The following is a 56908-nucleotide window of genomic DNA, read 5'->3' on the forward strand; positions in this document are numbered from 1 at the left end:
CACCCGCAGCTCCGGCGCGCCGGCGATGATGGCCTTGACCAACCGGCCGCCGTCGCGGGTGTCGCGGTAGTGGCGTTTGCCGATGCCGTCCAGATAGACGAGGTACGCCGCCGGCGGCGCGTCGGGCTCCGCGCCTCTCGCGTGGGGGACGCGGGTGCGGAGCGCGCCGGTGGGGGCGCGCCAGCCGGCGGCGTAGGCCAGTACCTCGTGCCGGGCGAGCAGGGCCTCGGCCAGCAGGACCGGCCCGAGCACGCAGAGCAGCAGCAGGAGCGTCAGGCCGGCCATCGCAGCGCCTCCCGGGCCGGTGCCGTGTTGAGCCAGGCCGCGATTCGGCGGACCACTTCGACGGTGACGCCGAGCCCGACTCCCGCGACGGCCACGCAGCCCGCGGCGGTCCACCACCCCAGGCCGGTCAGTGGCGCGAGTGCGGTGGTCAGGCCGGCGCCCACGCCGATGAACAGCGCCAGGTGCAGGAACGGCCCGAGCAACGGGAACGCGAGCACCGCGGCGAGCAGCAGCGGGGCGACGAGGCCGGGTTCCCAGGCCAACGGTTCCTGGCCTGCGGTTGGCTGGATCAGCATGGCCACGGCCCAGGCCGACAGCGGCCACAGCGCGAACACCGCCGCTTCGACGACCGCGCCGGCGCTGATCAGCCCGACCGCCCGGGTGCGGGACACGCCGGAGCGCGCCGCGACCACGGGCAGGACGCGCCCGACGGCCTCGGACAGCCCGGCGAGCAGGAGGAGGACGACGACGAGGGGTGACATGGCTCAGCCCCACACCGACTCGAGCTCGTCGGCCGCGCGCTCAAAGCCGCCCGCCGCGCGCTGAGCCGCCCGCAGCTGGTCGGCGGCCGCCCGGAACCGGGGCTCGTAGAGCAGGCGCTGCGCGAGCTCGCGTACGACCAGCACCTCGACGTCCTCGGTCCGGATCGTCAGGCCGCCGCCGAGCTCGACGACGCGGGCCGCCACCAGCGGCTGGTCGGCGCCCTGCGGGACGACCAGCATCGGGACCCCGGCGTGCATGGCCTCGTTGACGCTGTTCATGCCGCCGTGGGTGACGAACAGCGACGCGCGTTCCAGCACCTCCAACTGCGGCACGGAGCGGCGGGCCAGCACGTTGGCCGGCAGCGGGCCGAGCGCGGCGGGATCGGTCTGCCCGGTGGCGACGACCACGGTGCCGGCCAGGGGCGACAGGGCGCTGGCGAGAGCGCGCAGCAGGCGCGGCTCGGCGTTGAACACCGTGCCGAGCGACGCGTACACCACCGGCTCCTTGAGCTCGTCGATCGGGAACGAGGGATCGGCCGGGCGCGCGCCGATGCTCGGGCCGACGAACCGGAACGACGCGTCGAAGTTGTCGGCGCCGAGCTGGAACTCCCGCGACGTGTAGACCAGGTTGAGCGGCTCGGCGATGTTGCCCAGGTCGAGCAGCGGCAGGCCGCGCGCCGCGAAGCGCCGGTGCAGGTCCACTTGGGACCTGACGAAGGAGCGCAGCGTACGGGGACGGGCAACCGCGGCGGCCAGCAGCTCCCACGAGCCGCGGGTGGGGCTCGGCACCTGCCGGTTGAACGCGAACGTGGTGAACGAGGCCACCGCGGGCACGCCGAGCTCGCGGGCGGCGACCGCGCCCCACAGGCACGCCGCGTCGTGGACGATCAGGTCGGGCCGGGTGCGGCGCAGGTCGGCCAGCACCGTGGGCAGCACCGCGACGGCGGTCTGCGCCAAACCCGCCAGCAACGTGGCCGGCGTCGGTGGGTCGGGAAGCGGCTGGTCGCCGCCGGGGTAGAGGCACAGGGTCGCGCCGGCGGCCGTGACCTCCGCGCCGAAGGCGGGCGAGGTGTGGTACGTGACGGAGTGTCCACGTCGGACCAGCTCGGCCACGACGGGCAGCGTCGGGTTGACCCGACCGTGCATGGGGATGTTGACGAACGCGATGGTGCTCACCGAACCACCTCTTTCGCTGGACTGTCCGTGCGGTACAGGCCGGGACCGCTGACCCGCAGCCGGTCCAGGAACCGTCCGGCCGTGGCGGCCGCGGTGTCGATCAGCCGCTGCGACTGGTCGAAGTCCCACGGCGCGGGCCAGGCGTCGACCCCGGTCGGCAGCACGACGGTCGGGATCTGTGCGGCCACCTCGAGCAGGTCGCGCTCGATCTGGTGGCGGATCATCAGCAGGCCGGCGCGGGCGGCGATCGCGTCCGCCCGGCGGCGCGGGGCGATGTGCGGCAGCGGGCCGCTCTCCGGACCGGTCGACAGCACCACCACGCTGGCCGCGCCGGCCTGGCGGGCGGCGCGCACCGGGACGTACGCCGTCACGCCGCCGTCGACCAGGATCCGGCCCTCGCGGGTGACCGGCGGCAGCACGCCCGGGATGGCGGTGCTGGCCAGCAGCGCGGACTCGAGGTCACCTCGGTCGAGCAGCGCCTGCTCGCCGGTGACCAGGTCCATCGCGACCGCCGTGAAGCGGACCCGCAGCCGCTCGATCCGCGCAGGCAGGGCCGCCCGGGCGATCAGCCGGCGCAGGCCGCGGTCGGCGAAGACGCTGGCCCGCGAGGGCGGGTAGCCGAACGGGAAGACCTCCCGGCGCCGCAGCCGGGTCCACACCTGCTCCAGCCATGGCGCGGCGCTGTCGGGGTGGGCGGCGGCGATCGCTCCGGTGAGCGCACCCACCGAGGTCCCGACGATCAGGTCCGGGACGAAACCGCGCTGCTCCAACGCGTGCCCGACGCCGACGTGCGCGGCGCCGAGCACGCCACCGCCGCCGAGGGCGACGGCCACGGGGCGGGGCAGGTCGTGCAGGCCCGCCGGCTCCGGTCCCATGCTCCGCCTCTCAGGTCATGTCGAGCTGGCTCAGGGCGCCCGCGGCGACGTTGGCCGCCAGGTGCTCGGCGTTGCCGGTGCCGGGGATGAGCAGCACGTTCGGGGAGTGCTGGAGCAGCCAGGCGAGGCCGACCTGGGCGGGGGTGGCACCCAGGTCGGCCGCCGTCTTCAGGACGCGCGGTTCCTCGGTCACCTTCGGCAGGCCGGGAGAGGCGCCGCCGAGGGGGTAGAAGGGCACCCACGCGATGCCCTCGGCCAGGCAGAGGTGCAGCAGGTCCTCGTGGTCGCGCTGCAGCAGGCTGTAGGAGTTCTGGACGGCCGCGATGCCGGCCGGGATCGCGCGCTTGAGCCCGTCGAGGTCGACGGCACTGAGCCCGATCGCCCCGATCGTGCCCTCGTCGCGCATCGCCACCAGCGCGGCGAGTTGGTCGTCGAGGTCGACCACCTGGCTGTCGTCGAGCGGCATCCGGGCGCCGACGTCGAACCGGCGCAGGTACACCACCGGCAGGTGGTCGACGCCAAGGCTGTGCAGGTTGTCCTGCACGCTGGCGCGCAGGTCGGCGGGCCGCTGGGCGGGACGCATCGGGAAACGACCGCCCGGGTCGGGGTCCATGCCGACCTTGGTCGCGACGACGACGCTGTCGGCGGGCCGCAGCGCGTCGCGGACGAGCCCGTTGACGAAGCCGGCGGCGTAGACGTGGGCGGTGTCGACGTGGTCGACGCCGAGCTCGAAGGCACGGCGCAACAACGCGACGGCGGCGGGGCGATCGTCGCGCAGGCGGGCGAGCTGCATGGCTCCGTACCCGATGCGGGAGACGTCGTGGGCGGCGAGGCGGCCGATGCCGCCGGGGCGGTTCTTCATTGTGTGCTCCTGGTCAACTGATGGCGTCGATGGCCGCGTCGTCGATGGCGGCCGGCGCGCCGAGCGCGGCGCGGACGAGGTGGGCCTGGTAGGCGGCGACGAGCTGGTCGGCGAGCCGTTCGGCCCGCGGGCCGGCGTCGGACGGTGCGAGGTCCTTCGTCGTGACGAGCCACTGCGCGCAGCTGTCCCGGAACAGACCCCGAATCCGGTCGATCATCGCCACCACGACGTCGTGTATGGCGGGATCGGTGGTGGCCTCACCCCAGGCCTGGAGGGCGACGCGCGCGTCGTCGCGCTCGGTCGCGGCGGCGAGGTGGGCGATCACCTGCGCGGGGCTCGGCGGCCGGGTGCCGGTGGCGTACGCGGCCAGGATCGCGGCCCGGCGATCCATCACGTCCTGGACGACAGCGAGGACGATCTCGGCCTTGCTGCTGTAGTGCGCGTAGATCGAGCCGGCGGACAGCCCGGACTCCGCGGTGATGTCGGCGACGGAGGTGCGCTCCATGCCGTTGCGCACGAAACACCGCCGAGCGGCCTCGACGATCTGGTCGCGCCGCAACCGACTACGCGCCTCGGTCAACTTGGGCACGGCGACCTCCTCAACCAAACAGAACGACCCCTCCGTTAGCGAGCATACAAACAGAAGGGCCATCTTGTTTAGTGGTGGTGGTCACACCTGGGGTCGAGTCCCGTCCAAGCGTGGCAAGGTAGAGCGTCGAATATGCTGTTGGTGCTATATTGGTTAGGTGCTGATCGACTGGTCGAGTGAGTTCAACACGTGGCTTACCCAGCTTGAGGGCCGAGCGAGCGATGGGGACGCGCGGGCGCTAGCTCAACTCGATCTTGTCAACGCGCAACTGGAATACCTGCAGGATCTCAAAGAGCCGCCAACTGATGACACGCCGACATTGCGACGGGTCCGACAATCCGGCAAGTACCTCGTCTGGCGGATCTCGCACCCGTTCCGAGAAGGCATCGCGATACGCCTGATCGTCTGGTTCCCGCCCGACGCACCACCGATGATCGTCCTGTTTGCCAACGACAAGGCACAGATGGGCGACGTGTTCTACAGCAGCGTCGGCAGCCGCGCCGACCAGGTGATCGCGGCCTACCTCAGATTGACCGATGGAGGCGTCCGATGACTAGCCAGCCCACTGACCCTGAGGCCACCACGTTTGTTGGCACCGAAGCCACACAGGAACGAATCGCTCGCTTGCGATCACGACGTGGTGCAGCCGAGCGCGTCGACAGCATTCGCGTCGAGATGGCTGAAGCGGATAGGACCTATGCTGAGAACCTCGCTGCAGTGCGTAAGGCAGCGGATCTCACGCAGGTTGAGCTAGCAAGAGCCATGGGCGTTGCGCAGTCGGAGATCAGCCGCATCGAAAGCCGCCCGGACATGCTGCTATCCACGCTTGCCGGCTATCTGGCCGCGGCCGGCGACAATCCGAGGGTCGTCGTCACCATCGCCGGACACGACATCGAAATAAACCTCACGCCGTTAATTAGGCACTGACGATTGGCTACGCCTCCACGTCCGGAAGCACGCGGCCCGAGCGGGCCGGGACCGTGACGGGGTCGCCGGCGAGGGTGGCTTTCTGGTCCTCGGCGGTCCAGTTGACGGCGACCACGACCCGCGTGCCCGACGGCAGGGTGAGGACGCGGTGGATCAGACCCGGTGTCGGGTCGGACCAGGTGAGAATCCGCTGGTGTGTCGGTGCGAGCAGCGCGGTCAGAGTCGACCTCGTGCTCGCGTCGCGGGTCTGGGCATACGCGAGCGACGGGTACGTCGCGACCAGCACCGCGCCTCCCCGGCGCACGATTCCCGGCGTGCCGTCGTCGAAGGTGGCCAGCACGTCGCCGCCAGCTACCGTCAGGGTTTCCCGTTGCCAGGCACCCCTCAGCCCACCCACCTCGACCTCGGTGGCGATGTCGGCGTCGACCTGCCGGGCGCCGAACAGCTCGGCCAGGCCCGCGCCCGGCACCGAGGGGCGGCGCCAGCCGAGGTCGTCGTGTTCGCCGGGCGCCGCCTCGGACAGCAGCGTCCCACCACGGTGGACGAACGCCTTGAGCTTTGCCGCCAGCGGCGAGCCGGCCACCGACGGCATAGGCCAGTAGAGGGACTCGATGTGGTCGGGAACACCGGCGTCGGCGATGCGGTCCGCGTGCAGCACCTCGACCGGCAGGTCGGCGTCGAGCAGCAGGCGGTAGGCGCCCAGGACCGCGTCGCGGTACAGGTTCATTGTGCGGTCCGTCGCGAACGCGTGCAGGGCCGAGGCCCGTGACACCAGTAGGCCGATCGAGCCGGGGGCCGCGACCGCACCCTCCAGCGACCGCGTGGCCGCGGCGAACGCCGACGCCGCCGCGACCCGCGGGGTCAGTGAGCCGTCGGGTGTGCACAGGCCGTAGCCCGGCGACTCCGGGCCCAGCAGCTCCGGACGCCACTGCCAGAAGACTACGCCCGATGCTCCGGAGGCCAGGGCGTTCCACATCCACAGGGCGACCGTCGACGGGTCCGGGTGTGGTGTGCTGCGTGGGCCGTCCCGCCGGCCGCGGCCGCCCTGGAGCTCTGCCTGCCAGAACGGCTTGCCCACTGCCGCGCCGCGGGCCGTGTCGAGGTTGAAGAAGTGCTCGACGTGGTCGTCGCCCATCAGCCAGGTCGGGAAGCTCGACGTGCCGAAGATATCCACAGTGGAGGCCAGTGCGTACTCGTCCAGGGTGTGCGTCGCGAGTTGGCCCGTGAAGCCGCTCAGCGCCACGTGCGTCATCACCGGGTGCTCCGGATCGGCGGCTCGGACGACCGCGCACCGTCGGTCCAGCCACGAGGTCAAAGTGCGGAACCAGTGCCCACGCCAGTCCAGCATGTCGGGCACGGCCTCGAAGACGCGGGGCGGCTCCGCCTGGTCCCACGACGAGAACCGCCGCGCCCACGCCGCGTTCAGTGCGTCCAGTGAGCCGTAGCGCTCCCGCAGCCCGGCCACGAACGCCGCCACCGAGGCGTCGCAGTAGCAGTAGAGCCGGTCCGGGAAATACGACGCGGGTTCGAGGTGCGGCTCGTTCCACACGTCCCAGACCCGCAGCGCCGGATGGTCGCGATAGCGCTCGACCACGGCCGTGAGGAACGCCGACGCGGCGTCAGCGACCCCGGGGTTGTCGAAGCACAACCCCGGCCAGCCCCCGCCGGGCGTGTTCATCGCGGCCGTCAGTCGTACCACCCGCTGATCTTGATCTTGGTAATGCGCCGACGGGTGTGCTGCGGCGAGCCAGTAGGGCGCGTTCTCCAGGATCGTGTTGACGACCACCCCGAGGCCCGCCCGGTGAGCGAGGTCGAAGAGCGTGTCGAGGTCGTCGAAGTCAATCGCTCCCGGGGTCGGCTGCATCCACGACCAGCACGCCCACAGCTTGACGGTGTCGAATCCCGCCTCCCGCATCCGCCGCAGGTCCCGCTCCCAGTCGTCGCGGGGCGGGTTCGGTGGACGGTAGTACTGCGCTCCGACGATCATCCCTTCACCGCCCCGAAAGTGAGGCCCCGCACCAGGAAGCGCTGCGCGGCCAAGCCAAGAACAAAGACCGGGATCAGCGCGAGTACGGCCGCCGCCGAGCTGCCGCCCCAGTCCACCGACACCGTGCCGATGAAGCTCGCGACGCCGATCGGCACCGTCTGGGTGTCGCGGCCCGAGAGCACCAGCGCGAACAGGAACTCGTTCCAGGAGAACAGCAGGCACAGCACCGCGGTCGCGGCCAGGCCCGGCGCGGTCAGCGGCAGGGCCACGCGCCAGAACGCGCCGAACCGGCCCGAGCCGTCGACGAGCGCGGCCTCCTCCAGGTCCGGTGGCAGCTCCTCGAAGAACGACCGCATCATCCAGATGACGATCGGCAGGTTGAACGTGGTGTGCGCGGCGATCAGCGCGAAGTAGGTGCCCAGCAGGGAAGCGCGCTGGAAGATGACGTACATCGGCACGACGAGCGCGACCGCCGGCACCATGCGGGTGAACAGGATCCCGCCCGCCCACAGCTCGCGTCCGCGGATCGGCAGGCGGGCCAACGCGTACGCGGCCGGCACCCCGACCGCCAGCGACAGCGCGGTGCTGCCGAGCGCGACCAGCGTGCTGTTGACGAGGAACGACGAGAACTCCAGGTCGCCGAGCACCTTGGCGTAGTTGTCGAGCGTCGGCGTGAAGACGAGCTTCAAGGACGGGGTGAAGATGTCCGACGGCACCTTCAGGGAGTTGACGACCACGGCCGCGATCGGCACGAGGACGACGAGCAGGAACACGACGACGATGGCGTACGACGCGACCCTCCAGCGGTTCACAACGCCTCCCGCCTACGCAACAGTCTGATGTAGATGCCAGAGATGACCAGGACCGTGACGAGGATGAAGACGCTCAGCGCCATCGCGTACCCCATGTCGAAGTAGGAGAATCCCGTCCGGTAGGTGTAGAGCCCGATCGTCTCCGTCGACAGGCCCGGGCCGCCCTTGGTCAGGACGAAGACCGTGTCGAAGATGCGGTACGTGTCCATCGTGCGGAACAGCAGGATCAGCAGGATCTGCGGGACGATCGCGGGGATCACGATGCTGCGCAGGATGCGCAGGTGGCCGGCGCCGTCGACGCGGGCCGCCTCGAACTGTTCCTCGTTGATGGCGAGCATTCCGGCGTGCATGATCAAGACGACGAACGGGGTCCACTGCCAGACGTCGACCACGATCAGGGCCGGCAGTGCGAGACCCGACGAGCCGAACCAGCCGATCCCGCTGGGCAGCCCGACCGCGCCGCTGAACTGGGACACCAGGCCGAACTGCGGGTCGAGCAGGTAGCGCCAGAGCAGGGCGGTGACGACCGGTGCGATGATCATCGGGAGCAGGATCAGCGCGTTGGCCAGCTTTCGGCCGCGGGTCATCTCGAACAGCGCCGCCGCGACGACGAAGCCGAGGACGAGCTCGACGCCGATCGCACCGACCACGTAGATCACGGTGTTGACCAGGGCCCGGCCGACGACCGGGTCGTGCAGGAGGCGCGTGTAGTTGTCGAGGCCGACGAACGGCTTCGGCAGGTTGATCTCGGTGAGCTTCCAGGAGAAGAGCGAGAGGACCAGCGAGTACGCGAGCGGCAGGATGATCAGAATCGCCAGCACGACCAGCGACGGCGTGAGCATCCCGTACCCGAGTCCGCGTCCGGCCCGCCGGGGCCGGGCCCGAACCGGAGTCTCCACCGGTCCGGGCCGCGTCAGGGTTTCCACCCGAAGATCATCCTCCAAGAGCCGCGGAAACCGCCTCGTACATCACGTCGGCGGCCTGCTCGGGCGACTTCTTGCCCTGGATCGCCTCCTGCACAGCGAGCTCGATCTGGTCCTGCGCCTTGGGCCAGGAAGCCAGGCTGGGCTGGGGGTTCGAGGTCGTCAGGGCCTTGTTCATCGCGTCGAGGAACGGCAGCTTCGCCGCGACGTCGGGGTTGGTATAGAAGTCCTTGGTCGCGCCCGCGGTCGCCGCCGCCACGGCCACCTTCGCCTGCTGGGCGCCGCTGGTGTACCACTGCAGGAACGAGTACGCCGCGTCCTGGTTCTGCGACTTCGCGGCGATGCACCAGTTCCAGTAGATGAGCTCGCCGGCCGGCTTGTCGGCGGTGAACGCGAGCGGGACGTAGCCCCACTTGCCCGCGGTCGACGACTTGGCCGGGTCTTCCAGGGCCTGCAACGACGGCGTCGTACTGATGATCATTGCGGACTTGCCCTGCGCCGCCGCGGTCGACGCCTCGTCGACGTGGAAGTTGAGCACGCCGCTGGGCGCGCTCTTGGCGGCCTTGACGTAGAAGTCGACGGCCTTCGCGGCGGCCGCCTTGTCGAGGGTGTTCCGGCCGTCGGTGCCGTACCACCAGTTGCCCTGCGCGGTCAGCAACGAGCCCATCACGTCGGCGACCGCTCCACCGCGCTTGCCGGGCAGGGCGATGCCGGCCATTCCGTCCTTGCCGTTGAGCGCGGCCGCGTCGGTCGCCACCTCGTCGAGCGTCGTCGGCGGCTTGAGGTTGGCCTTCTCGAAGACATCCTTGCGGTACGCGAGGACGATCGTCGAGACGAAGTCCGGCAGGCAGTACTGCTTGCCGTCGTACTTGCCCTGTTCCAGGACGTTCGGCAGGAACGAGGCGGCGGAGAAGTCGGCCGGGTTGCGCTTGGCGTCGGCGAGCTTGTCGTCGATCGGGGCGAGATAGCCGGCCTTGGCGAACTCGCCGAACCAGCTCGGGTGCACGTAGAGGATGTCGTACCCGCCGGCGCCCTGCAGCGTCAGCGCCTGCTTGTCGTGCAGGTTCTCGTAGGGCAGCGCATCGATCTCGAGCTTGCCACCGGTCGCGGTCGACCATTGCGCGGCGGCGTCCTTCTGCCCGCTGGTCCACGGGTCTCCGGCCCAGCGCGACAGGACGAGCTTCGCGTCGGGGAACGTGCCCATGGGGCCGCCGGCGGTGGCCGGTGCGGCGTTCGGGTCACCCGAACCGCCGGAGCCGCCGTCGCCGCCTGAGTTGCACCCGGCCAGCGCGGTCGTGACGACCAGCGCTACCGCCCATCCGGACCATCGCTTTCGCCTTGCCATTATCCGAATCTCCTTCCGGGGCTGTGCGTTGTCAACAAGATCACCGGGTGGGTACGGCGCCGCCCCCGTTCGCGGCTGACGCGTAGCCCGCTTCGATGACCCGCAGGCATTCCAGACCGTCGTCGAGCGTCGGACCGAACGGCCGCAGGCCCTCGCGTACCCGGTGGATGTAGGAAGCGACTTCACGCTTGTAGTGATGGGTGTGCGGCGGCCACGAGCCGTAGTCGTGGGGTTCCGCCGCGTCGGGTTCGATGTGCGGTGTGGTCCAGCCCCGGTAGAGCGGGTCGTCGCCCGACCGGTAGACCTCGACGCGGGGGAACGGGTCGGTCGCCCGCATCACCAGCGTCCCTTCGGTGCCGTAGAGCTCCAGGTTGTTGCGCATCCCGATGTCGGCGGCCAGGCTCCAGACCGTGCCGATCTCACCGAGAGCACCGTTCTCGTAGCGGAGCAGTGCTACCGCGATGTCCTCGCCGTCGAGATCGGGCTTGTGCCGGTTGGCGGTGAACGCCGAGACCTCGGTGATGTCGTCGACCAGCCAGCGCAGCAGGTCGACGCCGTGCGAGCCCTCGTCGATCCAGGCGCCGCCACCACCGAGCGCCGGGTCGGACATCCACGCGGTCATGTCGGGCGGGCAGCCGATCTCGGCGATGCCCGCGAGGCCGATGAAGCTGCGGGTCAGCAGGATCCGGCCGAGCACACCCGAGTCGACGATCTTCTTCGCCCGGTCGGCCTCCTTGGAGAACCGGCTGACGAACGCGGCGGTCCCGTCGACGCCCGCCTGCCTGACGGCCGCGGCCATCCGCGTCGCGTCGGCGACGGAGGTGGCGATCGGCTTCTCGCAGAAGACGTGCTTGCCGGCCTCGGCCGCGGCGACCACCTGGTCGGCGTGTCTCGCGTTCTCGGAGTGCACCATCACGATGTCGACGTCGTCGCGGGTCATCAGGTCGCGCCAGTCGTCGACGAACGTGTCGACGCCGTGCCGCTGCGCGGCGGCCTTGCCGCGGTCTTTGTCGTCGTCGGAGATCGCGGTGATCTGGACGCCAGGGAGCTCACTGAGCGCCTTGGCCCGGAACTCCGCGTGTACGTGGGCCCAACTGACCATTCCGATCCGGATCATCGGACTGTCTCCTTCTGTCCACTGGTGACGGACCGATAGGCGGCGTCGACGACGGCGAGGACGTCGCGCCCGACCTGGCCGTCGCTGAGCGAGGGTGCTCCGGTCCTCAGGCAGTCGAGGAAGTGGCCGAGCATCGCGAGATGCCCGTCGGCGACGAGACCTTCGATGGGCATGGGGTACGACCAGCCTTTCGTGCCGGTGACCACCTGGAGCGGTTGGCGGTGGAGGTTGTCGACGAGGATCCGGCCGCGGGTGCCGTAGACCTCGAACCGCGAGTCCATCGCGCCGACCAGGCTCCAGCTGTCCTCACACTGGCCGATGACACCGTTGGCGAAGCGCAGGGTGAGCACCGCGGTGTCCTCGACGCCGGTGCGTCCGTTGTGGACGAAGGTGCCGGCTTCGGCGTACACACCGGTGATCGGCGCTCCGGCGAAGAAGCGGCAGAACTCGAGGCTGTGTACGGCCATGTCGAGGATGGCCCCGCCGCCCGACCGGGCGGGGTCGTAGAACCAGTCGGAGTGCGGCTCACCGATGCCCTCGCAGGCCTTGACCCGAAAGACGTCACCGATGCCGCCGGCGTCGACCACCTTCTTGGCCTCGTGCAGGGCAGGAATGAACGGCACGTTCTCGGCATAGAACAGCCGGGTGCCGGCCTGTCTTACGGCGGCAAGCATCCGGTCGGCCTCGTCGAGGTCGCGAGCGAGGGGCTTGATACAGATCGCGTGCTTCCCATGGGAAGCAGCGCTCTCGACCGCGAGCAGGTGCACGTCTGGGGGAGCGACGATGTCGAGCACGTCGGTGCCGGGATCAGCGGCGGCCTGCGCGATGTCGGTCAGCGCCCGGGCTCCGTAGGGTTCGGCGGCCCGCCGCGCGGACTCCTCGGTGGTAGCCACCACGCTGGTGATCTTCACGCCGGGAAGCCGAGCAAGCGCGGGCAGATGCATCTCCCGAGCCCAGAACCCCGCGCCGACGACGCTTACGCCGATAGTCACGGCTTGACCACCCGGCCCTCGTCCAGGGAGCGTTGGGCGCCGAGGACCAGGGCGAGGGCGTCGCGGGCCTGTTGCGGGGTGGCGGCTTGGGCACCGTCGACGGTGCCGTTGACGCGGTCGACGAAGTACTGCTGCTCTCCGCGGTAGCCGTAGTCCCACACCAGGTCCGGGAAACCCCAGCCCGTGCCTCCCTTGGCGAACGTGCGCATCGCCTGCGCCTGGACCAGGTCGACGGTGGCGCTGCCGCCGCTGCCGTACGCCTCCAGGGTGAAGTTGCCGTGTCCGGCCGTCCAGGTGACGTACATGCTGGTGACGACGCCGGTCTCGTGGGTGACCGTGACCGTCGCGTTGTCGGGGCTGTGGTGCCGCTTGGCCCCGTCGAGCACGTACGCGCCGCCGGCTGTGTAGATGCTCTCCGCCGGGCCGAACAGCCACTGCACCAGGTCGCCGAAGTGCACCAGGGTGTCGAGGATGACGCCGCCGCCCTGGGACGGGTCGTAGAACCAGTCGTTGGTGGGCTCCCAGCCGAAGACGGCGGCGCGCGACGCGATCGGGTCACCCAGGTCGCCGTCGACGATGCGTTGCTTGAGTTGGGGGAGTGGGGGCGTGAAGCGGAGCATGAAGCCGTGTTGGAGGATGCGGTCCGTGTTCCCCGCCGCTGCCACCACTCGGTCGGCGTCCTCGAGGGTGAGGCTGATCGGCTTCTGGCAGAAGACGTGCTTGCCGGCGGCCAGCGCGGCGATGGTCTGGTCGGCGTGTACCGCGTTGGGAGAGGCGAGCAGCACCGCGTCGACATCGTCGTCGGCCAGGACGGCCTCGAAGTCTTCGCGAGTGTCGAGGCCGTAGTCCTCGGCGTAGCTCTTGGCGGCCGCCTCGACCGGATCGGTGCAGGTGGTGAGCCGACCGCCCGCGACGTGGCGGTAGGCCTCGGCGTGCACACGGGCGATGCGGCCCGTGCCGACGACGGCGATCCGGACGGTCATGCCGCTGCCTCCGCCACGTTCTCGTCGAGCGGCAGCGTCACCCGGGCGCCGGTCTCGGCCGAGCGATACGCGCCCAGGATCATTTCAAGGGCTTTCAGGCCGTCGTACGCGGTCGGCAGCCCGTCGGGTTCCTCGCCGTTGACCCAGTCGCGGAAGGCGAGGAGCAGGTCGCGGTAGCAGGCCTCGTACCGCTCCTCGCCGACCAGGTCGAGGTAGCGCCGGCCGGTCCACGGCGGGTCGATTCCCTGGATCTCGGTCTGCGGGCTCTTCTGGTAGTGGAGCTCGATCTCGCCGCGGGTGCCGCTCAGCGAGGCGTGGTCGGGGGAGGAGAGCGGCCCGAAGTAGTCGGCGGCGTGCCACGTGCTCTCGACCGTCACGATGGCGCCACTGTCCAGTGTGTACGTGGCGATGCCGTAGTCCTCGACGCCGAGGTCCTTATAGGTCAGTGCGCCGACCTGGCCGGTCACGTTGACCGCGTCGGCGCCGAAGAACCAGCGGAAGAAGTCCGTGAAGTGCACGCCGTGGTCGAGGAAGCCGCCGCCACCGCCGCGCACGGGGTCCGCGTACCAACCCTGGGTCGTGGTCTTCGGTGAGTCGGTGATCGCGCCGACCGGGAAGCGGATGCTGTAGAAGCCCGAGACGAGGTCGCCGACCGCGCCGTCGCGCACCGCGTCGAGCACCTGGCGGTAGGCGGGGAGATAGCGCAGCAGGTACGCCATCATGACCTTGACCTGCTCGGACGCGTCGACGATGCGGCGGGCGTCGGCCATCGTCGTGGCGATGGGCTTGTCGAGCAGCACGGGCTTGCCGGCTTCGGCGGCCAGTTCGACGTGGTCGGCGTGGGCGGAGGTGTACGAGGTGACGATCACCGCGTCGACGTCGTCGCGGCGGATGAGGTCGGCGTAGTCGGCGGTCCAGACGCCGTCGGTGTAGTCGGCGGCGAACTCCTTCGCCAGGTCGGCGCGCTCGTCGGCGACGCCCACCAGCCGCATGCCCGGCAGGCCCTTGCGCAGGTAGTCGGCGAACGGATAGGCGTGGTAGTGGTTGTGCAGGCCGACGATGCCGATGCCCAGGTCAGACACAGATGTTCTCCCTTGCCACTGGCAGGTACGCAACCGGTTTACGCAACCGGTTGCGTTATCTTGGGCCTGCGCGTTGGATGGGCACAAGAGGTTACGAGAAGATTTCTGCTACCGACCTGCTACCGTTGCGCCGCAACAACGCAACCGGTTGCGTTGACCTTGGGGGTCGAACGGCGTGACAGCCGCGAAGAACGACAAGCTGACGATCCGCGACATCGCGGCCCTGGCCGGCGTCTCGGCCGGCACGGTCTCGAGAGCGATGAACGGCCAGCCCGGCGTCGGTGCCTCGACCCGCGCCCGGATCGCCGAGATCATCGCGGAACACGGCTTCCGCGTCGACCCGACGGCCCGCCAACTCTCCACCGGCCGCAGCCGCACGCTCGGCGTCCTCTTCCCGCTGCACGCGTCGGAGGTCGTCCTCCATCCCGTGTACCCGGCTTTACTCGGCGCTCTCGGTGACGCCGCCGAACGGGCCGGCTATGACCTGCTCCTGCTGACGATGTCGGGCCAGAAGTCGGCGCACGTGCTGGACACGGTCACCCGCCGGCGGGTCGACGGGGTGGTGCTGCCGGCGGCCGGCGCCCGGGACCCGATCATCAAGCAGTTGGTCGCTCTGGGTGCGCCGACGGTGCTGATCGGCCATCGCAGCACCCTGCCGGGGGTGGGTTGGGTCGACTGCACCCACGACGTGGCCGCGGCAGAGTTGACGCAGCTCATGCTCGACGCCGGGCGCCGGTCACTGGTGCTGCTCAACGGCCCGACCCACGTCTCGGCCTGCAAGCTACGGTCGGCGGGCTTCTGGTCGGCGATCAAGGCCGCAGGTGACATCAGCGCCCGGGAGACGTCGGTCCCGTTCGACACAGCGGCCGCGGCCGCCGCCGCCCTCGACCTGCTGCGCGGCGACAACCCGCCGGACGCGATCGTGTGCGCGTCGGACACCATCGCCGCCGGGGTGCTCGACGCCGCCCGGACGCTCGGGTTGTCGGTGCCGGACGACCTCGCGGTCAGCGGCTTCGACGACCGATCGTTCGCGGTGCACACGCACCCGGCCCTGACCACGGTACGGATGCCGCTGCACGACACAGGCCACGCGGCGGCCCACATGCTGTTCGCGATGCTCGGCGACGAGCCCCTGACCTCCCGCCGCATCATCCTGCCGACAGAGGTCGTCATCCGAGACTCGACGCCGCAGCCCTGACCGTACCCCGGTGTCTTGCTGGGCTTGGAGGTTGTGCTCCGCCGTTTCGGACCATGTGCGGCCAAAGTAGAACGACGCCTGTCGCTTCCTGGTGGCATCATGTGCCTGTGGTTGGGCGGTGATGTGACGGAGATCGGCGCGGTCGTGCGCCAGCATCGGCGCAGGCTCGGGCTGAGCCAGCAGGAGCTGGCGGACCAGAGCGGCCTCACCGTCCGCGGCCTGCGCAAGATCGAATCAGGTCGCAGCGGCGTGCCCAGGCCCATCACGGTGCGGCTGCTCGCCGACGCCTTCGGTCTCACCGGGGCCGACCGCGAAGAGTTCCTGGCGGCCGTACACGCGCCACCGCCGAAACCGAAACCAAAAGCGCCCGCCCAGCTGCCCGCCGACCTCGCCTTCACCGGGCGGGCGGCCGCACTGCGCCAACTCGACACCTTCCTCGACGACACCGGCCGCGGTGGCGCGGTGGGCGTCGCGGTGGTGTCCGGCACCGCAGGCGTGGGCAAGACCAGCCTCGCCGTGCACTGGGCGCACCGCGTCGCGGGCCGGTTCCCCGACGGCCAGCTCTACGTCAACCTGCGCGGCTTCGACGTCTCCGGCTCCGTGACGAACCCGGCCGACGCGCTCCGTGGTTTCCTCGACGCCCTGCGCGTGCAACCAGACCGGGTTCCCGAGGGCTTGAGCGAGCAATCGGCCCTGTTCCGCAGCGTCCTGGCCGGCAAGCGGGTCCTGATCGTGTTGGACAATGCCCGCGACGCCGAGCAGGTGCGGCCGTTGCTGCCCGGCACCGCCGGCTGCGTCGTCGTCGTGACCAGCCGCCGCCAGCTCACCAGCCTGGTCGCGGTGGAGGGCGCCCGGCCGCTCGAGCTCGACACGCTGCCCGCCGACGAGGCCAGACTGCTGCTGGCCAGCCGGCTTGGCGCCGACCGGATCAGCGCCGAGCCCGGGCCGGTCGACGACCTCGTCCAGCGCTGCGCCGGCCTGCCGCTCGCGCTGGTGGTGGTCGCCGCCCGGGCCGCCGTCGGCCCGCGGCCCTCGCTCGCCGCGCTGGCCGATGCCCTGCGCGATAGCCGGGACGCCCTCGACACGCTCGACGGCGGCGACGACGCGACCAACATCCGCGCCCTGTTCTCCTGCTCGTACGACGCCTTGAGCGAGCCCGCAGCCCGGTTGTTCCGGTCGCTCGGCCTGCACCCCGGCCCCGACGTCGGCGCCGAGGCGGCGGCGAGCATGGCCGGTCGGCCGCTCGCGGAGGTGCGGGGCCTGCTGGTCGAGCTGTCCCGCGCCCATCTCATCACCGAGCACGTCGCCGGCCGCTACAGCTTCCACGACCTGCTCCGCGGGTACGCCACCGAGCGGGCACACGCCGAAGACGACGACGCGCGCCGGCGGGAGGGCGCGCATCGGGTCCTCGACCACTACGTGCACACGGCGCGGGCCGCGGCCATGCTGATCAACCCGGGTCGCGACCCGATCACCATCCCGGCGCCGCTCCCCGGTGTGGTCGCCGAGCCGCTCGGGAAGCGGCAGGACGCGCTCACCTGGTTCGACAGCGAGAGCAGGGTGCTGGTCACGGCAACGACCCACGCCGCAGACACCGGTTTCGAGCGCCACGCTTGGCAGCTCGCCTGGGCCACGGCCGACTACTTCGAGAACCGCGGGCAGTGGCGTGACTGGGAGGTCACGCTGGAGACGGCGCTCGACTGCGCCACCACACTCGGCGACGCGTCCGCGCAGGCGTTCGCGCACCGCTTCCTGGCCCGCCTGGCGGCACAGCGACGCAGGTACGACGACGCCGTCGAGCACTGCCACCGCGCGCTGGACGGCTACCGGTCCGTCGACGACATCGCCGGCCTGGCCCACGCCAACTTCCTGCTCGGGTGGATCTCCGACCTGCGGGGCCAGGACGACGACGCCCAGCGGTACGTGGAAACCGCGCTCGCCCTCGCCCGTGAGTGCGGACACCGCATCCTGCAGGCCGTCGCCCTCAACGCCATCGGCTGGCTCCACGCCCAGCGGGGCGACCTGGCGACCGCGCTGGAGAGCTGCCAGGGCGCGCTCGCGGTCCAGGAGGAGATCGGCGACCAGGCGGGCGCCGCTGCGACCCTCGACAGCATCGGCTACATCTGTCACAGTCTGTCGCGCTACCCGGAGGCCATCGAGCATTTCCACCGATCCCTCGACGTGTACGAGGGCCTCGGCGACCGCTACGTGGAAACGATCGTGTTGACGCACCTGGGCGACACCCACCAGGCGGCCGGCAACACCGACGCGGCCCACGGCGCGTGGCGACGGGCGCTCGCGACACTCGAGGAGATCGACCACCCGGACGCGGCCGACGTCCGGGCGCGGCTAGACGGCCCGGCGGGCTGACCCGAAGTTCCGGTCTAGTTCCTGTTCCGGCCCTCGCGGCGGCAGCTCGCATTTGTGACCCTGATTGCACGGTCGCCGAGCGAGCGACGAACGGGGGAGGGCTCGACGAGAGCTCGGTCGCTGCTCGCCGCGGCTGCGGTGTCGGTCGTCATGGCCAGCGCTCCGGTGGCCATGACACCGGCGCCGGTTAGCGCCGGGCCAGGCCCGGTCCAAGGTGGACGGTAAACCGGGCCCACGCGCGGCCGGGCGATCTGACAACATCCCTCGGATGAAGAGGCTGCTGTCGCTGTTGGTCGTTGGCACGGTGATCGGAACGAGCGGATGCGGCGACGCCGCGACGGCGGTGTCGGCCCAGCCCGAGCAGTTCACCCAGGGCGGCGTCAGCATGGAGCCGACGGTCAAGTCCGGACAGGTCATCACCGCACGCCCGGTCGACGACGGCTACCGCCCAGCGCACGGCGACATCGTGCTGTTCCGCCCGAGCGGCGGCAAATGGGGTGACCGCGACACGACGTTCCTCAAGCGGGTCGTGGCGGTCGGCGGCGAGACCGTTGCCTGCTGCGACCCGGCCGGCAAGGTGACGGTCGACGGTGCGCCGCTGGACGAGCCGTACGTGACCGACGACGCGCCCCTCGACTCGCCGCCGAACCCGGACGTCTGCGACTCGCGCCGCTTCGGCCCGGTGGAGGTTCCGAAGGACGAGGTCTTCGTGCTGGGCGACAACCGCGCGGCCTCGAACGACTCGCGCTGTGCGGGGCCGGTGCCGGCGACCGCGGTGACGGCCGTCATGATCGACCAATGATCTCCATGGCCGGCGACCGCGCCCGGCGAGTGCGGCCGCTCGCCGCCGCCGTTGCCCTGGCGCTGCTCGTGCCCACGTCGGCGGCCGGATGTTCCCGGCTGTTCGGCTGCGCGCCCGCGGCACCCGACGACATCACGGTGTCGGACCTGGCGGGCGCCTACACCAGCTCCCAGGGCGGGCGGATCGAGCTGCGCGCGGACGGCACCTACCGCGCCAGCGACCTGCCAACGCTCGCGGACGGCTCCGCCGACGGCGAATGGACCCTTGACCTGGACTCGGAGACAACCGAGGACATGCGCCTCGACGACCTCCAAATGTGGATCTCCGGCGACCGCGAGAAGCCCTGGCTCTACCAGTTCGACGGCGATCCCGACAACTGCCGGCTGATCGAGTTCCACGGGGTCGACTGACCTACCCGCTACACCCATCGATGGCAGTGATCAAAAAGACATTCATGGGCGTGACCGAACCGGATGTCCGCGTACTAGCGTGCGTAGTGAACATCATCGATCGGGGAGGTCAGATGAACGTACGCGGGCGGACAACAGCCGCCGCAATCGGAGCGCTGATCACGACAGCCGTACTCGCGGTCAGTGGCACGGCGACCGCCGCCGCCGCACCGTCGTCGGCACCGGCGGGTATCACCCACGAGGAGAACCCCCGCGTCCCGGAGGGCGCAGTGTGGACGGAGGCCTACTTCCGATCCGCCGACCACAGCGGCGTCGAGCTCCACGCCGACGTCCTGCGACCGGCACATCTGTCGGCCCGCGCGAGGACGCCGGTGATCCTCGCCGTCGGTCCCTACTTCGGCCATGCCGGCCAGACGGGGCCGGAGGGGTGGTCCCAGACGGGCCCGTCCAGCCGGTTCGAGGACTTCACCAGCGGTACGAACCTCTTCGCCCGTGGCTACACGTACGTCATGGTCGATCTGCGCGGTTTCGGTGGTAGCACCGGGTGCCTCGACTGGGTCGGCCCCGGCGAGCAGGCGGACGTGAAGGCCGCGATCCAGTGGTCGGCCAGCCAGCCGTGGTCGACGGGCAAGGTCGGCATGTACGGGAAGTCGTACGACGCGGTCACCGGGTTGGTGGGCAACAACCTGCGGCTCGACGCGCTGAAGGCCGTCGTGGCGCAGGAACCGGTGTGGAACATGTACAACTACCTGTTCAGCAACGGTGTCCCGCGGCCCAACGTGACCGGCACGCCCAACGCCTACAACGGCATCGCGACGATGGCGGCGCTGTCCGACGACACGGACCGCTACAAGGCCAATGCCGCGTACGAGGTGGCGCACCCCGAGTGCCTGAGCGACAACCTGACGAACAATAACAACCCCGACCTGGACTCGCGCTACTGGCGCGACCGCAACCTCGCGGCGGACGCCCGCGGCACGGACACGCCGCTCTTCGTCACGCAGGGCTTCATCGAGAACAACACGAAGCCCGAGGACATGGAGGACTACCTCGACAACCACCACGGCGTCGAGCGCGGTTGGCTGGGGCAGTGGGAGCACGTGCGCGGCAACGAGACCAACGGCGACGGGCAGTTGCTGCAGGGCCGGGCCGGGTTCTTCGACGAGGTCATGCGGTTCTACGACCGCTACCTCAAGGGCGTCAAGCCTGCGGTCAAGGATCCCGCGTACGCCATCGAGGACAACACCGGCGCCTGGCGCACCGAGTCGACGTGGCCGCCGCGCTCGTCGTCGGTCGAGGCCCGGCTGGAGGACGGCCAGTACGTGGACGACGGCATCGCCTCGACGCTGGCCCTGGCGTCCGACGACCAGCGGTGGGACATGGAGCACTATGTGGACCCGGCGCCGCTGGCCGCCCGTGGTGTCGCACCGTCGGTCGCGGCCGGTGACACGCACAGCTACTTCAGCTGGTCGACGCCGGTCACGTCCCGGGTCCGGATCACCGCGACGCCACGGCTCACGCTGAACGCCAGCGCGACGGGCAACGTCATGGTGCGGCTGTGGGACGTCGCCCCGGACGGCACCTCGGTGATGTTCGACGAGAACGTGGCGCTGATCGAGCGGGCGGGCAAGGTCGCGTTCGACCTGAAGTCGACCGACTGGACGTTCGAGGTGGGTCACCAGCTCGGGGTCCAGCTGGGAACGATCGGCAGCGGAAGCTGGCGGGACACCCCGAGCGGCAACACGATCGACGTGACCCGGGCCCGGCTGAGCCTGGACCTGCAGAACCCCCGCTTCGACGCCCCGACCCAGGGCGACCGATCGCCGTTCCTCGACACGTACCTGCGGCAGTTCACCCGCACCCTCACGGGCGTGGGCGCGGGCACGTTCTCGCTCGCGGCACGGCACTAGGCCGCTGGATGGCCGCCCCGCCGCCCGGGGCGGCCATCCGCCGTGAGGTTCGGACCCGGCGGGGTAAGAGTCAGGTGTGGCGGACCTGACGGTGCCCGAGTGACTCCTGTGGCTGTGACCTGGCTAACTATCGCTCATAATCGTGGAGCCTGTCTCGTCTCCAGTTGGTGAGCCCGACCAAAAGGAGGCGTCATGAAGATCTTCATCGCCGGAGCGTCCGGCGCCATCGGCAGTGAGCTCGTTCCGCAACTCGTCGCACGCGGTCACGAGGTCGTCGGCACCACCCGCTCGGTCGCCAAGACCGACGCCCTGCGGGCACTCGGGGCGGAGCCGGTCGTCGTCGACGCGCTGGACCCGGACGCCGTGGCCGACGCGGTGGCCCGGGCCGAGCCAGAGGTGATCGTCCACCAGCTCACGGCGCTGAGCGGGCCGGCGGACTTCAGGCACGCGAAGCGGACCTTCGAAGCCACGAACCGGCTGCGTACGGAAGGCACCGACCACCTGCTGGCCGCCGGCCGCGCTGTCGGCGTGCGTACCTTCGTCGCACAGAGCAACTCACTGTGGATGGAGCGGGCGGGCGCGCCGGTCGTCGACGAGGACGCCAGGCTGGAGCCCGCCCCGCCGGCCGACGCGGTGCCACTGGTCGCCGCACTGCGGCATCTGGAGGAGGCGGTGACGGGCATCGGCTGGGCCGACGGCATCGCCATCCGCTACGGCGGTTTCTACGGACCCGGCACCGACCTCAGCGCTGCGCCGGACGCCGTGCTGACCGACGGCGTACGCCGACGGAGGTTCCCGATCATCGGCAGCGGCGCCGGGGTGTGGTCGATGGTGCATATCAGCGACGCCGCGGCGGCGACGGTGGCGGCAATCGAACGCGGAAAGCCGGGCATCTACCACGTCGCCGACGACGAGCCGGCCGCGGTGCGCGAGTGGTTGCCCTACCTGGCCGACACGTTGGGCGCCAAGCCGCCGCGTCGGGTGCCGGCCTGGCTCGTCCGCATGCTGGCCGGCGACTTCGCCGTGGACATGATGACCCGGGCGCCCGGCATCTCGAGCGAGAAGGCCAAGCGCGAGCTGGGCTGGACGTTGCGGTTCCCGAGCTGGCGCACCGGTTTCGCTTCGGGGCTCTGAATGTCTACATCGGAGTTGTACGAGGAGCTGCGGCCGCGGGCGGTGGCCATCGCCTATCGCATGCTCGGCAGCGTGAGCGAGGCCGAGGACGTGGTGCAGGAGGCGTTCCTGCGCATGCACCAGACCCAGCGGCGGGACGAGCCGATCGCCTCGCCGCGGGCTTACGTCGCGACGTTGGTCACCCGGCTGTGCATCGACCAGCTGCGCTCGGCGCGGTCGCGCCGCGAACGGTACGTGGGCGAGTGGCTTCCGGAGCCGATGGTCACCGGGCCGTCGCCCGCGGACCGGGCCGAGACCGCCGACTCACTCTCGATGGCCTTCCTGGTCCTTCTGGAGAGCCTCTCACCCGCGCAGCGCGCCGCGTTTCTGCTCCGGGAGGTGTTCGACTACCCGTATCCGGAGGTCGCCGAGATCCTCGACGCCGACGTCGACAGCGCTCGGCACCTGGTCGCGCGGGCCCGTGCACACGTTCGCGAGGGTCGGCCGCGCTACTACTCCACCCGGCGGCAGCGCGAAGAGCTGGCCGAGCGGTTCTTCGCCGCGGCCGGTAACGGAGACCTGCCCGCGCTGGAGGCGCTGCTGGCAAAGGACGTCGCGCTGCACGGCGACGGCGGCGGCAAGGCTCCGGCGTTGGCGCAGCCGGTCAACGGCCGGGAGCGCGTCGCCAAGGCGCTGTCGGTCGGTCTGGCCGCGTTGCCGCGCCTCGGCGTACGGCTGGAACTGACCGAGATCAACGGCCAGCCCGGCGCACTCGCCTTCGACTCGGCGGACCGGCTCGTCGCCGTGATCAGCCTCGACATCGGCGCCGGCCAGATCCAGACGATCCACTCGGTCGTCAACCCGGACAAGCTACGCCACCTGGGCCAGGTCGGAGACGCGAAGGCGTTGGTCCGCGCCTCCCGCCGTCGCCGGTGACACACCCGGCCCTGGGGGTCGCTTCGGACCGAAGTCCGCACCGGTTGACGTATATCCGTCGCGGATATAGTTTGGGCTCATGGCGAGCAGCGGACCTCTGACTCCGGCGGTGCTGCACATCCTGCTCGCGCTCTCCGCCGAGGAGCGCCACGGCTACGGGATCATGAAGCAGGTCGAGTCCGACTCCGGGGGCAAGGTCAAGATGGGACCGGGCACGTTGTACGGGTCGATCCGGCGGATGTCGGACGCCGGGCTGATCTCCGAGAGCGACAAGAAGATCGACCCGAAGTTGGACGACGAGCGCCGCGTCTACTACCGGATCACCGCGCTCGGGCAGCAGACGCTCGCGGCGGAGCTCCAGCGCTATCGCCAGGTCGTCGCGGTCGCACGCGAGCGGCTGCCCAAGACAGCGGGGGCGTGAAACCGTGGACGGATACGCGCGCTGGTATCGGCGGTTGCTCCGCCTCTATCCGAAGCCTTATCGGGAACGGTTCGCGGTCAGCATGGAGCAGACGTTCACCGACCTCCGTCGCGAGCGGGCCGGGGTCCTCTGGATTTTCACCGAGACGTTCGCGGGCATCGTCCGGGAGCGTGCGACAGACCTTGGGAGGCTGGCGATGACGAGCAACGTCTTCAGGATCGTCAAGTTCGCGGCACTGGCCGTCGCCGGCCTGATGGTGGCGGGCATCGTCACGGTCATGCTGCTGGCCCGCGGCACCGGCGAAGACATCACGGGCGTGGTGGCGCCGGCCCTGCTGCTCGTCGTCCTCTCGGTGGTGGCCTTCGTCGTCGCGACCGTCATGCAAGGCCGGCAGCGTAAACGCGACGTCGCTGGCTAACCGGACGGCGACAGGAGCGCTGCTCGTTGGAGGCGGCACGCGATCAAGGTCGGATGGTCGTCCTCGACCACGCCTTCCAGGACCTTGATCGCGCGCTCGTAGAACGACAACGCTGAAGTGTCCAGACCTTGTTGGTGGCACAGCGTTCCGAGGTTCGTCAGCGTGGTCGCGAGCTCGGCGTGGTCCCGCCCGAGTGTCTCCTCCTTGATCGCGAGCGCACGCCGATAGAGCGGCTCCGCGCGAGCAAGCTCGTCCCGCCGGTGATGGAGGCTCGCGAGGTTGTGCAGGCACACGGCGACCTCGTAGTCGTCAGGACCGTGGATCCGCTCGAAGACCGCCAGCGCCTCGTGGAGGAGCCGTTCCGCCTCGTCGTCCTGGCCGAGGCCGTCGAGGATGGCGGCCAGGGCGCACTTGTCGGCGGCCACGTCGGGATGGTCGGCGCCCAGCGCCCTGATCCGGATCTCGACCGCCCGGCGAGCCGGTCCTTCCGCCTCCGAAAGCGCGCCTCGAGCATGGGCCAGCCCGCCGAGGTTGTGGTAGATGCTGGCCAGATCGACGTGGTCCGGGCCCCGGACTCGCAAGATGATCGCTAGCGCCTGCTCGTACAACGCCTGGGCCTCGTCGAACCGGCCCAGGTGCTTGTAGGTGACCGCCAGCGCGTTGTAACGCTCGGCGACCTCTAGAGGCTCCTCAGGAGGTGGCATCGATCAGGTTCGCCTTCACTGGCAGTCGGCGGCCCACGCTCCAGGCCAGCAGAGCGACGACCCCCAGCGTGGCGATCAGGACGGCGAACAGGCCCTGCCCATGGCCGGCGGCGATCACCAGGCCCGCGACCCCGGGCCCGCCGATGTAGCCGACGGTCCAGGCGAGCGCGTACGCCCCGTTGTAGCGCCCCCGAAGCGCATCCGGCGCGAGGTCGTTGACGATCGCCGGGACCGTCGGCGAGACCAGGGTTTCACCGATCCCGAAGAGCACCATCGCCGCCACGAACAGCAGCGGAACGGCTTGCCAGCCGGCGAACAGGGTCACCGCCCAAGCCGTAGCCATGAAGGCGGCCGCCAAGGCGATGCCCCGAGTGCGGCGTCGACCCGTCATCAGCCGCAACACCACCAGCTGGGCCACCACGACGGTCACCATGTTCGCGGCGAACGCCAGCCCCAGGACGCGCGGGCTGAGACCACCGATCGAGGTGGCGTACGCGGGGAAGGCCGCGTGGTACTGCGCGTAGCCCGCCATCACGAGCAGGAAGACCAGCACCCACATGCGCAGGAACAGCCGATCCCGCAGTACGTCCCGGTAGCTGCCCGACACGAGCGAGGGCGCGGTCGCATCAACGCGCACGTCGGCGAGCCGGGCCAGGACAGCCGCGAACACCAGGAACGACGCCGCGTCGAGCAGGAACAAGAGCACGAACGTCGACGGCGTCTGGAAGCTCACGATCAACGCGCCCAGCACCGTGCCGACGCTGAGCCCCACGTTCAGCGTCGCGTGCCGCACGGCGAACACCTGCGGCCGTTGCGCGGCCGAGACCGTGGTGGCCAGCAGCGCGTCCTGCGCCGGCAGCAGCGCTGCCATGCCGACGCCGTAGACGAAAGTAGCGGCGAACCCCTGCCACACCGTGTGCACCAGCGCGAGCGCCACGGCGCCGGCGGCCGCCACCACCAGGCCGGCGATGACGGCGCGCCGTGCTCCGATCCGGTCCGCGAGCCAGCCACCCGCCGGGTTTCCGACCAGGCCGGCCAGGGCCACAGTGGACAGCATGAGCCCGGCCACCCCGAGCCCGATGCCCCGCACCTGATGCAGATAGACCAGCAGGAACGGCAACGTCAGCCCACTGCCGAGAGCGGAGATGGCGTCGCCGCCCAGGACGAGCCAGGCGCGGGGCGAGAGCCGGGGTACCCAGCTACTTGCGGATCTTGACCAGCGTTTCATTGTGGTTGAGCGAGAGGCCGCGACGGACCTTCTTCTTCTTAGTGGGTTTGCTGGCCATGTCTTCCTCCCCGTGAAGAGACTGCTCTCCCACCGGTATACCGGAGCCTGTCAAGCGACCGGTTCCCACCGGCCCGACTTCATCGAGCGGTAGCAGGCGTCCACGACCGTGTTGACCACCCAGCCGTCGTGGAACGTCTCCAGTGGAGGCTCGCCGGCCGCGAACCGCTCCACGAAGTGGCGCATCTCCTGCGAGAAGCCGTACGCCCGGGTCTCCTCCGGCACCGGGTAGACCCAGCCGGTGTCCGCGTCGGCCTTCTCCACCAGATACCCGACCGGCTTGGTGATGAAGCCCCACACCGGCGTCGACGCGGTGTCGGTGACCAGGCGCCCGGCGCTGCCGACGATCTCGTGCCGCAGCTGCATGCCGCCCTGCTCGACCCAGGAGCTCTCGATCGAGGCGACCTGACCGCCGGCGAACTTCAGCAGCGCGATCGACGTGTCCTCGCCGGTGGTCTTGTCCTGGTGGGCCATCGTGGCGCCCCACGCGAACACCTCGACGATCGGGTTGTCGCGGCCGAAGAAATGCCGGGCCGACTCGATGGTGTGGCAGCCCATGTCGAGCAGCGCGCCACCACCGGCCGTCTCGGCGTCCCAGAAATGGGGCGCGTGCGGCCCGGAGTGTCCCTCGCGAGCGCGCAACCACAGCACGTCGCCGATGCCGCCGGCCGCCACGATCTCGTGTGCCTTGGCCAGGTTGGGGGAGAACACCGCGCTCTCGGCGTACCCGTGCCAAACCCCAGCGGAAACAACCACCTGGAGGATCTCGGCCGCCTCCGGACCCGTGCGGGCCAGTGGCTTCGTGCAGATGACGCCCTTGCCGGCCGCGGCGACGAGCCGCACGGCCTCCAGGTGCACCTCGTTGGGCAGGGCCACGATCACCAGGTCGACGGCCGGGTCGGCACACAGCGCCGCCATGGTGTCGTGTGGTCTCGTGTCCCGCCCCGGCTTCGCGGCGAAGGCGGCGGCCCGCTCGGGGGAGCGGGAGTAGTGCGCCACGAGCCGTGCGTCGCGGACGTCGTCGAGCGCTTCGGCGTAGGTCTCGCCGATGAACCCGGACCCCAGCAGGCCGACCCCGATCATGGATCCCTCCAAAACCAACAAGTGGTACGCGGTGGACCCGCACCCTAGCATCACTACAAACCAAAGCTGTACCTCTTGTTACCACTGGGTCTACCTGTATATGCTCCCGCACCAGGCGCCGGCCACCGGGGGGAGCCGCGCGATGGCAACGATGACGAGAGGCAACTCCATGCGTGCATTCCGTGCGTCCGTTGCGCTGGTCGCGGCGGCGGCAGTCGTCCTGACCTCGGGCTGCTCCCCGTCGGCGAGCGGCGGTGATTCCGGCAAGGTCGTCCTCACACTCGGCAGTTGGCGCACCGAGGACCTTGCGATGTGGCAGGACGAGATCCTGCCGGCCTTCGAGAAGACGCACCCGAACATCGACGTCAAGTTCACCCCGACCAATACCAATGAATACAACGCCGCGATCCAGTCTCAGGTGGACGGCGGCACCGGACCCGACCTGATCACCTGCCGGCCGTACGACGTGAACCGGTCCTGGATCAAGAAGGGCTACTTCGAGAAGCTCGACGGCAAGCCCATGCTGGGCGCCTTCGACCAGCTCGCCCTGGACCCGTGGGCCGGCGACGACGGCAGTCCCTACTGCCTGCCGACCGCCGCGGTCCTGGCCGGCTTCTTCTACAACAAGGACATCTTCACCGAGCTCAACCTGAAGGTGCCGACCACACAGGACGAATTCCTGTCGGTGCTCAAGGCGGTCAAGGACAACGGGAAGTACGCGCCGCTCGCGCTCGGCTCGGCCGAGTCCTGGCAGCTCGCCTACAACGGGCTCTACAGCATCGGCCCGGCGTACTGGAAGGGCGAGGACGGCCGGCAGGGGCTCATCAAGGGCACCAAGAAGGTCACGGACCCTGACTTCGTCGCCGCCTTCGACGCGTTCGACGCCTGGAAGCCGTACCTGCCAAAGGGTTCCGAGAGCCTGAAGTACGCGGACATGACGCAGCTGTTCGCGCTCGGCAAGGCCGCGATCCTGCCCGACGGCTCCTGGGACATCAACCAGGTCGCGGTGGGCAACCTCAACGTCGGGGTCTTCGGCCCGCCGGCGGCGACCGCGGGCGGCGAGCGCTACGTGCAGGAGATGCCGGACATGGCGATCGGCATCAGCGCGGCCAGCAAGCACAAGGCCGAGGCGGAGACGTTCCTCGCCTGGACCGCGACGCCCGAGTTCCTCTCGCTGTACGTGAACAAGCTGCCCGGGTTCTTCTCCATGGGCAAGGAGCCGGTCACCTACACCAACAAGCTCGCGCAGGAGTTCGCGGATCTCAAGCAGGGCGCCAAGCTCACGCCGCGGCTCGGCCTCGACCGGCTCAGCGCCGGCACGCCGCCCTTCGACGACGAGGTCTGGCGGGTGCTGCAGCTCATGTACACAAAGGACATGAGCGCGCAGGACGCCACGGCGGAGCTGCAGAAGGGCCTGTCGGCCTGGTACGGGCCGCAGCAGCAGAAGTAGCGGCTCGGACGGGGATGCGCCCGGTGCGCATCCCCGTCACTACCGAAAGGAAACGCTCCGTGCGCAGGGCCAAATACGGCTACTTCCTCGCGTTCACCGTGCCCGCGCTCGCGGTCTACGTGCTCTTCGCGGCGCTGCCGCTGCTGAACTCCATGTACTACAGCCTGTTCGACACCGACGGGGAGGTGGCGCGGTTCGTCGGGCTCGACAACTACCACTACCTGTTCACGAACCCGACGACCAGCGAGCGGTTCTGGAACGCCCTCGTCAACAACCTCGAGTTCTTCGCGATCCACCTGCTCGTCGAGGTGCCGGTCGGGCTGTTGCTGGCCGCGTTGCTGACCTCCGGGCGGCTGCGCCGGTCCACGGGCCTGTACCGCACGTTGCTGTTCATCCCGACCACCCTGTCGGTGGTGATCGTCGGTTTCATCTGGCGGCTGATCATCAACCCGCTGTGGGGGCTGGTCGACTATCCGTTGCTGGGCAACGAGAACACCGCGCTGCCGACCATCTCGCTGATGTCGGTGTGGCAGTACGTCGGGATCCCGATGATCTTCCTGTACGCCGCGCTGCTCGCCGTGCCCCACGACGTGCTGGAGGCGGCCCGGGTGGAGGGCGCCGGCGGCTGGACCACGTTCTGGCGCATCAAGTTCCCGCTCATCGCGCCCCAGTTCGGCCTGATCGCCATCCTGACGTACATCTGGACGTTCAACGGGTTCGATCTGGTCTTCGCCCTCAACGGCTCCGCGCCCGGCCCGAACTACAGCACGGACATCCTCGGCACGCTGTTCTACCGCACGTTCTTCGGTTCGAGCGGCCAGCTCGCCGACCTCGACCTGGGCGCGACCGTGGCCAGCGTCATCTTCCTGATCATCCTCGTCATCACCGGCGCGTACTTCGGTCTGTTGCACCGCCGGCTGAGGTCGTACGAGCTGTGAGTGGTGGACACATGAAGACCTCATCCGAGCGCGCCGGCACTCTCGTGGTGCACGGGCTGCTGATCGTGTTCGCGGTGCTGGCGATCGCGCCGATCCTGCTGATCGTGGTCAACTCGTTCAAGACGACGCCGGCCATCTTCGAGCACCCGTTCGCGCTGCCGACCGCCGACACGTTCAGCGCGGCCGGCTACGAGCGGGTCTTCCAGCGTGGGCACTTCGTCGCCAACTACCGCAACAGCCTCGTCGTCACGGTGGGCAGCACGGTCGCGACGCTGGTGCTGGCGACGCTGGCCGCGTTCGCGCTCACCGAGTACAAGGTGCGGTTCGCGCCGCTCGTCGGCGGGTTCTTCGTCGCCGGCATCATGCTGCCGATCCGCCTGGGCACCGTGCCGATCCTCAAGACGATGATCTCGTGGGGCCTGATGGACACGCTGACGGCGCTGGTCCTGGTCTACACCGCGATGAGCCTGCCGCTGGCGGTGGCGCTGCTGATGACGTACTTCCGGTCGGTGCCCCACGACCTCAAGGAGGCGGCGCGGATCGACGGCGCGGGCGAGCTGCGTACCCTGTCGATCGTCCTGCCGATCGTGCGGCCGGGGCTGGCCGCGGTCGCGTCGGTGACGATGCTGCCGATCTGGAACGATCTCTGGTTCCCGCTGATTCTCGCGCCCAGCCAGGAGAACCAGACGGTGACGCTCGGCGTGCAGCAGTTCGTCGGCCAGTTCCTCAACGACTACCCGGCGCTGCTGGGCGCGCTGACGCTCGGTGCGGTGCCGCTGGTGGTGCTGTTCGTGGTCTTCTCGCGGCAGTTCATCCAGGGCCTGAGCCAGGGCATCGGCAAGTGAGGCCCTCGCTAGCGCGGCCCCCACGCGGGCCGGGACGGGTTGCTGCGCAGGAAGAACGTACGCAGGCGGTAGCGGTCGCCGCGGTAGCGCACCACCGACGAGAACAGCGGCCGGTCGGTCGGCGTGAAGACGAGCTGGCGCATCACCAGCACCGGCTTGCCGATCTCGAGCTGGAGGTGCTCGGCGAGGTAGGCGTCGGCCTGCTGCGCCTCGACCGTCGCGTCGGCCTTGACCGGGTCGAGGTTGGCGGCGGCGAGGTGGTCGTAGAGCGAACCGGTGCGGAAATCCACGTCCATGACGCCGGGTACGAGCTCGGCGGGCACCTGCGTGAGGTCCAGCGCGATCGGCACGTCGTTGAGCAGCCGGACACGTTCGAGCACGAACAGCGGCGTGCCCGGCGCGATCGACAGGTGCTCGGCCTGGTCGAGGTCGGCCGCGACCACCTCCTGCCGCAGCACCGTGGAGCTCGGCGCGAGGCCCATCCGGTCGGCGGTCTCGCTGAACGACTCCAGGCTGTTGGGCCACTCGCGGGCGCTGGCGCCGGCCGCCACGTACCACCCGCGGCCGTGCGACGAGCTCAGCGCGCCCTCTTCGACCAGGGTGGTCAGCGCCTTGCGCAGCGTCACCCGGCTGATGCCGAGGCGTTCGCACAGCTCGCGCTCCGGAGGGAGCCGGCTGCCCGGTTTCAGCGCACCCGTGGCGATCTGCTCCTTGATCAGGTTCACGGCCTGGATCCAGAGCGGCTCGGGGTGGTCGGCGCGGATCGACGTGGACATCGCAGCCTCGGTCACCTTCGCATCATCGCGGAAGAGCACGGTTTGTGCAAACCACAGAAGACCAGAGGGTACGTGGGGTCCGGTCGTTTTCCAGGGTTTAGTCCGTGTCTAGCGATTGGCTGAGTTGCCACCCTGTACCAGCCCGGCAGAATTGGTATTGTGTGGTCGCCATCCGGTATCACATTGGTCAGGGGAGGATTCGCCGTGGTTGAACCATCGAGCGCGCTCGCACCGCTTCGAGCCGAGGAGATCTCGGCCGCGCGCGAGCTTCTTGTCCACAGTGGGCTGCTGACCGACACGACCCACGTGGCGTACCTCGGGCTGGTGGAGCCGGACAAGCGGCACCCGGCTCCGGCGCGGCGCTTCCGGGCGATGCTGGTCGACATGGGCGACGGCACGTCGCACGACGTGGTGGTCTGCCCCGCCGAGGATCGGGTGGTCTCCTCGACCCGACTCGAACCCGCCCGCGACGGCCAGGTGCCGGTCGTGATGCTGGAGTTCGCGATGGTCGAGGAGATCGTGCACAAGGACGAGCGCTGGCTCGCCGCCATGCACCGCCGCGGCCTGACCGACCTGTCCGTCCTGCGGGTGCAGCCCTTGTCGGCCGGCGCGGCGATGACCGACTCCGAGCGCGGCCGCCGCCTCCAGCGCACCTTCACGTTCCTGCAGAAGCACCCCCAGGACCTGCCGTGGGCGCACCCGGTCGACGGTGTCGTCGCGTACGTCGACGTCATCGCCCGCGAGGTCGTCGACGTCGTCGACGCGGCGCTGCTCGCGGTGCCGCAGGAGGACGGCAACTTCCACCTGGCCGAGTTCAACGGCCCGACCCGCGAGGGCTTCAAACCGATCGAGATCACGCAACCGCACGGTCCGAGCTTCACGATCGACGCCGACAACGTGCTCTCGTGGCTCGGCTGGCAGCTCCAGGTGTCCTTCGACTCCCGCGAAGGGCTCGTGCTGCGGGACATCTCCATCGCGGAGCGGCCGGTGCTCTACCGCGCGTCGATCGCCGAGATGGTGGTGCCGTACGCCGATCCGAGCCCGCAGCGGTGGTTCCAGACGTTCTTCGACGGCGGCGAGTACCTGCTGGGCAACTTCGCCAACTCGCTGGAGCTCGGCTGCGACTGCGTCGGCGACATCACCTACCTCGACGTGGTCGTGGCCGACAACGCCGGCCGGCCGCGCACGATCCCGCAGGCGATCTGCATCCACGAAGAGGACGCGGGCGTGCTCTGGAAGCACACCAGCAGCTTCACCGGCTCCAGCGACGTGCGGCGCAACCGGCGGCTCGTCGTCTCCTTCTTCGTGACCGTGGGCAACTACGACTACGGCTTCTACTGGTACTTCTACCTCGACGGCACGATCGAGCTGGAGGTCAAGGCCACCGGTGTCGTGTTCACCTCGGGCCACCCCAGCGGCGACTACGCCTACGCGACCGAGGTGGCGCCGGCGTTGGGCGCTCCGCACCACCAGCACCTGTTCAGCGCGCGCCTGGACTTCACCGTCGACGGTCCGGACAACTACGTCGAGGAGGTCGACGCGGTCGCCGTGCCGCGCGGGCCCGACAACCCGACCGGTACCGGCATCACCCAGCGGGTGACCCGGCTGCGCAGGGAGAGCGACGCTCCCCGGCTCGCGGACGGCAACCGGGGCCGGGTCTGGCGGATCGGCAACCCCGCGGTGACCAACCGGCTCGGCCGCGACGTCGCGTACGTGCTGCACCCGCAGGGCCAGCCCGCGCTGCTCGCCGACCCCTCGTCTGACCTGTGCGCGCGGGCCACGTTCGCCACCGGGCACCTGTGGGTCACCGCGTACGACCCGGCCGAGCAGTATCCCGCGGGCGACTTCGTCAACCAGCACCCCGGCGGCGCCGGCATGCCCGCGTGGGTCGCCGCCGACCGCGACGTCGACGGCACCGACATCGTCGTGTGGCACACGTTCGGGCTGACCCACTTCCCGCGGCCGGAGGACTGGCCGGTCATGCCGGTCGACACCACCGGCTTCGTCCTCAAGCCGGCCGGCTTCTTCGGCCGCAACCCGACGCTGGACGTTCCGGCCAGCGGCGGCAACCACTGCCACGCCTGATCAGCCCTTCACACGTACGGAGAACAGCTATGTCAACGCCGGAGGGTCACATCACCTTCGCCGCCGCCCGCGCACAGCAGCAGGGCGTGCTCGAGGGTGCGCTGCAGCGGTTGGGTGCGGAGGTCGCGGCCAGGCAGGCCGACGGGTGGTTCCGCGGGCCGGGTCCGATCTTCGTCGCGATCGGCGCGAGCTTCGCCGCCGCGTGCGCGCCGACCTGGACCCTGCGATCGCGGGGGATCCACTCGTGGCGGCTGAGTGCCGGCGACCACCCGTTGCCGTACCCGGCCAGCCGGCACCCGCTGCTCGCCGTGTCACAGAGCGGCCGCAGCGCCGAGACCCTGGCCGTGCTGAGGTCGGTGGATCCGGAGCTTCGCTACGCGGTGACCAATGTGGACCCGTCGCCGATCGGAGCGGCGGCGGCCCGGCCGCTGTCGCTCGGCGACCTGCCGGACAGCTACGCGTCGACGATCGGCTACACCGCGACGGTCGCCGGGCTCGGCATGATCGCCGAGGCGTGGGACGGCGGGCGGGTCGACCCGGGGTGGGCGCTGCTTCCGGAGCGGATCGGTGCTCTCGAAGCAGTGCTCTCGGAACGGGCCGATGCTCTCGCGGCGACGTTCGCCGGTGCGCGGTCGGCGGACTTCGCCGGCGCCGGCCCGTCGGTCGGGTCGGCGGAAGCCGGTGCCTTGCTCTTCCGCGAGGTGGTGCGGCTGCCGGCGACCGCGATGAGCACCCGGCAGTACCTGCACGGCGCGATGGAGTCGGCCGGCGGCACCGCGCACGTGCTCTTCGGCGACGAGCGCGAGACCGGGGTCGCCCGCACGCTGTCCGGCGCGGGACACCCGACGATCCTGGTCACGACCGACGACGTGCCGCCGGCGCCGCTGCTCCAGGTGGTGCGGCTGCCCGCCGTGCCGCCGAACCAGCGGGCGATTCTCGAGGCGATCGTGCTCCAGGTGCTCGTCGCCCGGGCGGCGGCCCAGGCCGACGTCGACATCGAGGAGTTCGTGTTCCACCACGACGACACGAAGGTGCCGGTGCTGTGAGCGTGTTCGTCGGTCTGGACATCGGTGGGACCAAGACGCACGTGCGGGTCGAGGCCCCGGACGGCACGCGGCTGGTCGACGCGGTCTTGCCGAGCGGCGACTGGGCGGCGTCACCGGTGGACGCCGCGGCCGGCTGGATCGCCTCCGTGGTGGCGCGGCACGTGCCAGCGGGTGCGGTCGTCACCGCGATCGGTGCCGGCGCACAGGGGTGTGACACCGAGGAGCACTGTGCGGCGCTGGGGTTGGCGTTGACGGCGGTCACCGGGGTGCCCTCGACGGTCACCAACGACGCCGCGTTGCTCGTGCCCGCCGCCGGTCTCGTCAGTGGCATCGGCGTGATCGCCGGCACCGGCTCGATCGCGGTCGCCGTGCGCCCCGACGGGAGCCTGGGCTTCGCCGGTGGGTGGGGCTGGGTGCTCGGCGACGAGGGGAGCGCGCCGGCGCTCGTGCGGGAAGCGGTGCGGGCCGCACTCACCCGGCACGACGCCCGCGGGCTGCCCGACGTACTGCTGCCGATGCTGCTCGAAGCCTTCGGGGTGTCGAGCGCGACCGGGCTCGCCCGCACCGTCAACGACAACACCGACCCGACCCACTGGGGCTCGCGCGCCCCGGCGGTGTTCGAGGCCGCCGCGGCGGGCTCGGCGGACGCACACGACGTGATCGTCGCCGGCGGGGCTTCCCTGGCCGGCCTCGTCGGCGTCCTGCTCTCGTCGGCCCCTACCGGCGGCTCGTCGGGCCCCGCTGGGGCTGCGTCGTCGGCCCCCACCGGCGCCACGTCGGCTCCCACCTGCCCCACGTCGGCCCCAACCGGCGCCGCATCGGGTGCCGTCGGCGATGTCGTGGCCGCCGGTGGCGTCATGACGAGCCAGCCGGCGCTGTTCGCGGCGTTCCGGGACGCCGTCGCCCGCTCGCACCCGGACCTGACCATCCATCTGCTGGACGCATCGCCGGTCGCGGGGGCGGTCGCCCTCGCCCGGCGCCATCCCCATCCCTGAGGAGCTGTGATGTCCACCCTTACCTCTCTGGACAAGGCTTCGGGCGAGGTTCTCGGCACCGTCCCGGTGGCCGCGACCTCCGACGTCGACGCCGCGGTCGCGCGGGCCGCCGCGGCGCAGCCCGCCTGGGCCGCGCTCACCTACGCCGAGCGGGCGGCGGTGCTGCGCAAGGCCGCCGCCGCACTCACGGAGCGGTCCGCCGCCGCCCGCGAGCTCATCCTGCGGGAGACCGGCTCGATCCCGGGCAAGGCCGACTACGAGATCGGCGCCGCGAGTGCCGAGCTGCTCGAGGCCGCCGCCCTGGCCGCCCGGCCGGTCGGCGAGGTGCGACCGTCCAACCACGCGGGCCGGTTCAGCCTGGCCGAGCGGGTGCCGTTGGGCGTCGTCGCGGCCATCACCCCGTGGAACTTCCCTCTCGTGCTCGGAATGCGCGTCATCGCGCCGGCGCTCGCGCTGGGCAATGCCGTGGTCCTGAAGCCGTCACCGGAGACGCCGCTGTCTGGCGGCGCGCTGCTGACCGAGGTGTTCGCCGCGGCCGGCCTGCCCGCCGGCGTGTTCGAGGTCGTGCAGGGCGGCGCCGAGGTCGGTGAGCGCCTCGTGGAACACCCGGCGACGGCGATGGTGCACTTCACCGGGTCGAGCGCGGTCGGCCGGGCCATCGCCGCCACGGCGGGTGGGTTGCTCAAGAAGGTGTCGCTGGAGCTGGGCGGCAACAACGCGCTGGTGGTGCTCGACGATGCCGACCTCGAGCAGGCCGCGATGATCGGTGCCTGGTCGAGTTTCCACTACCAGGGCCAGACCTGCATCACCGCCGGGCGGCACGTGGTGCACGCGGCGATCGCCGACGCGTACGTGGCCGAGCTGTCCCGCCGTGCGGCGGCCATCGTGGTCGGCGACCCGTACACGGGGCAGGTGGGTCTGGGTCCGATGATCAACGAGCGCCAGCATGCCCGCGCCGCCGCGATGCTCAAGGAGGCGGTCGCCGCCGGCGCGACGGTGGTCACCGGCGGCGCCTCGGACGCCCCGTTCTTCCGGCCGACGGTCGTCACGTCCGTCGCCACCGACATGCGGCTGTGGCGCGAGGAGATCTTCGCCCCGATCGCGCCGGTGCTCGTGGTGGCCGACGAGGAGGAGGCGGTGCGGGTCGTCAACGACACGGAGTACGGCCTGGTCAACTCGGTCCTGACCGCCGACCTCCGGCGAGGGCTGTCGGTCGGCCGCCGGCTGCGCGGCGGCATGGTGCACGTCAACGACGCGACCCCGCAGGACGAGGCCCTGGCCCCGTTCGGCGGCATCGGCCTGTCGGGCCTGGGCGGCCGCTCGGGAGGCGACGACAACCTGGAGGAGTTCACCCAGCGGCGCTGGCTGACCACCACCGATCTTCCGGTGCACTACCCGTACTGACCCGGGCCCAGCTGGGTATGAGACAGGCATGAACCAGGCCTGGACGGAGCGGATGAGCGGCGGCACGGGCTTCGTCGCCGCTCTCGACCAGAGTGGCGGAAGCACACCGAAGGCACTCGCGCTGTACGGGGTGCCCGAGTCGGCGTACTCCTCCGAGAAAGAGATGTTCGACCTGATGCACGAGTTCCGGACGCGGTTGATCACCGCGCCGGGGTTCACGGGCGAGCGGATCCTCGGTGCGATCCTGTTCGAGCAGACGATGTCCAGGGACATCGACGGCATGCCGGCGCCGCGCTACCTCTGGGAGCGCAAGCACGTCGTCCCGTTCGTCAAGGTCGACGAGGGGCTGGCGGCCGAGACCGACGGAGTGCGGCTGATGAAGCCGTTCACCAAGCTGCCGGACCTGCTCGAACGGGCGCTGGAGCGGCAGGTGTTCGGCACGAAGATGCGCTCGTTCATCGCCCGCCCCGATCCGAGGGGCATCGACGAAATTCTGGACCAGCAATTCGCGTACGCGGGACAGATCCTCGACGCCGGCCTCGTCCCGATCCTGGAGCCGGAGGTCGACATCGAAAGCCCGGAGAAGGCACGGGCCGAGCAGTTGCTCAAGGAGGGCTTCGTCGCTCGGCTGGGTGGGGTGCCGGACGGCCAGCAGGTGATGCTCAAGCTCTCGATCCCGACGGAGGACGACCTCTACCTCGACCTGATCGGGCATCCGAAGGTGCTGCGGGTGGTCGCCCTGTCCGGCGGCTACTCCCGCGACGAGGCCTGCAGTCGGCTCGCCCGCAACCACCGGTTGATCGCCAGCTTCTCGCGGGCCTTCACGGAAGGGCTCGAACGCGACCAGGACGACGAGGTGTTCAACCAGCTCCTCGGCACGTCGATCGCGGAGATCTACGCGGCGTCGACCACCTGACAAGCAGACTGCCCGGACCCGTGCGTGGTCCGGGCAGTCTGGGCTTTGCTGTTACCAGTCGTGTCCGGTGTTGGTGCTGCGTGCGGCCTGCTCGATCACGCCCGCCACGACATCGGGCCGGCTGACCAGCGACAGGTGGCCGGCCCGCACCTGGGTGATCTTCGAGTTGGCGCGGTTGGCCATGAACCGCTGCTGCGCCGGCGGGATCACCTTGTCCTGCGTGCCGAGCACCCACCAGGAGCGGATGGTCCGCCAGGCGGGCGGGCCCGAGCCCTCCATGGCGGCGCTGGCCGTGAGTGGGCGCTGGACGGTGTAGAGGACCCGCGCCGTGCGGGCGGGCACGAGGTTGGCGAACGACTGCAGGAAGACGTTCTTCTTGAGGTAGAGGTCGGCGTCACCGGGCGGGGCGCCGGGGTAGGGGACGAAGTCGAACACCGTCTCCGGAGGACCGGCCAGAGCGGAGTCCGGCCCCGCGAGCTCGTTGACGCTCTCGCCCTGGTCAGGCGCGAACGCGTCGACGAAGACCAACGCCTTGACGTTCCGGTTGCCGAGGGCCGCGTTCGTGATGACCGCGCCGCCGTACGAGTGTCCGGCCAGGACGATCGGCCCGGGGATCGTCGACAGGAAGTCGGCGATGGTCTCGGAGTCGGTCGCCAGGGAGCGCAGCGGGTTCGGGGGTACGCGCACGTCGTAGCCTTCGTCGAGCAGCCGGGACGTGACGGCGTTCCAGGACGAGCCGTCGGCCCAGGCGCCGTGCACGAGCACGAGCGTCGGCTTCTGCTGCGGGTGGTGGCTGGGTGCGGCCGAGGCGGGCCCCGCCGCCGCCAGGGAGAGAGTCGCTACGACGATCAACTGGAACAGGTACCGCCACCACGGGATGCCGGTCTGGGCCTTGTTCAACGAAGCCTCCTACGAACCGTGACTGTCGGGCCGTGTTGACCCACGTCACATAACGAATGAGTAATTATGTCGTCACTCAACGCATTTGTTGCGGACCCTGGCGATATGTCCCGCTCAGTCCGAAGATCGGCCGTACCGTGTATCGGGTGAACGATGCATCCGTGACACGGCGGCGACTGCTCGCGGGAGTCGGCTCGGCCGTGGTCGCGGGTCTCGCGGGCTGCGGCACCAACGCTCAGACGCCCCCGCAGCAGCCGGCGTCACCGTCCGCGGCTCCGTCGCCCACTTTCGACGAGGCCGCGCTCCGCCGCAAGATCGCCAGCCTGCTGGTGGTCGGCTTCCGGGGTCAGACGGTCAGCAGCAACGACTGGATCGTGCAGGCGATTCAGAACGGCCTTGGTGGCGTCATCCTGTTCGACAAGGAGATCGAGACGAACGCCCCGCGCAACATCACGTCGCCGGCCCAGGTGACCGCGCTCGTGAAGAGCCTCAAGGACGCCTCGCCGGGCGGGAAGCTCATCGTCTCCATCGACCAGGAGGGCGGCCAGGTCGCCCGCCTCAACCCGAGCAACGGCTTCCCGGCGACGAAGTCGGAGCAGGAGATCGGCGCCCAGAACTCGCCGGCCGCGACCCGGGCCTGGGCACAGCAGATCGTCGACAGCCTCAACTCGATCGGCGCGAACCTCAACTACGCGCCGGTCGTCGACCTGAACACGAACCCGAACAACCCCGCGATCGGCCAGCTCCAGCGCAGCTTCTCGGCGAACGTCAACGTCGTGGTCTCCAATGCGACCGAGGAGATCCAGGTCCACCGGGCCGGCAAGGTCAAGACGTCGATCAAGCACTTCCCGGGCTTCGGCACCGCGACCGGCAACACGGACTTCGACGTGGTCGACGTCAGTGCCACGTGGACACCGACGCAACTCGAACCGTTCCAACAGTTGATCCGCAACGGCATGGCGGACTCCGTACTCGTCGCGCACCTGCTCATCCGGCAGCTCGACCCGAACCTGCCGGCGTCGCTGTCACCCGCGGTCGTCACGAACCTGCTCCGCGGTCAGCTGGGCTTCCAGGGGCCGGCGGTCAGCGACGACATGCAGGCGGCCGCGATCACCAGACGGTACGGCCTGAACGAAGCGGTCGAGCTGGGCCTCAAGGCGGGCCTGGACCTGCTCGTCTTCGCCAACCAGCAGACGTACGACCCGAACGTCGTGGACGAGACCCTCGACAACGTCGTCAACCTGGTCCGCACGGGCCGCCTAACGGAGGCCCAGATCGACCAGGCCGTGGCCCGCGTCGACACCCTGCGCCCGTAACACGGCCAACTTCCGCATCACTGGCCCACCAATGCGGGTGGCAGCCACCGGGCCTGTTGGGCGACGCTCGAAGAGAGCGAAAGGGTGGTCGCCATGGACCGCGAGACGATCCTGGTCGGATACGACGGCTCGGCCGGAGCGCGGACGGCGGTGGCCTGGGCCCTCGAAGAGGCGAGGCGCTGGAGCTGTCGCGTACGGCTGGTGGACGTCTTCGAGTGGCCGGTACGCGTCGGCCCGGCCACCACACGCCCGCAGAGCTGGCCGCGGACCGAGGCCTACCGCGGCGCCGAACGCACCATCCAACGGACGGTGACCGCGCTCGCCGACGCGAACCCGGACGTACCCGTCGACGGCTTGGTGGTCGAGGGTCCGCCCGCCGCGATGTTGGCCGACCTCTCCTCCGGCGTGCGGCTCGTGGTCGTCGGATCCGGCGGCAGCGGCGGCTTCCGCGGCCGCCCGGGGTCGACGACCCGCCATCTGCTGCGCCACGCGCTCTGCCCGGTGCTCGTCGTCCCGGAGCCCACCAACAGCGTCCCGTCCGAGGAGAGCGAAGCCCGACGCGGCTCCGCGAGCATCGGCTCGTAACCGCCCTCAGCTGTCTCGGCGAATCCCGACCGAACCTCGGGTTGGCCGGGTGGCGAGGGTGTAGCCGATGGTGGTTACGCCCACCGCCACTCCCCAACCGAGGAACACCAGCAGGGTGGCGGTCACCGCCCAACCATCCCGGACCTGCGACCAGGGCGTGTCGCCGCTGAGCACCTGGCCCACGAGCACGACGACGCTCAACACGCCGTAGGCGACCAGGGCGAGCGCGACCACCCCGGCCGGAATCACCGCCAGGAGCCGGGGAACGGGTCGCCCGCGCAGCACGGGCGTCCAGCGCGGGAACTGCTGCCCCCACCGCCGCGTCAACCCGAGCACGAGCAGCCCGGCGAGTGGCGGGACGAGGGTGATCGCCACGCCGGTCACGGTCGACAGGCTCCGGTGGATGTCGTCCAACTGCTCACGCGGAATTCCGAAGGGGACGCCGAGCACCCACAGCCCGTGCGGAACGGCCCAACCGAACACCGGCAGAGCGACCGCCGTGTACGCCCAACGGCGCGCCCAGCCCGGCACCAGCTGGTATCCGGCCTCGCGCGGTCCGCGCCGGGGCGTGCGAGCGTTGGCGAGCCCGGCGAACAGGAGACCGCCGATCGCCAGCGCGAGCCGGGCGCCCAGGTCGCGCCAGTCCGAAGGCCGGCCCGCCATCGCCGCGGGGACCTCGAACAGCAGGTGCAACGGAAACGCCAGGACCAGGAGCAGTGCGGCCGCCGTCCAACAGCCGGCGACCGACCAGCGGCCCGGGAACCGGACCACGCAGACGACCAGGACCGCGAGGGCGGCACCGTCCCCGCAGCGGGGGAGACGCTCACCCCGCTGGGGGAGGAGAGCCATTCCGTTGAGGTGGATCATGGTGTACGGCGAAACGAAGGGAGAAACGTGACTACGGAGGTCGGCGACCTGCCGGTGGCGGCGCAATGGTTCCAGTTCACGGCCTTGGACGAGCGCATCACGCTGATCCGCGAGCCGTACGCCCGCGGACTGCTGCGTGCGAACCTCTGGCATTTGCGTGGCCGTGACCGCGATCTGCTCATCGACTGTGGACTGGGCGTGACGGCGCTGGCACCACTGCTCGTCGAGCGCTTCGGTCGCGTACCCGTGCTGGTTCTGACCCATGCCCACCTCGACCACATGGGGTCGGCGCACGAGTTCGACGAGGTCTGGGCCCACCCGCTCGAACACGTCGACGACCCGGCCCCCGGCTCCCTGCACGGCCCGACCCTGGCCGCCCAACTCGGCCTCGACGAGACGCTGCCGCCCGCGCTGCTGACGGCCCGTCCGCACGGCGACTACGACCTCGGGACCTATCGGGTACGCCCCGCGACCCCGACCCGCCTGCTGGCGGACGGCGACGTCGTGGACGTGGGCGACCGTCCGCTGACCGTCCTGCACCTGCCCGGCCACACTCCCGGGAGCATCGCGCTGTTCGACGAACACGACGGCACGCTGTTCAGCGGGGACGTCATCTACGACGACGTGCTGCTCGACTCCCTGCCGGGAGGCGACCCCGGTCAGTACGCACAGTCCCTGCGGCGGCTGCGCGACCTGCCGGTGCGCCTGACGCATCCCGGACACGACCACGGCTTCGGTCAGGATCGCCTGCACCAGCTCATCGACGACTACCTGTCCACGAAGTAGGACGGCACGTTGCCGGGCGACGCCCCGCCGCGCGATCATCGTGGTTCGCTTACCGGGGACCGGAGGTTCATGCAGGCGCTCGATCCACGCGGAGTGACGACCGCAGAGGAGTTCGTCGTCCTGCTGCGCCGCGTACGGGACCGGTCCGGCCTGTCGTACCGGACGATCGCGAAACGGGCCGGTGCGGTGCTGCCCGCCAGCACGCTCGCCACGATGCTCGCGCGGCAGACCCTTCCGCGCCGGGAGCTGGTGACGGCCGTGCTGACCGCGTGCGAGGTTCCGCCATCGGCGGTACGGCAATGGATCGCGGTGTGGGAACGGCTGGCCGAGGGCGCGGCGACCCCCGCTCCCGCTCCCGTGGACGCCGGCCCGGTGCCGTTCCAGTTGCCGCCCGCACCGCCCGTGCTGGTGGGCCGCGACGCCGAGCTCGACCGGCTCGCCGCAGGTCACGCGGGCGTTTGGCTGCTCACCGGTGCCGGCGGCGTCGGCAAGTCCGCCCTCGCGGTGCTGGCGGCCCACCGTGCGGCCGGGCGACATCCGGGCGGCTGCCTCTACGTCGACCTGCGCGGCGCGAGCGCCGACGCCGCCCCGAGCGAGCCACACGACGTGCTGCTCGGCTTCCTGCGCGCCCTCGGCGTGCGCACCGCACCCGCCACAGTGGACGAGGCCAGTGCGCTGTTCCGCAGCACGGTCGCCGACCGGGCCATGGTGATCGTGCTCGACAACGCGGGGTCGGCCGCGCAGGTGCGCCCGCTGCTGCCCAGCGGTCCCCGGACGACCACGCTGGTCACCAGCCGCTGGCGGTTGCCCGACCTCGACGTGACCCGGCGCCTGGCGGTGGAGCCGCTGCCGGCCACGGCCGGGCGGGACCTGCTCGCGCACCTCTGCGGTCCTGAGCGGGTGACCGCCGAGGCCGCCGCCGTTAGCGACATCGTCCGGCTGTGCGGCGGATCCCCGCTCGCGCTGCGGATCGTCGGCGCGCGAGCGTCTGGCCGGCAGACCTTCAGCTCCCTCGCCGCCCACCTCGATGACGACGCCCGCCACCTCGACGAGCTCGAGGTCGGCGACCTGTCGGTGCGCGCGGGCCTGCGCGTTGGATACCGGAGCCTGCCGACGGACCTGGCCCCGAGCGTCTTCCGCCTCGCCGCGGTGCCTGACTGGATCGAGCTGGGCGCGGCCGCCTGCGCCGCGATGCTCGACGCGCCTGCCGTGGCCGTCGAACGCGCCCTCGACGTCCTCCTCGACGCCCACCTGGTCGAGAGCCCGGCGCCGGGACGGTTCCGCTACCACGACAGCGTGCGGATCTTCGCGCGCGAGCAGGCCGACGCCGTGGATCCGCCGGCCGTCCAGCTCGCGGCGCGGGAGCGGCTGGCCGCGGTGATGTTCAGCGCCACCGCGAGCGCCGCGCGCACGCTCTTCCCGCACGACCCCCTGCCGTACGGGGAGATCGGCACCACCGCCCAACGCCTGATCGGGCCGGACGCCACCACCGCGCAGGCCTGGCGCTGGCTCGAACAGGAGCGGGTCAACCTACGGATGATCGCGAGCCAGGAGTACGCGGCCGGCCGCGCGCTGCCCGCGATCCGCGACCTGGGCGTCGCCGTGGCCAAGTACCTGGACTACGCCGGCCACTTCGTCGATCAGGCCCGCCTCGGCCAGCTCGCGATCGCGGCCGCGCGGCGCCTCGGCGACCAGCGGGGCACGGCGCAGGCCCTGAACACCCTGGCGATCGCGATGCTGCGCCACGAGCGGCGGCGCGAGGGCATCGAGCTGCTCGACCAGGCGCTGGCGATCAGGCGGGAGCTGGGCGACCGGGCGGGGGAGGCCGCCTGCCTCAACAACCTGGGCAACGCCCACCGCGACAACGGCGACCTCGACGACGCGCTGCGCTGCCTGGAGCGAAGCCTGGCGCTGCGCAAGGAGCTGAGCGACCGCTACAAAACGGGTTCCACATTGGACAATATCGGCATCGTGCTGCGCCGCCTGGGCCGGTTCGAGGAGGCCTTGGACCACCACCGCGCCGGCCTGGCAATCACCCGCGAGCTGGACGACCGGCTCCGGGAGGCGCTGGTGCTGACCAACCTGGCCGAGACCGAGCACGTGGCCGGTGAGCAGCACCAGGCGCTGGGCCACGCGGAGCGGGCGCTGGCCATCAGCCGGGAGCTCCACCACGACCGAGGCTGCGGCCTGGCCCTGCAACTACTGGGCGACATCCACGCGAGCCTCGGCGACACCACGCGGGCACGCTCGTGCCACGCCGAGGCGGCGGAACTGCTGCACGAGCCGGCGATCGGCGTGGAGGCGCCGACCGCCGGCTGACATGCGCGCCGGACGGCCCCCGAACCACTGTCTCCGCCCGGGCTGATGCGGCAATTGTCGCTGCCCCGCACACCCCCGGGGAAGGATCTCGAACAGTCTCGAACGGATCCGAACACCCTGGAAAGCGTACGGACGGACGTGGGTCGGCATTTGATACAGTTCATTTCCTGGCAATTCTCAATTTCGTTCTTTCGGGTGAAGAATTGCTTTTATAAGTCGTTGATCTGACTTGAATGCGGGCTGTACGTCGCCTTGACGGCGCGTTCTTTTCGCGGCAACCATCTTGACGAAATGCTCTTTCTTCGAAAAGAGGTGTGCGCGAATGAACCCAGCGGAGAGCCGAAATTCGAGAGCGCTCGTCTATCGGCGAGTACGGGCCGCGTTCGTGGCCGTCGCGGTGGCCGCGACCTGCCTGGTGGCCTGGGCGGCGCCCGCGCAGGCGCTGCCGTTGAGCGTGACCGTCACTATTGTCAGGGTGGCTGAATGCTGCCCGGGCGGCCCGATCGACGTGACGTCGGACGCCGATTTCTATGGCCGGACGACCATTGCCGGCAACTCGACCGATTTCGGTGAGATCGAGGACCAGTCGATTATCACGCCGAACTGGCAGGCGACCGAAACGGTCGACCACAGCAATGCCACCACCGATGTGAAGATCGAGATTTTCGACGAGGACGACGGCCTGAACTTCGCCGACAACCAGATCGACCTTACGAGCAACGACGCCGACCGGGCCGTGAACTTCTCCATCGACCTGCACCCGGAGGACTCCCGCTGCTACTTCACCGGTGACGTGAGCGGACCGTGCGGCGCCGAGGTCACGACGCAGGGCAACGCGGACGACGGCGACGTCGCCGACATGACCCTCATGGTCGAGGTCAACGAGCCCCCGCAGGCGCCCGGACGGCACGTCAGGTGCCTGCACTCTCCGCTGTGGCCGCAGCCCGGCGAGACGGTCACCATCACCGCCGAAGCGTTCGGCGACCAGCCCGACGGCGCCGCTCTGCCGGAGCTGATCTCCGACCAGTTGGACATCTTCTTCTCGACCGACGGCGGCGCGACCCGGCAGAAGATCGGTGGTTCGGGGCGGCAGACGACGTTCAGCGCCAGCCGGACGGTCGGGGCCGGCGGCTCGACCTTCTCCTACAGCTGCCTGGCGATCGACCGCTTGGAGTCCGTCGACTCCGGGTGGCACACGGTGCAGGTCGGCGATCCGCCGCAGGGGCGCGCCGTACCCGTGCTGCTGTCGGGCAACCGCGAGAACGCGCTGGACGTCGTCCTGTTCCCGGCGACGATCAACGTGCGCAGCCAACCGAACAACCCGTCGAACACCAGCCTGCTGACCTTCCCGGTCTACAGCGGGCCGAAGGACGCCAACTTCCTCAACCACGCCGGCGCCGCGGTCGCCGAGCTCATGCGCGAGCAACGCGTGCTGGACAACCAGGGTGGCATCAACGTCTGGATCGCCCGCGATCCCGCGGCCACGGGCGGGTTCCGGGACCTGCGGGGCGGCGACGGCATCGACGACACCTGCCAGCATCAACCCCCGGCGAACCTCGGCGTCGACTACGGGTTCGCCAACGTCCGCGCGATCCTGCATCCCACGACCCCGCCACCCGGCAACACGAACACGTTGCGGGAATGCGCCTTCGGCGGCGTGCTCAGCGCGGAGGCCGGTGAGAACGGCGTGTTCATCCACGAGGTCGGCCACGCGGGCTTCGGCCTGGCCGACGAGTACTGCTGCGACGGCGGATACTTCCAGACCGCGGATGTCCCGAACGTCTACCTGAGCAACAACGCGTGCGTCAACGACGTCGGGAGCCTCGGTGGTGTCGCCGCCGACTGCCGCGGCATGGACTCGGTGTTCGACACCGACACCAACGCGGACTTCTGGGTCTCGGACCCCGCGTCCAACGACCTGATGAACGACAACCGGTTCGCCCGGCGAGCCGACCGCAGACGCATGGACTTCGTGTTCGGTCAATGCGACCAGGCAAGGTGCTGAGGGGGCCCACGATGCGCAAACGCGTACCCATGCTGATGATCGGTGTCGTCGCCCTGACGATCGGCGCCCTCCACGCGACCGCGGAGGCTGTTCCCGGCAAACTGAGCGCGCCGGCGCCGCAGCCCGAATACGTCGACAACGCCCGCAGCTTCGTCGCCACGATCGACTTCCAGTCAGCGGTCGCCGGCACGCCGGCCGGCGTCGTGGTGGCCAATGTGGCCACACCGGGCACGGCGTTCCTGAAGCCGGACCTGACGGTGTCCAGCATCGCGGACGGTGCGGTGCTGCGCTCCACGACGATGCCGAACCCGGCTCTAGCGTACGCGGAGCACGCGGGCTTCACCGGCCAGGCCGGACGTGCCTACGTGCTCGTGCCGTACGACAGTCGGGTCGAGCAGATCACGTTGGCCAGCGCGGCCGGCGCCACGGTGGCCACGGTCGACACGACGGCGGCGGTCCGCGACTACTGCGTCGCGAACCCGAACGACCCGGACTGCCGGGAGAGCGACCTGTCGGTCGACGCGGTCGCGGCACCCGGGCCACTGTTCGGCGTGCTCGGCCGGCCGGTGACCATCACGGTGGCCAGCACGGTCGCCAACGCCGGGCCCGACGGCCCGACCGAGGCCAAGGTGGAACGCGCGGTGGTCGCCGGCGCCGGCATCACCGTCACCCCCAGCGCCCCGGACACGACGCCGGCCACCCTCGCGGTGGGCACGCCGCAGCGGCTGGAGAAGACGTACACGGTGACGTGTGTCCAACCTGGACCACGCACGCTCGACTTCACCACCAGTGTGAGTCCGCGGCGGGCGTCCGTCGTCGACGCGCGTGCCGACAACAACCAGCGGACCGCGCGCCTCACGCTCGACTGCGCGGTGCCGGTCACGATCAACATCCACCCCGGCAGCCCGCTGAACTGGATCAGCCTGCACGCACCCGTCGTGCCGACCGCGGTGCTCACCACGCGGGCCGGTGAGTACGGCAACCCGCTCGCGTTCGACGCGACCACGATCGTCGCGAGCGAGACCCGATTCGGCTCGCCGGACCTCCTACAGCGCGGTCTCGGCGTGCGGGACATCAACAACAGGTTCGTCAAGGTGCTGTCGCTGGAGCCCAACGAGCGAACGATCGACCTCGACTGGGACGCACTCCTCAACTTCGGACCGGCCCGCAACGCCGTGACGGCAACGGACACGACGGCCTGTGTCTTCGGCAAGTTCACCAGCGGCCCGTCGACGCGAACGAGCTTCTACGGCTGCGACCGGATCGACATCATCCCCTAGGCACGATGTGGTCGGCTGTCAGGGTTTCCGCACCTGGCAGCCGACCATTGTGTTCGTCGAAAGTCGGTAGTGCGATCGGGGCGGACCGATTAGCGTGTCCGTCATTCGCGAGCGCGAGGAGGTTGAGATGGCGCACATGGTTCTCAGCGAGGTAGCTGCCACCGCCACGACAACGGAGCTCGTCGCGAGCTGACCTTCTGCTCGGCTTCTCCACGTCGTGGCGGGTTCCCGCCCGCGGATCGTCTCTGCGGGTCGGCTGACGGCGCCCTAGTTCGGCGCCGCATCACCCAGCTCTATCACGCTGACACGAGGAGAAATCGTGGTTTCCGCATCGTCCTTCGAACCGCTGCGCGCGGCCGAAGGAGGACCCAGTCACGTCGTGCGTTCCGGTGGGACCGTCAGGCGCCCCGCCGGGCCGTGGACCAGCACCGTTCATTCGCTGCTCCGCCACCTGGAGGAGGTCGGATTCGCCGGCGCTCCCCGAGTGGTCGGGGACGGCATCGACCCCGACGGCAACGAGGTACTCACCTGGATCGAGGGCGACTTCGCCCACCCGCACGCCTGGTCGGACGAGGGGGTGTGGCAGGTCGGCAGGCTGCTGCGTGACCTGCACACCGCCACAGCCGGCTTCGTACCCCCGCCCGACGCGGTATGGCAACCGTGGTGGATGCACCACCACGGCCCGGACTCCGTCGTCGGGCACTGCGACGCCGGCCCCTGGCACACCGTCGCCCGCGACGGTGCACCGGTGGCGTTCATCGACTGGACCCTGGCGGGCCCGGTCGACCGGCTCGACGAGGTCGTCGCCGCCGCGTGGTGGCACGCCCAACTCCACGACGACGACGTCGCCGAACGCAACCACCTGCCCGACCCGGTGATCCGCGCCAGACAGCTACGGCTGTTCCTGGACGGATACGAACTGGCTGCCACCGATCGCGCCGGCCTGATCAGCCGGATGATCGAGTTCGCCGTCCGCGACACCGCGGCCGAAGCGACCCGCGCCCACATCACTCCGTCATCGAGTGATCCGGCACCCCTGTGGGCGCTGGCCTGGCGGGCCCGTGCCGGAGCCTGGATGATCCGTCACCGCACCCTCCTCGAGCGCGCCATCGGGGAGTAGCACAGGCCGGGGCCGCCGACAATCCACGTTGGCGGCCCCGCGCCGCATTGCCGGTCAAGCTAAGGGCTGGCCGGTGCGAACAGTACGACGTCCCAGTGCGGGGTCAGGGTCGACCACGGGACTGCGACCGAGCGTGCGGGTAGCGCGGTCAGCACCACGATCAGGCTCAGCGCCTTGTTGACGATGACGGCCTGCAACGCGGCGAAACCGAACAGCACGATCAGCAGGGGCAGCCGGAACTCGGCTCCGCCGAGGCCGATCATGCCGCCGAGGACCCCGACGGCAGCGCCGCCCGCGAATGCCAAGGGCAACGACGCTCGGACGGTGCCGAGCCGTGGCGCGGAAAGCACGAATGCAGACGCTACGGGAGTCGTGTGCCGGGAAGCCACTGATCGAGATACGCGCGCAGAGCGTTGATGTCGGTCCCGCCCCGGTAGCCGATGTGCCCGTCAGGTCGTACCAGGATGGCGGTCGGCTCATGGACCCGAAGGCGGTCGAGCGCGGCCGCCGTCGGTCGATCGAGACGGTGGACGCTGAGCCGCGGTGGGCTCGGCTCAGCCGGCCAACCAGCTCCGCACAGGAGGAGATGCCATCCCGGCGCCGCAGTGAGACCGTGCAACGTGCTTGGGGTGGAGCCAGATGCGAGCGGTGCGTCGGGCAGGCGGTCGCCGGCTGCGGCGCAGCGGGAGGAACCTGCCGGCCCAGACGTCGAAAGCGGGCTGTGCGGGTAGCTGATGTTCAGTTGGGAGACCGTCCGGAAGATGGCTCCTCGCCCCCGGGAGATCTTCGCCGCCAGCGGCAGCATCGTGGGGGCGACCCGGGCGCGCGCGAAACGCACGAGCGGGTTGGTCGAGGTCGCGATGGTGAAGGCGCGGTCGGACATCCGCAGGACTGTCCGGCCGACGGGTGCCCGTTCGGTGCCGTAGCTGTCCAGAATGCGGTCAGGAGCTTGGCCGGACAGGGCGTAAGCGAGCTTCCACGCCAGGTTCGCGGCGTCCTGGATACCGGTGTTCATGCCTTGCGCTCCGGCCGGTGAGTGGATGTGGGCGGCGTCGCCGGCCAGGAAGATCCGTTCGGCTCGGTAGCGCGACGCGGCTCGGTGGTGGAGCCGGAAGTTCGTCATCCACACCGGATCTCGAAGGTGGACGGCTCCGTCGGTGTACTGGTTCGCCAGCTCTTGAACGTCATTCAACGTCACAGTCGCGCCCGGCGCGGCCGACTCGGCGCGCGGCCTCATCGCCAGCACGCGCCAGGCCGCGGGTGAGACGAGCGGGAAGAAGAACAGCATGCCGCGGGCTGAGACGAAGACGTGCGCGATGCCCGCATCGAGGCCGTCGGCGTCGAGGTCGGCCAGGACAAAGGTCTGCGGATACGAGCTGCCCTCGAACGCGATACCCGCCAGTTCGCGGACGGTGCTGCGAGCACCGTCGCAGCCGACGACATACGGCACCTCGAGGTGCTCGATGGCGCTGTCGCGGTGCCGCAACGTCCCCGTTGTCGAAGCGGTGTCCTGGGTGAGGCTGGTCAGCTCGACTCCGCGTTCGACCTCGACGCCGTGAGCGCGGAGGTGATCGATGAGCACCTGCTCGGTGTGCGCCTGCGACAGGAACAGCAGGAACGGGTATCGCGTGTCCGCGAACCCGAGGTCGAACATGGGGAGCGGGACTGTCCTGCGCCCGGCGTGGATGAGGAGCCGGACGTTCGGGTTGCCCTGGCGGACCAACTCGTCAGAGACCCCGAGGCCCGCGAGAACCTCCAGCGTGCGGGGCTGGATCGCCAGCGCCCGTGACTCACGCGCCCGGTCGAAGTTGCGGTCGACGATGCGCGGCCGAGCTCCTTGGGCGATCAACAGGGCAGCCATCGCCAGCCCGGTGGGTCCGCCACCGACCACCAGGACGTCCGGCGGCGCCGTCACCCATTCATCGTAGGAACGGTTCGCGCCGGGTCACACCGCCTGGACGGCTGGGGCTTCGTCGAAGACGAGCAGTGCGGCGAGTTGACGCATGATGCCTGGCCGGGCTCGGTAGTAGACCCACGTTCCGCGACGTTCGCCGTCGATGAGGCCGGCTTCGCGCAGGGTTTTGAGGTGGTGCGAGATCGTCGGCCCGGACAGCTCGAACGCCGGGGTCAGGTCGCAGACGCAGGCCTCGCCGCCCTCGGCTGACGCGATCATCGACATCAGCTGCAGCCGGACCGGATCGCCGAGCGCTTTGAAGGCCGGCGCGAGGACGGACGCCGTCTCGGCCGGTATTCGGCTCACCGCGAGGGGTGGGCAGCACGGCGTGCCCGCGTTGAGGTCGATCACCGGCAGCGCCGCTTGCTTAGACATGCTTCTAGGTTGACAGATCTCGAAACAGCGTGCAACTCTTCTGTTTAGAAGTTCATCTACTTCGAAGGACTTCGAGACAGCCTGGTGAAGGAGTCACGCCATGTTCCGTATTGGTCGCCGTCCCGCCGCTGAGGCGGGGGTTCGGTTCTGCGACAGCTGCACCGAGGTCAGCACCGCCGACGAGCGCGCCCGGCGACGCCTCGACCAGAACAGGGCCCACATCGCTGCGGTCATCGGACCGCGCTGAGACCACGCCGAAGAAGGAGACTGATCATGACCGAGACCAAGAACGGCGGCGGATTCACCGGCGACCCCGCCGCCGCGCTGTCCGTAGCCGGCACGGGCGGTTGCTGTGGCAACCCTCCTCAGGCGAACCTGTCCCTGCCGGAGCCCGACGGGGCAGCCACGACGTGTTGTGGCACGGCGGCCGAGGCGAAGGCGGAGAGCTCGTGCTGCGGCACTGCGGCCAAGGCTGACGCCGTCGCGAGCGGATCGGGCTGCTGCGGATGACAACCGGATCTGAGCCGGCCGCTCTCGACCGGCTCCTGGCCGAGGTGTCGGGCGAGCGGATGGTCGCCACGGTCGCGACCTTGGCTGGCGATCCGTTCGAAGGCCGACGGGTCGGCACGCCGGGTGGCGCCGCCGCACGTGCCTGGCTCGCACGCCAGCTGGAGGGCATCGGCGCGACGGTGACGACCGAGACGTTCCCTGTGCGGGCGGTTCCCGACGTCTATGCCGCGCCCATCGCGGAGTGGAACGACGGAGACATCGCGCACCGGCTGACGTTCGGCCGAGACTTCAGTGTCCATCTCGCTTCAGTCGACGCCGGCGATCAGCCGAAGCGGGGGCCGCTGGGGTTGGCCGGCGCCGACGACCCGACCGGGCGATGGCTGCTCGTGCCGGCCGCGATGGCCCTCGCCGACGCCTACGAGCACGCCGCCGGCGCGCTCGGGCTCCTGGTCGGCCGGGCCGTCGACGGGGACGGCTGGCACTTCACGATGCTGGCGGGGCCAAACCCCGGTCGGCTACCAGTCCTCAGCGTCGCCACCGAGTTGCACGAGCGGCTGGTCGCGGCAGTCGGCGGCGGTGCCGCGAGCTGGTCGGCGAGCTCGCCGATCCGCCGGGTGGACGTGACCGGCGCCAACGTCCACGGTCGTCTGCGCACTGCCACACCTCGTGGCGTGGATCTGTTGCTGACGGCCCACTACGACGGAGTGGGCCATCACCCGGGTCTGCGTCAACCGGCGGCGGCCGACAACGGGAGCGGCGTCGCCGTCGTCTGCGAAGCCGCTCGGATCCTCGCTGCGGGCCTCCCCTCCGACGTTGGACTCTCCGTGGCGTTCGTCGACGGCGAGGAGACCGGCGCCCTCGGATCGGCCCACCATGCCGGGCAGCTTCGTGCTACGGACGACCAACCACTGGTGATCAACGTCGACGGCGCAGGATGCCTGCACGAGGCCGCCGCCGTCGAGGCGGGCGGCCCTGCCCACGGGCTCCTCGCAGTGCTCGACCGGGCCGCGCGGCACACCGGGCTGCCGCTGACGGCTGGGCCGGTCGCCTCCGACAACCGCCGATATGCCGCGGTTGGTCTGGCAACGGTCGGGATCGGCGCGGGCATGGCGGGCTATCACAGCCCGGCCGACACCGCCGACCGCGTCGAGCCGGAGACGATGGTCGCGATCTGCCGGCTCGTCGTCGCGACTGGGTGGCTGGCCGCGTCGGATGCGACTAAACTTTCATCGTTGATCGGCGATAGACGATGAAGCTGGTGGAACGTGTCAGACCTCCTCGACCGGGCGACAGCTACGACGTACGCGTCATGGTTTCGTGCCCTGGCCGACCCGACCCGGGTGCAGATCGTCGAGTACCTGGCGCGGCAAGCACGCCCGATGCCGGTCGGCGAGCTCGTCGAAGCGGTGGGGCTGGCCCAGTCAACGGTGTCGCAACACCTCAAGGTGCTCACCGAGGTCGGGTTCGTCCGGGTCGAACCGGTCGGCAACGCCCGCCACTACCGCATCAACCAGAACTGCGTGGACTGCTTCCCATCAGCGGCCGACGTCGTCATGGGCCGGCCCGCTCCGACCCCGGCAGGAGGCTGCGAATGCTGATCCGCCCGATGGAGCCCGCCGACGCCGACGCGGTCCTGCGCATCTACCAGGCCGGCCTCGACACCGGTCACGCCAGCTTCGAAGTGACCGCACCGGCCTGGGCGACCTTCGACGCCGCACGACTGCCCGAGCACCGACTCGTCACCGTCGATGACGACGGGGCCGTCGTCGGTTGGGTCGCCGTGTCCGCGGTCTCGAGCCGACTGGTCTACGCGGGGGTCGTCGAGCACTCCGTCTACGTCGACCCCACCGCCAGCGGCAAAGGTGTCGCCCGATCGCTGCTGGCGGCCCTCATCGCCTCGACGGAAGCCGCAGGCGTGTGGACAATCCAGTCGGGCGTCTTTCCCGAGAACGCTTCCAGCCTCGCCCTGCACCGCAGGGCCGGGTTCCGCACCATCGGCACGCGAGAGCGGGTCGGCCGCCATCACGGCCGGTGGCGCGACGTGATCCTGCTCGAACGCCGCAGCCCCGCCATCATCTAGACCCCGCGTCGCCAGAACCCAGACGCCGAAGTCTGACCAGTTGATTCGATTAGCTTCAAGACAAGGAGACATCGTGAGTACGTCGTTCGACGACCTACCCGTGGTCGTCATCGGTGGTGGACCGGTCGGCCTGGCCGCCGCCGCCCATCTCGCCGAGCGCGAGATCCCGTTCGTCGTGCTGGAGTCCGGCGACGCCCCCGCCTCGGCAGTCCGGCAGTGGGGCCACGTGCGCCTGTTCTCGCCATGGCGATACAACGTGGACTCCGCCGCACGCCGGCTGCTGGCCGACGCCGGTTGGGTCGAGCCGGACCTGGACGTGTTGCCTACCGGCGCGCAGCTCGCCGACGACTACCTCCGTCCGCTCGCGGACCTGCCCGCGCTCAAGCCGTACATCCGCTACGACTCGCGAGTGGTCGCCGTGACCCGGCTGGGGATGGACCGCGTCCGCACCTCAGACCGCGCGACCACGCCACTGCTGGTACGCCTTGCCGGCGGCGACGACCTGTTGGCCCGCGCCGTCATCGACGCCTCCGGCACTTGGACGACACCCAACGTCCTGGGCGCGTCCGGGATCCTGGCCCACGGCGAGGACCAGGCGGCCGCGTACGTGGAGCACGCCCTGCCTGATGTGTTGGGTACCGACCGCGACCGGTTCGCTGGCAAGCGGACCCTGGTCGTCGGCGCCGGCCACTCCGCCGCCAACACCCTGCTCTCCCTGTCAGAGCTGGCTCGTCAGGTTCCCGGCACGAGCGTTGTGTGGGCGATCCGCTCGACGAGCCCGGCGCGCACTTACGGCGGTGAAGCCGATGACGCCCTACCCGCCCGCGGCGCCCTCGGATCGCGGCTGCACTCCCTTGTGGACGACGGCACGATCGAGCTGGTGACGGGCTTCGCCGTGCGGAGCGTCGAAGCGACCGAAGGCCAGGTGACGGTGTCCGGCGGCCGAGCGACCATTACCGCGGACCGCATCGTGTCGGCGACCGGCTTCCGTCCCGACCACACCTTCGTCTCCGAGCTCCGGCTGGACCTGGACCCGATCCTCGGCTCGACCCGCGCCCTTGCCCCACTGATCGACCCCAACGAACACTCCTGCGGCACCGTCCCACCGCACGGCGCCGACGAGCTCGCCCACCCCGAACCCGGCTTCTACGCCATCGGCGTCAAGAGCTACGGACGCGCACCCACCTTCCTGCTGGCCACCGGCTACGAACAGGCCCGCTCCGTTGTCGCCGCGCTGGCCGGTGACTGGGCCGCCGCCCGCGACGTCCAACTGGACCTGCCCGAGACCGGCGTCTGCAACAGCAACCCGGTCCTCGACGACGACACCATCACCGGCGGCGGCGGGTGCTGCGGCACCAGCGCTCCGGCGACAGCGGAGCCTGCCGGTCGAGGCCTCGCCACCGGAATCTCCGGCGGGCTGCTTCGCGCACCGCTGACCCTCATCTCCGTCACCGAGACCAGCGGCTCCGACCAGGCCGGCAGCTGCTGCAACTGAACCGATGACCACGCCAACCCGCACGGCCGCCGACCCCAGGGTCGGCGGCCAGGGGCGGGCTTTCCACGGCTGGCGGATCGTCGCCGCCTTCGCGATCACCCAGACTGTCGGCTACGGCACCCTCTACTACGCCTTCGCCGTCCTGCTCCACCCGATCGCCGCCGACCTGCACACCTCACCCGCCGCCGTCACCGGCGCCCTCACTACCGCGATCCTCGCCTGGGCCGCAGCTGCCGTACCCGTCGGACGGTGGCTCGACCGTCACGGCGGTCGCGCGATCATGACCACCGGAGCGATAGCCGGCGCCCTGCTGCTCGTCGCCTGGTCCCAGGTGCGCACCGTCGCCCAGATGTACGTCGTCTTCGCCGGCCTGGGCGTCGCGATGGCCATGGCCCTCTACGAACCCGCGACCGCGGTCATCGTGTCCTGGTTCGACCCGGAGCGCCGGTCACGAGCCCTCCTGACCATGATCGTCGTGGCCGGGTTCGCCAGCACCATCTTCATGCCGCTGACCGGATACCTCGACAGCCGCCACGGCTGGCGCACCACCCTGCTCGTACTCGCCGGCCTGTACGCGGTCACCGCGATCCCGTTGCACGCCGCGGTCGTTCGCCGACCACCCGCTGCGTACAGCGCCGAGCGCCCCGCGGTCGATGCGGCACGAGCGGACCTGGCCCGGGCCGCTCGACGCGACCCACGCTTCTGGTTCCTCGCCATCGCGTTCGTCGCACACAGCGCCGCGATGAGCACCATGACCGTCCACCTCGTCGGCTTCCTCACCTCCGCCGGCCACCCCGCGACCTTCGCGGCCACCATCGCCGGCCTGCTCGGCATCCTGTCCGTCACCGGCCGCCTGCTGCTCACCGGCGCCCAACGACGACTGTCCCTTACCGCGCTGGTAGCCACGATCTTCGCGACTCAGGCCGTCGCCGCGCTCGCGCTTCCGGTCATCGCTAGCACCCGGCTGGGTGCCGCCGCCGGCGTGACCGCCTTCGGCATCGGCTTCGGTGTCGCCAGCCTCGCCGCACCGGCCATGCTCGCTGACCGTTACGGCACCACCGCGTACGCCACGATCGCCGGCACCCTCGTCGCACCCGTAACTCTGGCGAAGGCGACCGCCCCCCTCGGCGCGGCCGCATTGCTCGCCGTAAGCGGCGGCTATGCACCCGTCCTCATAGCCGTCGGAGCCGCCTGCCTCATCGCCGCCGCCGTCATTCTCGCGAAGGGTCGCTAACGGGTCGAGGACGCCACGTCGGCGGCCGGGACGAGGCGTGGCACGAGCCGCACGTACGCGACCATGCCCAGAACCTCGACGAGTGTCTGGGTGACCACGACCGCGGCGGCGATGGCGGACTGGTCCGGGAGGGCCAGCGCCAAGGCAGGACGATCAGGGAGTTGCGGGTCGCACCGGTGAAGACCACGGCTCGGGCGGGTCCGGTGCCGAGCCGGAAGAGCCGGCCGCCGCTCAGCCCGGCGAACGCCATCACCACGAGGAAGATCAAGTAGAACGGCACGACGCCGAGGACGTCGCCGATGTCGTCGCGGATTTCGGCACCTGGGACGCGACGACCACGAACAGGGTCGCTGCCCTCAAGGGGACCATCGCCGTTCCGAGGTGTTGCGCGACTCAGTGGACGGATTGATCTGTTCGCGGCAGATCTCTCGACCGAGGGACGTCGGGCGCTCCGGCGCAACGGACCATGACCACGGTGGCCGGAACAAGCCAGACAAGGAAGAAGGGATACAACGCGAAGCTCAACCAACCGTCCGTTGC

56 protein-coding genes (1 of these 56 cut by a window edge) are annotated in these 56908 nt (G+C 70.3%); 32 read left to right on the forward strand and 24 right to left on the reverse strand.

Annotated features, from left to right (window positions below):
* The 6 genes in view from CHC05_RS26750 to CHC05_RS26775 are tightly spaced (at most 13 nt apart) and all read right to left on the reverse strand, a layout consistent with a single transcriptional unit that may run on beyond the window.
* A protein-coding gene (locus CHC05_RS26750; protein WP_218824696.1) for a hypothetical protein crosses the window boundary here: on the reverse strand, window positions 1-285 show its 5' end (the start). Its footprint begins 726 nt before the window's first position; 285 of the gene's 1011 nt are visible here — the first part of the coding sequence; it begins with the start codon at window positions 283-285; its stop codon lies beyond the left edge, outside the window.
* Window positions 273-767 carry a hypothetical protein gene (locus tag CHC05_RS26755; RefSeq protein ID WP_089253330.1) on the reverse strand — a complete coding sequence of 165 codons (495 nt, stop codon included), beginning with the start codon at window positions 765-767 and terminating at the stop codon, window positions 273-275. The genes CHC05_RS26750 and CHC05_RS26755 overlap by 13 nt, the downstream gene beginning before the upstream one ends.
* A 3-nt stretch (window positions 768-770) precedes the next feature.
* Window positions 771-1943 (reverse strand): macrolide family glycosyltransferase, encoded by a 1173-nt coding sequence (locus CHC05_RS26760; protein WP_089253331.1) that lies wholly within the window; start codon window positions 1941-1943, stop codon window positions 771-773.
* Window positions 1940-2818: a patatin-like phospholipase family protein gene (locus tag CHC05_RS26765; protein WP_089253332.1), complete on the reverse strand. Its 879-nt coding sequence runs from the start codon at window positions 2816-2818 to the stop codon at window positions 1940-1942. The genes CHC05_RS26760 and CHC05_RS26765 overlap by 4 nt, the downstream gene beginning before the upstream one ends.
* A 10-nt stretch (window positions 2819-2828) precedes the next feature.
* The gene (locus CHC05_RS26770) at window positions 2829-3680 is read right to left on the reverse strand and encodes an aldo/keto reductase (RefSeq protein WP_089253333.1); all 852 of its coding nucleotides are present in this window, start codon (window positions 3678-3680) and stop codon (window positions 2829-2831) included.
* A 13-nt stretch (window positions 3681-3693) separates the two neighbouring features.
* Complete coding sequence (locus tag CHC05_RS26775) at window positions 3694-4269, reverse strand: TetR/AcrR family transcriptional regulator (RefSeq protein WP_179266387.1); 576 nt, start codon at window positions 4267-4269, stop codon at window positions 3694-3696.
* 157 nt (window positions 4270-4426) lie between these two features.
* Here CHC05_RS26775 and CHC05_RS26780 point away from each other — a divergent pair, with 157 nt between their 5' ends.
* Window positions 4427-4822 carry a hypothetical protein gene (locus tag CHC05_RS26780; RefSeq protein WP_089253335.1) on the forward strand — a complete coding sequence of 132 codons (396 nt, stop codon included), beginning with the start codon at window positions 4427-4429 and terminating at the stop codon, window positions 4820-4822.
* Complete coding sequence (locus CHC05_RS26785; RefSeq protein ID WP_089253336.1) at window positions 4819-5196, forward strand: helix-turn-helix domain-containing protein; 378 nt, start codon at window positions 4819-4821, stop codon at window positions 5194-5196. Before CHC05_RS26780 ends, CHC05_RS26785 begins: the two co-directional genes overlap by 4 nt.
* Before the next feature lie 7 nt (window positions 5197-5203).
* Here the strand turns inward: CHC05_RS26785 and CHC05_RS26790 are convergent, their stop codons facing one another.
* From CHC05_RS26790 to CHC05_RS26825, 8 genes are read right to left on the reverse strand one after another with little or no spacing between them, the layout of a single operon-like run.
* Window positions 5204-7183 carry a beta-galactosidase gene (locus CHC05_RS26790; RefSeq protein ID WP_089253337.1) on the reverse strand — a complete coding sequence of 660 codons (1980 nt, stop codon included), beginning with the start codon at window positions 7181-7183 and terminating at the stop codon, window positions 5204-5206.
* Window positions 7180-7995: a carbohydrate ABC transporter permease gene (locus CHC05_RS26795; RefSeq protein WP_089253338.1), complete on the reverse strand. Its 816-nt coding sequence runs from the start codon at window positions 7993-7995 to the stop codon at window positions 7180-7182. Before CHC05_RS26795 ends, CHC05_RS26790 begins: the two co-directional genes overlap by 4 nt.
* Window positions 7992-8921 carry a carbohydrate ABC transporter permease gene (locus CHC05_RS26800; protein ID WP_144022787.1) on the reverse strand — a complete coding sequence of 310 codons (930 nt, stop codon included), beginning with the start codon at window positions 8919-8921 and terminating at the stop codon, window positions 7992-7994. Before CHC05_RS26800 ends, CHC05_RS26795 begins: the two co-directional genes overlap by 4 nt.
* A 7-nt stretch (window positions 8922-8928) precedes the next feature.
* On the reverse strand, window positions 8929-10263 hold the full coding sequence (locus CHC05_RS26805) for an extracellular solute-binding protein (protein WP_089253340.1): 1335 nt from the start codon (window positions 10261-10263) through the stop codon (window positions 8929-8931).
* A 40-nt stretch (window positions 10264-10303) separates the two neighbouring features.
* Window positions 10304-11380 (reverse strand): Gfo/Idh/MocA family protein, encoded by a 1077-nt coding sequence (locus tag CHC05_RS26810; RefSeq protein WP_089253341.1) that lies wholly within the window; start codon window positions 11378-11380, stop codon window positions 10304-10306.
* Window positions 11377-12372, reverse strand: a complete 996-nt coding sequence (locus tag CHC05_RS26815) for a Gfo/Idh/MocA family protein (protein WP_089253342.1) — start codon at window positions 12370-12372, stop codon at window positions 11377-11379. Before CHC05_RS26815 ends, CHC05_RS26810 begins: the two co-directional genes overlap by 4 nt.
* A complete protein-coding gene (locus tag CHC05_RS26820) occupies window positions 12369-13355 on the reverse strand; it encodes a Gfo/Idh/MocA family protein (RefSeq protein WP_089253343.1) in 987 nt (328 codons plus the stop codon). Before CHC05_RS26820 ends, CHC05_RS26815 begins: the two co-directional genes overlap by 4 nt.
* Window positions 13352-14437: a Gfo/Idh/MocA family protein gene (locus CHC05_RS26825; RefSeq protein WP_179266388.1), complete on the reverse strand. Its 1086-nt coding sequence runs from the start codon at window positions 14435-14437 to the stop codon at window positions 13352-13354. Before CHC05_RS26825 ends, CHC05_RS26820 begins: the two co-directional genes overlap by 4 nt.
* 175 nt (window positions 14438-14612) lie before the next feature.
* On the opposite strand from CHC05_RS26825, the gene CHC05_RS26830 reads away from it, so the two are divergent.
* The 9 genes from CHC05_RS26830 (at window position 14613) to CHC05_RS26870 (ending at window position 24015) form a co-directional block, all read left to right on the forward strand.
* Window positions 14613-15635 (forward strand): LacI family DNA-binding transcriptional regulator, encoded by a 1023-nt coding sequence (locus tag CHC05_RS26830; RefSeq protein ID WP_089253345.1) that lies wholly within the window; start codon window positions 14613-14615, stop codon window positions 15633-15635.
* Between the two features lie 99 nt (window positions 15636-15734).
* Window positions 15735-18005, forward strand: a complete 2271-nt coding sequence (locus CHC05_RS26835) for an ATP-binding protein (RefSeq protein WP_089253346.1) — start codon at window positions 15735-15737, stop codon at window positions 18003-18005.
* Window positions 18006-18273: 268 nt separating this feature from the next.
* On the forward strand, window positions 18274-18807 hold the full coding sequence (gene lepB, locus CHC05_RS26840) for a signal peptidase I (protein WP_089253347.1): 534 nt from the start codon (window positions 18274-18276) through the stop codon (window positions 18805-18807).
* Window positions 18804-19217, forward strand: coding sequence for a hypothetical protein (locus CHC05_RS26845; protein WP_089253348.1), 414 nt, complete (start codon window positions 18804-18806; stop codon window positions 19215-19217). The genes lepB and CHC05_RS26845 overlap by 4 nt, the downstream gene beginning before the upstream one ends.
* Before the next feature lie 113 nt (window positions 19218-19330).
* Window positions 19331-21127 (forward strand): CocE/NonD family hydrolase, encoded by a 1797-nt coding sequence (locus CHC05_RS26850; RefSeq protein ID WP_089253349.1) that lies wholly within the window; start codon window positions 19331-19333, stop codon window positions 21125-21127.
* A gap of 192 nt (window positions 21128-21319) precedes the next feature.
* Window positions 21320-22261, forward strand: a complete 942-nt coding sequence (locus tag CHC05_RS26855; protein ID WP_089253350.1) for an NAD-dependent epimerase/dehydratase family protein — start codon at window positions 21320-21322, stop codon at window positions 22259-22261.
* Window positions 22262-23176 (forward strand): RNA polymerase sigma-70 factor, encoded by a 915-nt coding sequence (locus tag CHC05_RS26860; protein ID WP_089253351.1) that lies wholly within the window; start codon window positions 22262-22264, stop codon window positions 23174-23176.
* A gap of 79 nt (window positions 23177-23255) precedes the next feature.
* Window positions 23256-23597: a PadR family transcriptional regulator gene (locus CHC05_RS26865; RefSeq protein WP_089253352.1), complete on the forward strand. Its 342-nt coding sequence runs from the start codon at window positions 23256-23258 to the stop codon at window positions 23595-23597.
* Between the two features lie 82 nt (window positions 23598-23679).
* A complete protein-coding gene (locus CHC05_RS26870; protein ID WP_144022788.1) occupies window positions 23680-24015 on the forward strand; it encodes a hypothetical protein in 336 nt (111 codons plus the stop codon).
* Here CHC05_RS26870 and CHC05_RS26875 read toward each other — a convergent pair.
* The 3 genes from CHC05_RS26875 to CHC05_RS26885 form a co-directional block, all read right to left on the reverse strand.
* The gene (locus CHC05_RS26875; protein ID WP_089253354.1) at window positions 24012-24719 is read right to left on the reverse strand and encodes a tetratricopeptide repeat protein; all 708 of its coding nucleotides are present in this window, start codon (window positions 24717-24719) and stop codon (window positions 24012-24014) included. The two genes, CHC05_RS26870 and CHC05_RS26875, sit on opposite strands and share 4 nt — an antisense overlap.
* Window positions 24706-25947 (reverse strand): MFS transporter, encoded by a 1242-nt coding sequence (locus CHC05_RS26880; protein WP_089253355.1) that lies wholly within the window; start codon window positions 25945-25947, stop codon window positions 24706-24708. The genes CHC05_RS26875 and CHC05_RS26880 overlap by 14 nt, the downstream gene beginning before the upstream one ends.
* Before the next feature lie 108 nt (window positions 25948-26055).
* Window positions 26056-27087: a Gfo/Idh/MocA family protein gene (locus CHC05_RS26885; protein ID WP_089253436.1), complete on the reverse strand. Its 1032-nt coding sequence runs from the start codon at window positions 27085-27087 to the stop codon at window positions 26056-26058.
* A 169-nt stretch (window positions 27088-27256) separates the two neighbouring features.
* Here CHC05_RS26885 and CHC05_RS26890 point away from each other — a divergent pair, with 169 nt between their 5' ends.
* The 3 genes from CHC05_RS26890 to CHC05_RS26900 are packed head-to-tail and all read left to right on the forward strand — an operon-like array spanning window position 27257 to window position 30320.
* Window positions 27257-28537, forward strand: coding sequence for an ABC transporter substrate-binding protein (locus CHC05_RS26890; RefSeq protein ID WP_179266389.1), 1281 nt, complete (start codon window positions 27257-27259; stop codon window positions 28535-28537).
* A 59-nt stretch (window positions 28538-28596) separates the two neighbouring features.
* Window positions 28597-29475 (forward strand): carbohydrate ABC transporter permease, encoded by an 879-nt coding sequence (locus CHC05_RS26895; RefSeq protein WP_089253357.1) that lies wholly within the window; start codon window positions 28597-28599, stop codon window positions 29473-29475.
* Window positions 29476-29486: 11 nt separating this feature from the next.
* Window positions 29487-30320, forward strand: coding sequence for a carbohydrate ABC transporter permease (locus tag CHC05_RS26900; RefSeq protein WP_089253358.1), 834 nt, complete (start codon window positions 29487-29489; stop codon window positions 30318-30320).
* 8 nt (window positions 30321-30328) lie between these two features.
* On the opposite strand, the gene CHC05_RS26905 is transcribed toward CHC05_RS26900, so the two are convergent.
* Window positions 30329-31111, reverse strand: coding sequence for a GntR family transcriptional regulator (locus CHC05_RS26905; protein WP_245871235.1), 783 nt, complete (start codon window positions 31109-31111; stop codon window positions 30329-30331).
* 189 nt (window positions 31112-31300) lie between these two features.
* On the opposite strand from CHC05_RS26905, the gene CHC05_RS26910 reads away from it, so the two are divergent.
* From CHC05_RS26910 to CHC05_RS26930, 5 genes are read left to right on the forward strand one after another with little or no spacing between them, the layout of a single operon-like run.
* The gene (locus CHC05_RS26910; protein ID WP_089253359.1) at window positions 31301-33181 is read left to right on the forward strand and encodes a primary-amine oxidase; all 1881 of its coding nucleotides are present in this window, start codon (window positions 31301-31303) and stop codon (window positions 33179-33181) included.
* A 29-nt stretch (window positions 33182-33210) separates the two neighbouring features.
* The gene (locus tag CHC05_RS26915) at window positions 33211-34227 is read left to right on the forward strand and encodes an SIS domain-containing protein (protein ID WP_089253360.1); all 1017 of its coding nucleotides are present in this window, start codon (window positions 33211-33213) and stop codon (window positions 34225-34227) included.
* On the forward strand, window positions 34224-35222 hold the full coding sequence (locus CHC05_RS26920; protein WP_089253361.1) for an N-acetylglucosamine kinase: 999 nt from the start codon (window positions 34224-34226) through the stop codon (window positions 35220-35222). Before CHC05_RS26915 ends, CHC05_RS26920 begins: the two co-directional genes overlap by 4 nt.
* 9 nt (window positions 35223-35231) lie before the next feature.
* Window positions 35232-36626, forward strand: coding sequence for an aldehyde dehydrogenase family protein (locus CHC05_RS26925; protein ID WP_089253362.1), 1395 nt, complete (start codon window positions 35232-35234; stop codon window positions 36624-36626).
* Window positions 36627-36654: 28 nt separating this feature from the next.
* Complete coding sequence (locus CHC05_RS26930) at window positions 36655-37542, forward strand: fructose bisphosphate aldolase (protein WP_089253363.1); 888 nt, start codon at window positions 36655-36657, stop codon at window positions 37540-37542.
* A gap of 51 nt (window positions 37543-37593) precedes the next feature.
* Here CHC05_RS26930 and CHC05_RS26935 read toward each other — a convergent pair whose 3' ends face one another.
* Window positions 37594-38442 carry an alpha/beta fold hydrolase gene (locus tag CHC05_RS26935; RefSeq protein ID WP_245871236.1) on the reverse strand — a complete coding sequence of 283 codons (849 nt, stop codon included), beginning with the start codon at window positions 38440-38442 and terminating at the stop codon, window positions 37594-37596.
* Between the two features lie 161 nt (window positions 38443-38603).
* Here CHC05_RS26935 and CHC05_RS26940 point away from each other — a divergent pair, with 161 nt between their 5' ends.
* Together CHC05_RS26940 and CHC05_RS26945 are read left to right on the forward strand one after the other, a co-directional pair.
* Complete coding sequence (locus tag CHC05_RS26940; RefSeq protein WP_245871237.1) at window positions 38604-39758, forward strand: glycoside hydrolase family 3 N-terminal domain-containing protein; 1155 nt, start codon at window positions 38604-38606, stop codon at window positions 39756-39758.
* Window positions 39759-39851: 93 nt separating this feature from the next.
* Complete coding sequence (locus tag CHC05_RS26945; protein WP_089253365.1) at window positions 39852-40343, forward strand: universal stress protein; 492 nt, start codon at window positions 39852-39854, stop codon at window positions 40341-40343.
* 6 nt (window positions 40344-40349) lie between these two features.
* On the opposite strand, the gene CHC05_RS41680 is transcribed toward CHC05_RS26945, so the two are convergent.
* Window positions 40350-41192, reverse strand: coding sequence for a hypothetical protein (locus CHC05_RS41680; protein ID WP_179266391.1), 843 nt, complete (start codon window positions 41190-41192; stop codon window positions 40350-40352).
* Between the two features lie 45 nt (window positions 41193-41237).
* Here CHC05_RS41680 and CHC05_RS41685 point away from each other — a divergent pair, with 45 nt between their 5' ends.
* The 5 genes from CHC05_RS41685 (at window position 41238) to CHC05_RS26970 (ending at window position 48720) form a co-directional block, all read left to right on the forward strand.
* Window positions 41238-41996 carry an MBL fold metallo-hydrolase gene (locus CHC05_RS41685; protein WP_179266392.1) on the forward strand — a complete coding sequence of 253 codons (759 nt, stop codon included), beginning with the start codon at window positions 41238-41240 and terminating at the stop codon, window positions 41994-41996.
* A 93-nt stretch (window positions 41997-42089) separates the two neighbouring features.
* Window positions 42090-44315, forward strand: a complete 2226-nt coding sequence (locus CHC05_RS26955; RefSeq protein WP_179266393.1) for an ATP-binding protein — start codon at window positions 42090-42092, stop codon at window positions 44313-44315.
* A gap of 322 nt (window positions 44316-44637) precedes the next feature.
* Window positions 44638-46320, forward strand: coding sequence for a hypothetical protein (locus CHC05_RS26960; RefSeq protein ID WP_144022789.1), 1683 nt, complete (start codon window positions 44638-44640; stop codon window positions 46318-46320).
* An 11-nt stretch (window positions 46321-46331) separates the two neighbouring features.
* Window positions 46332-47600 carry a hypothetical protein gene (locus tag CHC05_RS26965; protein ID WP_144022790.1) on the forward strand — a complete coding sequence of 423 codons (1269 nt, stop codon included), beginning with the start codon at window positions 46332-46334 and terminating at the stop codon, window positions 47598-47600.
* 379 nt (window positions 47601-47979) lie between these two features.
* Window positions 47980-48720, forward strand: a complete 741-nt coding sequence (locus tag CHC05_RS26970; protein WP_218824697.1) for an aminoglycoside phosphotransferase/kinase family protein — start codon at window positions 47980-47982, stop codon at window positions 48718-48720.
* Window positions 48721-48779: 59 nt separating this feature from the next.
* On the opposite strand, the gene CHC05_RS26975 is transcribed toward CHC05_RS26970, so the two are convergent.
* From CHC05_RS26975 to CHC05_RS26985, 3 genes are read right to left on the reverse strand one after another with little or no spacing between them, the layout of a single operon-like run.
* Entirely contained in the window at window positions 48780-49070 is a 291-nt protein-coding gene (locus CHC05_RS26975; protein ID WP_218824698.1) for a hypothetical protein, read from the reverse strand.
* 11 nt (window positions 49071-49081) lie between these two features.
* Window positions 49082-50635 carry an FAD-dependent monooxygenase gene (locus CHC05_RS26980; RefSeq protein WP_089253370.1) on the reverse strand — a complete coding sequence of 518 codons (1554 nt, stop codon included), beginning with the start codon at window positions 50633-50635 and terminating at the stop codon, window positions 49082-49084.
* Window positions 50636-50665: 30 nt separating this feature from the next.
* Complete coding sequence (locus CHC05_RS26985) at window positions 50666-51049, reverse strand: ArsR/SmtB family transcription factor (RefSeq protein WP_089253371.1); 384 nt, start codon at window positions 51047-51049, stop codon at window positions 50666-50668.
* Window positions 51050-51322: 273 nt separating this feature from the next.
* Between CHC05_RS26985 and CHC05_RS26990 the strand changes: the two genes are divergently transcribed.
* The 6 genes from CHC05_RS26990 to CHC05_RS27015 all read left to right on the forward strand — a co-directional run bounded on the left by CHC05_RS26990 (window position 51323) and on the right by CHC05_RS27015 (window position 56368).
* Window positions 51323-51559: a hypothetical protein gene (locus tag CHC05_RS26990; RefSeq protein ID WP_179266394.1), complete on the forward strand. Its 237-nt coding sequence runs from the start codon at window positions 51323-51325 to the stop codon at window positions 51557-51559.
* Entirely contained in the window at window positions 51556-52812 is a 1257-nt protein-coding gene (locus tag CHC05_RS26995; RefSeq protein ID WP_089253373.1) for a M28 family metallopeptidase, read from the forward strand. Before CHC05_RS26990 ends, CHC05_RS26995 begins: the two co-directional genes overlap by 4 nt.
* 12 nt (window positions 52813-52824) lie before the next feature.
* Window positions 52825-53157 carry an ArsR/SmtB family transcription factor gene (locus CHC05_RS27000; RefSeq protein ID WP_089253374.1) on the forward strand — a complete coding sequence of 111 codons (333 nt, stop codon included), beginning with the start codon at window positions 52825-52827 and terminating at the stop codon, window positions 53155-53157.
* A complete protein-coding gene (locus tag CHC05_RS27005) occupies window positions 53151-53639 on the forward strand; it encodes a GNAT family N-acetyltransferase (protein ID WP_089253375.1) in 489 nt (162 codons plus the stop codon). The genes CHC05_RS27000 and CHC05_RS27005 overlap by 7 nt, the downstream gene beginning before the upstream one ends.
* A 70-nt stretch (window positions 53640-53709) precedes the next feature.
* A complete protein-coding gene (locus CHC05_RS27010; protein WP_425426848.1) occupies window positions 53710-55134 on the forward strand; it encodes an NAD(P)-binding domain-containing protein in 1425 nt (474 codons plus the stop codon).
* Window positions 55135-55138: 4 nt separating this feature from the next.
* Window positions 55139-56368 (forward strand): MFS transporter, encoded by a 1230-nt coding sequence (locus CHC05_RS27015; protein ID WP_089253377.1) that lies wholly within the window; start codon window positions 55139-55141, stop codon window positions 56366-56368.
* On the opposite strand, the gene CHC05_RS42150 is transcribed toward CHC05_RS27015, so the two are convergent.
* Entirely contained in the window at window positions 56365-56511 is a 147-nt protein-coding gene (locus tag CHC05_RS42150; RefSeq protein WP_218824699.1) for a hypothetical protein, read from the reverse strand. The two genes, CHC05_RS27015 and CHC05_RS42150, sit on opposite strands and share 4 nt — an antisense overlap.
* Between the last annotated feature and the right edge of the window lie 397 nt (window positions 56512-56908).

The organism is Asanoa hainanensis (assembly GCF_900188485.1).
GTDB classification, from domain to species: Bacteria; Actinomycetota; Actinomycetes; order Mycobacteriales; family Micromonosporaceae; genus Asanoa; species Asanoa hainanensis.

Excerpts from the sequence above, each read along its gene's own strand:
- CHC05_RS26755 (WP_089253330.1), bottom strand. The coding sequence starts at position 767 with ATGTCACCCCTCGTCGTCGTCCTCCTCCTGCTCGCCGGGCTGTCCGAG.
- CHC05_RS26765 (WP_089253332.1), bottom strand. The coding sequence starts at position 2,818 with ATGGGACCGGAGCCGGCGGGCCTGCACGACCTGCCCCGCCCCGTGGCC.
- CHC05_RS26770 (WP_089253333.1), bottom strand. The coding sequence starts at position 3,680 with ATGAAGAACCGCCCCGGCGGCATCGGCCGCCTCGCCGCCCACGACGTC.
- CHC05_RS26785 (WP_089253336.1), top strand. The coding sequence starts at position 4,819 with ATGACTAGCCAGCCCACTGACCCTGAGGCCACCACGTTTGTTGGCACC.
- CHC05_RS26790 (WP_089253337.1), bottom strand. The coding sequence starts at position 7,183 with ATGATCGTCGGAGCGCAGTACTACCGTCCACCGAACCCGCCCCGCGAC.
- CHC05_RS26805 (WP_089253340.1), bottom strand. The coding sequence starts at position 10,263 with ATGGCAAGGCGAAAGCGATGGTCCGGATGGGCGGTAGCGCTGGTCGTC.
- CHC05_RS26810 (WP_089253341.1), bottom strand. The coding sequence starts at position 11,380 with ATGATCCGGATCGGAATGGTCAGTTGGGCCCACGTACACGCGGAGTTC.
- CHC05_RS26820 (WP_089253343.1), bottom strand. The coding sequence starts at position 13,355 with ATGACCGTCCGGATCGCCGTCGTCGGCACGGGCCGCATCGCCCGTGTG.
- CHC05_RS26835 (WP_089253346.1), top strand. The coding sequence starts at position 15,735 with ATGTGCCTGTGGTTGGGCGGTGATGTGACGGAGATCGGCGCGGTCGTG.
- lepB (WP_089253347.1), top strand. The coding sequence starts at position 18,274 with ATGAAGAGGCTGCTGTCGCTGTTGGTCGTTGGCACGGTGATCGGAACG.
- CHC05_RS26845 (WP_089253348.1), top strand. The coding sequence starts at position 18,804 with ATGATCTCCATGGCCGGCGACCGCGCCCGGCGAGTGCGGCCGCTCGCC.
- CHC05_RS26850 (WP_089253349.1), top strand. The coding sequence starts at position 19,331 with ATGAACGTACGCGGGCGGACAACAGCCGCCGCAATCGGAGCGCTGATC.
- CHC05_RS26855 (WP_089253350.1), top strand. The coding sequence starts at position 21,320 with ATGAAGATCTTCATCGCCGGAGCGTCCGGCGCCATCGGCAGTGAGCTC.
- CHC05_RS26860 (WP_089253351.1), top strand. The coding sequence starts at position 22,262 with ATGTCTACATCGGAGTTGTACGAGGAGCTGCGGCCGCGGGCGGTGGCC.
- CHC05_RS26865 (WP_089253352.1), top strand. The coding sequence starts at position 23,256 with ATGGCGAGCAGCGGACCTCTGACTCCGGCGGTGCTGCACATCCTGCTC.
- CHC05_RS26870 (WP_144022788.1), top strand. The coding sequence starts at position 23,680 with ATGGAGCAGACGTTCACCGACCTCCGTCGCGAGCGGGCCGGGGTCCTC.
- CHC05_RS26875 (WP_089253354.1), bottom strand. The coding sequence starts at position 24,719 with ATGCCACCTCCTGAGGAGCCTCTAGAGGTCGCCGAGCGTTACAACGCG.
- CHC05_RS26880 (WP_089253355.1), bottom strand. The coding sequence starts at position 25,947 with ATGAAACGCTGGTCAAGATCCGCAAGTAGCTGGGTACCCCGGCTCTCG.
- CHC05_RS26885 (WP_089253436.1), bottom strand. The coding sequence starts at position 27,087 with ATGATCGGGGTCGGCCTGCTGGGGTCCGGGTTCATCGGCGAGACCTAC.
- CHC05_RS26890 (WP_179266389.1), top strand. The coding sequence starts at position 27,257 with ATGCGTGCATTCCGTGCGTCCGTTGCGCTGGTCGCGGCGGCGGCAGTC.
- CHC05_RS26900 (WP_089253358.1), top strand. The coding sequence starts at position 29,487 with ATGAAGACCTCATCCGAGCGCGCCGGCACTCTCGTGGTGCACGGGCTG.
- CHC05_RS26915 (WP_089253360.1), top strand. The coding sequence starts at position 33,211 with ATGTCAACGCCGGAGGGTCACATCACCTTCGCCGCCGCCCGCGCACAG.
- CHC05_RS26925 (WP_089253362.1), top strand. The coding sequence starts at position 35,232 with ATGTCCACCCTTACCTCTCTGGACAAGGCTTCGGGCGAGGTTCTCGGC.
- CHC05_RS26930 (WP_089253363.1), top strand. The coding sequence starts at position 36,655 with ATGAACCAGGCCTGGACGGAGCGGATGAGCGGCGGCACGGGCTTCGTC.
- CHC05_RS26945 (WP_089253365.1), top strand. The coding sequence starts at position 39,852 with ATGGACCGCGAGACGATCCTGGTCGGATACGACGGCTCGGCCGGAGCG.
- CHC05_RS41680 (WP_179266391.1), bottom strand. The coding sequence starts at position 41,192 with ATGGCTCTCCTCCCCCAGCGGGGTGAGCGTCTCCCCCGCTGCGGGGAC.
- CHC05_RS26960 (WP_144022789.1), top strand. The coding sequence starts at position 44,638 with ATGAACCCAGCGGAGAGCCGAAATTCGAGAGCGCTCGTCTATCGGCGA.
- CHC05_RS26965 (WP_144022790.1), top strand. The coding sequence starts at position 46,332 with ATGCGCAAACGCGTACCCATGCTGATGATCGGTGTCGTCGCCCTGACG.
- CHC05_RS26985 (WP_089253371.1), bottom strand. The coding sequence starts at position 51,049 with ATGTCTAAGCAAGCGGCGCTGCCGGTGATCGACCTCAACGCGGGCACG.
- CHC05_RS26990 (WP_179266394.1), top strand. The coding sequence starts at position 51,323 with ATGACCGAGACCAAGAACGGCGGCGGATTCACCGGCGACCCCGCCGCC.
- CHC05_RS26995 (WP_089253373.1), top strand. The coding sequence starts at position 51,556 with ATGACAACCGGATCTGAGCCGGCCGCTCTCGACCGGCTCCTGGCCGAG.
- CHC05_RS27005 (WP_089253375.1), top strand. The coding sequence starts at position 53,151 with ATGCTGATCCGCCCGATGGAGCCCGCCGACGCCGACGCGGTCCTGCGC.
- CHC05_RS27015 (WP_089253377.1), top strand. The coding sequence starts at position 55,139 with ATGACCACGCCAACCCGCACGGCCGCCGACCCCAGGGTCGGCGGCCAG.